Annotated in this window: 59 protein-coding genes, 1 other RNA gene and 1 pseudogene (2 of these 61 cut by a window edge); 34 read left to right on the top strand and 27 right to left on the bottom strand. The window is 67.7% G+C overall.

The genetic code is table 11. From position 1 onward, the window contains the following. Positions 1–156: pseudogene (locus tag NA3_RS38490) on the bottom strand (MFS transporter); its annotated part reaches 1251 nt to the left of the window's first position; the annotation flags it as partial. Between the two features lie 238 nt (positions 157–394). Between NA3_RS38490 and NA3_RS08870 the strand changes: the two are divergent. Continuing rightward, positions 395–610 carry a hypothetical protein gene (locus NA3_RS08870; protein ID WP_128145147.1) on the top strand — a complete coding sequence of 72 codons (216 nt, stop codon included), beginning with the start codon at positions 395–397 and terminating at the stop codon, positions 608–610. After that, positions 607–1983, top strand: coding sequence for a lipase family protein (locus NA3_RS08865; RefSeq protein WP_227995319.1), 1377 nt, complete (start codon positions 607–609; stop codon positions 1981–1983). Before NA3_RS08870 ends, NA3_RS08865 begins: the two co-directional genes overlap by 4 nt. 28 nt (positions 1984–2011) lie before the next feature. On the opposite strand, the gene NA3_RS08860 is transcribed toward NA3_RS08865, so the two are convergent. Further along, positions 2012–3340: an LLM class flavin-dependent oxidoreductase gene (locus NA3_RS08860; RefSeq protein ID WP_062963092.1), complete on the bottom strand. Its 1329-nt coding sequence runs from the start codon at positions 3338–3340 to the stop codon at positions 2012–2014. A 244-nt stretch (positions 3341–3584) separates the two neighbouring features. Here NA3_RS08860 and NA3_RS08855 point away from each other — a divergent pair, with 244 nt between their 5' ends. The 3 genes from NA3_RS08855 to NA3_RS08845 all read left to right on the top strand — a co-directional run bounded on the left by NA3_RS08855 (position 3585) and on the right by NA3_RS08845 (position 6986). Further along, complete coding sequence (locus NA3_RS08855) at positions 3585–5180, top strand: FAD-dependent oxidoreductase (protein ID WP_062963091.1); 1596 nt, start codon at positions 3585–3587, stop codon at positions 5178–5180. Next, positions 5180–5518 carry a 4Fe-4S dicluster domain-containing protein gene (locus NA3_RS08850; protein ID WP_062963090.1) on the top strand — a complete coding sequence of 113 codons (339 nt, stop codon included), beginning with the start codon at positions 5180–5182 and terminating at the stop codon, positions 5516–5518. Before NA3_RS08855 ends, NA3_RS08850 begins: the two co-directional genes overlap by 1 nt. 163 nt (positions 5519–5681) lie before the next feature. Then, positions 5682–6986, top strand: a complete 1305-nt coding sequence (locus tag NA3_RS08845) for an NtaA/DmoA family FMN-dependent monooxygenase (protein WP_062963089.1) — start codon at positions 5682–5684, stop codon at positions 6984–6986. Between the two features lie 8 nt (positions 6987–6994). Here NA3_RS08845 and NA3_RS08840 read toward each other — a convergent pair whose 3' ends face one another. Continuing rightward, positions 6995–7942, bottom strand: coding sequence for an NADP-dependent oxidoreductase (locus NA3_RS08840; protein WP_062963088.1), 948 nt, complete (start codon positions 7940–7942; stop codon positions 6995–6997). Positions 7943–8076: 134 nt separating this feature from the next. After that, the gene (locus NA3_RS08835) at positions 8077–8943 is read right to left on the bottom strand and encodes a class I SAM-dependent methyltransferase (RefSeq protein WP_063917431.1); all 867 of its coding nucleotides are present in this window, start codon (positions 8941–8943) and stop codon (positions 8077–8079) included. 100 nt (positions 8944–9043) lie between these two features. On the opposite strand from NA3_RS08835, the gene NA3_RS08830 reads away from it, so the two are divergent. From NA3_RS08830 to NA3_RS08820, 3 genes are all read left to right on the top strand, one after another. Further along, entirely contained in the window at positions 9044–9856 is an 813-nt protein-coding gene (locus tag NA3_RS08830; RefSeq protein ID WP_062963087.1) for a nuclear transport factor 2 family protein, read from the top strand. A gap of 146 nt (positions 9857–10002) precedes the next feature. Further along, positions 10003–11115 carry a hypothetical protein gene (locus NA3_RS08825; protein ID WP_062963086.1) on the top strand — a complete coding sequence of 371 codons (1113 nt, stop codon included), beginning with the start codon at positions 10003–10005 and terminating at the stop codon, positions 11113–11115. Next, positions 11112–11525, top strand: a complete 414-nt coding sequence (locus tag NA3_RS08820; RefSeq protein WP_062963085.1) for a hypothetical protein — start codon at positions 11112–11114, stop codon at positions 11523–11525. The genes NA3_RS08825 and NA3_RS08820 overlap by 4 nt, the downstream gene beginning before the upstream one ends. A 720-nt stretch (positions 11526–12245) precedes the next feature. Here the strand turns inward: NA3_RS08820 and NA3_RS08815 are convergent. Beyond that, positions 12246–13106 carry a haloalkane dehalogenase gene (locus NA3_RS08815; RefSeq protein ID WP_062963544.1) on the bottom strand — a complete coding sequence of 287 codons (861 nt, stop codon included), beginning with the start codon at positions 13104–13106 and terminating at the stop codon, positions 12246–12248. Positions 13107–13290: 184 nt separating this feature from the next. Here NA3_RS08815 and NA3_RS08810 point away from each other — a divergent pair, with 184 nt between their 5' ends. From NA3_RS08810 to NA3_RS08795, 4 genes are all read left to right on the top strand, one after another. Beyond that, positions 13291–13485 carry a hypothetical protein gene (locus NA3_RS08810; protein ID WP_062963084.1) on the top strand — a complete coding sequence of 65 codons (195 nt, stop codon included), beginning with the start codon at positions 13291–13293 and terminating at the stop codon, positions 13483–13485. Between the two features lie 84 nt (positions 13486–13569). After that, on the top strand, positions 13570–14418 hold the full coding sequence (locus NA3_RS08805) for an SDR family oxidoreductase (protein ID WP_062963083.1): 849 nt from the start codon (positions 13570–13572) through the stop codon (positions 14416–14418). A gap of 75 nt (positions 14419–14493) precedes the next feature. Further along, positions 14494–15915, top strand: a complete 1422-nt coding sequence (locus NA3_RS08800; protein WP_218021791.1) for a serine hydrolase domain-containing protein — start codon at positions 14494–14496, stop codon at positions 15913–15915. Between the two features lie 29 nt (positions 15916–15944). After that, entirely contained in the window at positions 15945–16676 is a 732-nt protein-coding gene (locus NA3_RS08795; RefSeq protein WP_062963081.1) for a MerR family transcriptional regulator, read from the top strand. A 398-nt stretch (positions 16677–17074) separates the two neighbouring features. On the opposite strand, the gene NA3_RS08790 is transcribed toward NA3_RS08795, so the two are convergent. After that, entirely contained in the window at positions 17075–18025 is a 951-nt protein-coding gene (locus NA3_RS08790) for a GlxA family transcriptional regulator (RefSeq protein WP_062963080.1), read from the bottom strand. Positions 18026–18097: 72 nt separating this feature from the next. On the opposite strand from NA3_RS08790, the gene NA3_RS08785 reads away from it, so the two are divergent. Beyond that, a complete protein-coding gene (locus NA3_RS08785; protein WP_062963079.1) occupies positions 18098–18433 on the top strand; it encodes a cupin domain-containing protein in 336 nt (111 codons plus the stop codon). Between the two features lie 158 nt (positions 18434–18591). Here the strand turns inward: NA3_RS08785 and NA3_RS36770 are convergent, their stop codons facing one another. From NA3_RS36770 to NA3_RS08775, 4 genes are all read right to left on the bottom strand, one after another. Next, positions 18592–19290 (bottom strand): hypothetical protein, encoded by a 699-nt coding sequence (locus tag NA3_RS36770; RefSeq protein ID WP_128145148.1) that lies wholly within the window; start codon positions 19288–19290, stop codon positions 18592–18594. Then, positions 19287–19829, bottom strand: a complete 543-nt coding sequence (locus NA3_RS08780; protein WP_062963078.1) for a hypothetical protein — start codon at positions 19827–19829, stop codon at positions 19287–19289. The genes NA3_RS36770 and NA3_RS08780 overlap by 4 nt, the downstream gene beginning before the upstream one ends. A gap of 160 nt (positions 19830–19989) precedes the next feature. Next, the gene (locus tag NA3_RS35855) at positions 19990–20202 is read right to left on the bottom strand and encodes a DUF397 domain-containing protein (protein WP_084491400.1); all 213 of its coding nucleotides are present in this window, start codon (positions 20200–20202) and stop codon (positions 19990–19992) included. Further along, on the bottom strand, positions 20199–21077 hold the full coding sequence (locus tag NA3_RS08775) for a helix-turn-helix domain-containing protein (RefSeq protein ID WP_062963077.1): 879 nt from the start codon (positions 21075–21077) through the stop codon (positions 20199–20201). Before NA3_RS08775 ends, NA3_RS35855 begins: the two co-directional genes overlap by 4 nt. Before the next feature lie 634 nt (positions 21078–21711). On the opposite strand from NA3_RS08775, the gene NA3_RS08765 reads away from it, so the two are divergent. The 6 genes from NA3_RS08765 to NA3_RS08745 all read left to right on the top strand — a co-directional run bounded on the left by NA3_RS08765 (position 21712) and on the right by NA3_RS08745 (position 27213). Next, positions 21712–22269, top strand: coding sequence for a hypothetical protein (locus NA3_RS08765; RefSeq protein WP_062963075.1), 558 nt, complete (start codon positions 21712–21714; stop codon positions 22267–22269). A gap of 380 nt (positions 22270–22649) precedes the next feature. Further along, on the top strand, positions 22650–23915 hold the full coding sequence (locus NA3_RS08760) for a cytochrome P450 (RefSeq protein WP_062963543.1): 1266 nt from the start codon (positions 22650–22652) through the stop codon (positions 23913–23915). Between the two features lie 247 nt (positions 23916–24162). Beyond that, positions 24163–24684, top strand: coding sequence for a DUF3558 domain-containing protein (locus tag NA3_RS35850; RefSeq protein ID WP_167354973.1), 522 nt, complete (start codon positions 24163–24165; stop codon positions 24682–24684). A gap of 9 nt (positions 24685–24693) precedes the next feature. Continuing rightward, positions 24694–25071: a hypothetical protein gene (locus NA3_RS08755; RefSeq protein WP_062963074.1), complete on the top strand. Its 378-nt coding sequence runs from the start codon at positions 24694–24696 to the stop codon at positions 25069–25071. 12 nt (positions 25072–25083) lie between these two features. After that, positions 25084–26403 (top strand): hypothetical protein, encoded by a 1320-nt coding sequence (locus NA3_RS08750; protein WP_062963073.1) that lies wholly within the window; start codon positions 25084–25086, stop codon positions 26401–26403. A 3-nt stretch (positions 26404–26406) separates the two neighbouring features. After that, positions 26407–27213, top strand: a complete 807-nt coding sequence (locus NA3_RS08745) for an ESX secretion-associated protein EspG (protein ID WP_062963072.1) — start codon at positions 26407–26409, stop codon at positions 27211–27213. Positions 27214–27253: 40 nt separating this feature from the next. Here NA3_RS08745 and NA3_RS08740 read toward each other — a convergent pair whose 3' ends face one another. After that, positions 27254–27865: a Uma2 family endonuclease gene (locus tag NA3_RS08740; RefSeq protein ID WP_062963542.1), complete on the bottom strand. Its 612-nt coding sequence runs from the start codon at positions 27863–27865 to the stop codon at positions 27254–27256. Between the two features lie 140 nt (positions 27866–28005). Next, positions 28006–28362, bottom strand: coding sequence for a YybH family protein (locus NA3_RS08735; RefSeq protein WP_062963071.1), 357 nt, complete (start codon positions 28360–28362; stop codon positions 28006–28008). On the opposite strand from NA3_RS08735, the gene NA3_RS08730 reads away from it, so the two are divergent. Next, entirely contained in the window at positions 28347–29972 is a 1626-nt protein-coding gene (locus tag NA3_RS08730) for an amidase (protein ID WP_227995318.1), read from the top strand. The two genes, NA3_RS08735 and NA3_RS08730, sit on opposite strands and share 16 nt — an antisense overlap. 184 nt (positions 29973–30156) lie before the next feature. Here NA3_RS08730 and NA3_RS08725 read toward each other — a convergent pair whose 3' ends face one another. After that, complete coding sequence (locus tag NA3_RS08725) at positions 30157–31431, bottom strand: nuclease-related domain-containing protein (protein ID WP_062963069.1); 1275 nt, start codon at positions 31429–31431, stop codon at positions 30157–30159. A gap of 254 nt (positions 31432–31685) precedes the next feature. Here NA3_RS08725 and NA3_RS38140 point away from each other — a divergent pair, with 254 nt between their 5' ends. From NA3_RS38140 to NA3_RS08715, 3 genes are all read left to right on the top strand, one after another. Beyond that, complete coding sequence (locus NA3_RS38140; RefSeq protein ID WP_218021790.1) at positions 31686–31820, top strand: cytochrome P450; 135 nt, start codon at positions 31686–31688, stop codon at positions 31818–31820. 105 nt (positions 31821–31925) lie between these two features. Next, the gene (locus NA3_RS08720; protein ID WP_227995317.1) at positions 31926–33605 is read left to right on the top strand and encodes a bifunctional metallophosphatase/5'-nucleotidase; all 1680 of its coding nucleotides are present in this window, start codon (positions 31926–31928) and stop codon (positions 33603–33605) included. Positions 33606–33758: 153 nt separating this feature from the next. Next, on the top strand, positions 33759–35711 hold the full coding sequence (locus NA3_RS08715) for an Eco57I restriction-modification methylase domain-containing protein (RefSeq protein WP_062963068.1): 1953 nt from the start codon (positions 33759–33761) through the stop codon (positions 35709–35711). Here NA3_RS08715 and NA3_RS08710 read toward each other — a convergent pair. From NA3_RS08710 to NA3_RS08695, 4 genes are all read right to left on the bottom strand, one after another. Then, positions 35699–36319 carry a TetR/AcrR family transcriptional regulator gene (locus NA3_RS08710; protein WP_062963067.1) on the bottom strand — a complete coding sequence of 207 codons (621 nt, stop codon included), beginning with the start codon at positions 36317–36319 and terminating at the stop codon, positions 35699–35701. The two genes, NA3_RS08715 and NA3_RS08710, sit on opposite strands and share 13 nt — an antisense overlap. Positions 36320–36432: 113 nt before the next feature. Further along, entirely contained in the window at positions 36433–36612 is a 180-nt protein-coding gene (locus tag NA3_RS08705; RefSeq protein ID WP_062963066.1) for a hypothetical protein, read from the bottom strand. 129 nt (positions 36613–36741) lie between these two features. Next, the gene (locus tag NA3_RS08700) at positions 36742–37260 is read right to left on the bottom strand and encodes a gamma carbonic anhydrase family protein (RefSeq protein WP_174561061.1); all 519 of its coding nucleotides are present in this window, start codon (positions 37258–37260) and stop codon (positions 36742–36744) included. Beyond that, positions 37241–38221, bottom strand: a complete 981-nt coding sequence (locus tag NA3_RS08695; RefSeq protein ID WP_062963065.1) for a GlxA family transcriptional regulator — start codon at positions 38219–38221, stop codon at positions 37241–37243. The genes NA3_RS08700 and NA3_RS08695 overlap by 20 nt, the downstream gene beginning before the upstream one ends. 71 nt (positions 38222–38292) lie before the next feature. Between NA3_RS08695 and NA3_RS08690 the strand changes: the two genes are divergently transcribed. Together NA3_RS08690 and ald are read left to right on the top strand one after the other, a co-directional pair. Then, entirely contained in the window at positions 38293–39060 is a 768-nt protein-coding gene (locus tag NA3_RS08690) for an MBL fold metallo-hydrolase (protein WP_062963064.1), read from the top strand. 109 nt (positions 39061–39169) lie between these two features. Continuing rightward, positions 39170–40294: an alanine dehydrogenase gene (ald, locus tag NA3_RS08685; protein WP_062963539.1), complete on the top strand. Its 1125-nt coding sequence runs from the start codon at positions 39170–39172 to the stop codon at positions 40292–40294. Between the two features lie 21 nt (positions 40295–40315). Here ald and sigJ read toward each other — a convergent pair whose 3' ends face one another. Continuing rightward, a complete protein-coding gene (sigJ, locus tag NA3_RS08680; protein ID WP_227995316.1) occupies positions 40316–41236 on the bottom strand; it encodes an RNA polymerase sigma factor SigJ in 921 nt (306 codons plus the stop codon). 116 nt (positions 41237–41352) lie between these two features. Between sigJ and NA3_RS08675 the strand changes: the two genes are divergently transcribed. Further along, positions 41353–42321, top strand: coding sequence for a cobalamin biosynthesis protein (locus NA3_RS08675; RefSeq protein WP_062963062.1), 969 nt, complete (start codon positions 41353–41355; stop codon positions 42319–42321). On the opposite strand, the gene NA3_RS08670 is transcribed toward NA3_RS08675, so the two are convergent. The 3 genes from NA3_RS08670 to NA3_RS08660 all read right to left on the bottom strand — a co-directional run bounded on the left by NA3_RS08670 (position 42295) and on the right by NA3_RS08660 (position 44329). Then, positions 42295–42711: an ester cyclase gene (locus tag NA3_RS08670; RefSeq protein ID WP_062963061.1), complete on the bottom strand. Its 417-nt coding sequence runs from the start codon at positions 42709–42711 to the stop codon at positions 42295–42297. The genes NA3_RS08675 and NA3_RS08670 overlap by 27 nt on opposite strands. Before the next feature lie 104 nt (positions 42712–42815). Then, the gene (locus NA3_RS08665; protein WP_063917428.1) at positions 42816–43829 is read right to left on the bottom strand and encodes an SURF1 family cytochrome oxidase biogenesis protein; all 1014 of its coding nucleotides are present in this window, start codon (positions 43827–43829) and stop codon (positions 42816–42818) included. Between the two features lie 5 nt (positions 43830–43834). Beyond that, positions 43835–44329 carry a low molecular weight protein-tyrosine-phosphatase gene (locus NA3_RS08660; RefSeq protein ID WP_062963059.1) on the bottom strand — a complete coding sequence of 165 codons (495 nt, stop codon included), beginning with the start codon at positions 44327–44329 and terminating at the stop codon, positions 43835–43837. A gap of 385 nt (positions 44330–44714) precedes the next feature. Between NA3_RS08660 and cobC the strand changes: the two genes are divergently transcribed. Continuing rightward, positions 44715–45722, top strand: coding sequence for an Rv2231c family histidinol phosphate aminotransferase CobC (gene cobC / locus NA3_RS08655; RefSeq protein ID WP_062963538.1), 1008 nt, complete (start codon positions 44715–44717; stop codon positions 45720–45722). A gap of 244 nt (positions 45723–45966) precedes the next feature. Beyond that, positions 45967–47109, top strand: a complete 1143-nt coding sequence (locus NA3_RS08645) for a Nif3-like dinuclear metal center hexameric protein (protein WP_062963537.1) — start codon at positions 45967–45969, stop codon at positions 47107–47109. Positions 47110–47249: 140 nt separating this feature from the next. Here the strand turns inward: NA3_RS08645 and NA3_RS08640 are convergent, their stop codons facing one another. Further along, positions 47250–47693 carry an OsmC family protein gene (locus NA3_RS08640; RefSeq protein WP_062963057.1) on the bottom strand — a complete coding sequence of 148 codons (444 nt, stop codon included), beginning with the start codon at positions 47691–47693 and terminating at the stop codon, positions 47250–47252. 237 nt (positions 47694–47930) lie between these two features. Here NA3_RS08640 and NA3_RS08635 point away from each other — a divergent pair, with 237 nt between their 5' ends. Continuing rightward, the gene (locus tag NA3_RS08635) at positions 47931–48668 is read left to right on the top strand and encodes a zinc ribbon domain-containing protein (RefSeq protein ID WP_062963056.1); all 738 of its coding nucleotides are present in this window, start codon (positions 47931–47933) and stop codon (positions 48666–48668) included. Positions 48669–48678: 10 nt separating this feature from the next. After that, positions 48679–49920, top strand: a complete 1242-nt coding sequence (locus NA3_RS08630; RefSeq protein WP_062963055.1) for a bifunctional RNase H/acid phosphatase — start codon at positions 48679–48681, stop codon at positions 49918–49920. A 21-nt stretch (positions 49921–49941) separates the two neighbouring features. Here the strand turns inward: NA3_RS08630 and NA3_RS08625 are convergent, their stop codons facing one another. Further along, the gene (locus NA3_RS08625) at positions 49942–50829 is read right to left on the bottom strand and encodes an alpha/beta hydrolase (RefSeq protein ID WP_062963054.1); all 888 of its coding nucleotides are present in this window, start codon (positions 50827–50829) and stop codon (positions 49942–49944) included. Positions 50830–50891: 62 nt separating this feature from the next. After that, positions 50892–52055 (bottom strand): lactate 2-monooxygenase, encoded by a 1164-nt coding sequence (locus NA3_RS08620; protein WP_062963053.1) that lies wholly within the window; start codon positions 52053–52055, stop codon positions 50892–50894. 161 nt (positions 52056–52216) lie between these two features. Between NA3_RS08620 and rnpB the strand changes: the two genes are divergently transcribed. After that, positions 52217–52634: RNase P RNA component class A (gene rnpB / locus NA3_RS08615), an RNA gene on the top strand. A 32-nt stretch (positions 52635–52666) separates the two neighbouring features. Continuing rightward, positions 52667–52972 (top strand): putative quinol monooxygenase, encoded by a 306-nt coding sequence (locus tag NA3_RS08610; protein ID WP_062963052.1) that lies wholly within the window; start codon positions 52667–52669, stop codon positions 52970–52972. Between the two features lie 13 nt (positions 52973–52985). Here the strand turns inward: NA3_RS08610 and NA3_RS08605 are convergent, their stop codons facing one another. The 3 genes from NA3_RS08605 to NA3_RS08595 all read right to left on the bottom strand — a co-directional run bounded on the left by NA3_RS08605 (position 52986) and on the right by NA3_RS08595 (position 54635). Beyond that, positions 52986–53258 carry a Clp protease N-terminal domain-containing protein gene (locus NA3_RS08605; RefSeq protein WP_128145151.1) on the bottom strand — a complete coding sequence of 91 codons (273 nt, stop codon included), beginning with the start codon at positions 53256–53258 and terminating at the stop codon, positions 52986–52988. Positions 53259–53367: 109 nt separating this feature from the next. After that, positions 53368–53766, bottom strand: coding sequence for a nuclear transport factor 2 family protein (locus NA3_RS08600; RefSeq protein ID WP_062963050.1), 399 nt, complete (start codon positions 53764–53766; stop codon positions 53368–53370). A 35-nt stretch (positions 53767–53801) separates the two neighbouring features. Then, a complete protein-coding gene (locus tag NA3_RS08595; RefSeq protein WP_062963049.1) occupies positions 53802–54635 on the bottom strand; it encodes an oxidoreductase in 834 nt (277 codons plus the stop codon). 809 nt (positions 54636–55444) lie between these two features. Between NA3_RS08595 and NA3_RS08590 the strand changes: the two genes are divergently transcribed. Both NA3_RS08590 and NA3_RS08585 read left to right on the top strand, forming a co-directional pair. Further along, entirely contained in the window at positions 55445–55777 is a 333-nt protein-coding gene (locus NA3_RS08590) for a hypothetical protein (protein WP_062963048.1), read from the top strand. A 15-nt stretch (positions 55778–55792) separates the two neighbouring features. Then, positions 55793–56564, top strand: the 5' portion of a protein-coding gene (locus NA3_RS08585) for an RNB domain-containing ribonuclease (protein WP_062963047.1). 671 nt of this gene lie beyond the right edge of the window; only the first 772 of its 1443 coding nucleotides appear in the window; it begins with the start codon at positions 55793–55795; its stop codon lies off the right edge, out of view.

The following is a 56564-nucleotide window of genomic DNA, read 5'->3' as shown; positions in this document are numbered from 1 at the left end:
AACCCATGTGGCGTTGGCCGGGCTGGTGTGCAGTATCTGCGGCAGCTGACCGAGTAACGGCACGACCACCGTCTGCGTCAGCGAGACGACGATGCCGGCGAATGCCAGCACCGCCAGAATCGCGCCGGAACGCCCGGCGGTTTGTGCTTTCTCCACGCCCTACTCTCGAAGGTCACGAGCCGACGGTTGCATCATACATACGAAGTGCATCATGCACATTTGATGAACGCGCCCGTTTCGGTCGTCGGCTCGTTGTGCCGGGGACCGATATCGGCGGCCCGGTTTCGTGAGTTCGCAACGACCGCGTCCGGATCGCCGCTCCGCCCCTCCGGCCGACCGTATGGTGTGCGTGCGTCGGGGCGGTCGTTCACAAAGGGGCACAGTGGTTTTCGGTGTGACACAGAGACCTTTCCGGCGATTCGCCCAGGCGGTCGTACTCGCCGCCGGCATCGTCGTGGCCGACTCGGCCGGCGGCACGGCGGTCAGTTGCGCGCAGGTGCCGTCAGCTGGGGATATCGTGGTGCCCGGCGGGTATTTCGAACCCGATCTCGGCTCCAGTCACTACCGCCCCGGAACCGGGCTGGTCGATCTGTTGTGGAGGTTGCTGTGAAACGAGCCCGGACGCTGCTGCTCGTCGTGCTCGCGGCATGTGCCCTGCTGGTGTCGATGACGGTTCGCCCACCGCTCGCTCGCGCGGACGACGGCCCGGCGCCCACGGACTCGACCGAATGGCAGCAGTGGATCGATCGCACGATCCCGGCGCCGAACCTGCCGCCCGCGCCGTCGCCACCCACTGCGCAACTGCGACCGGAACTCGCCGCGCTGTGGCGGGCGGTGTTGTCGCCACCGGCCGGCGATCCGCTGTTCGATCAGTGGCCGGCCGGCCTCGACGCCATGCGTCCCGGCGACCCGATCGAGGTGCGGGATGTGACCGCCACGGCCGCGCCGCTGGCCGTGGTGCCGATCGCCCGCGCGCTGCAGTTGAAATTCCGTTCCACGGGCGCGACCGGTGCGCCGTCCTTCGGCACGGCGACCTTGCTGATTCCGGCCGCGAACTGGACCGGTCCCGGACAGCGGCCGGTGCTGGTGAACGCCATCCCGATCAATTCGCTCGGCCTGCGCTGCACCCCCGGTTATGCCCTCGCACACGGATTGCATCCCAAATTCAGTGCGGGCGATCTCTTCCCGCCCACCACGTGGTGGGGCCTCTCGCACGGATACGGAGTTCTCGTCCCCGACCACGAGGGGCCGTGGATGGCCTATGCCGAACCACATGTCGCGGGGCACGTGATCCTCGACGCGATGCGCGCGGTGCGGACGGTCGAGCCGAAGACGCTGGGGGACAGCAAGTTCGCGATCGGCGGCTATTCCGGCGGTGCGATCGCGGCCTATGCGGCGGATATGCTGCTCGACGAGTACGCGCCCGAACTGGCGGGGTCGATCGTCGGGGTGTCGGTCGGCGGCCTGGCCACCGATTACAGCGAGGTGGCCCGTCATTTCAACGGCAATATCGCGTCGGGAATTCTGATGGTCGTCGCGCTGGCCTTCGCCCGTGAGCATCCGGAACTGCTGGATCAGCTGAACCATCTGGGGGAGTGGCTGGCCACCTCTCCGGTGAAGGACACCTGCGGCGACAGCAACGGGCCACTCGGCGTGACCGGCGTGCCGATCGAGCTGGCGACCGATACCGCCCACCCGCTCGACACCGACGCGGCCCGTGCCCTCTTCGCCGCCACCGATCTGCGCGACCGGAAATCCGCTGCGCCGCTGTACATCTACCACGGCATACTCGACATCTGGATTCCCGAGGTCGACTCGACCGACCTGTTCCGCACGCAGTGTGCTCACGGCGTGCCCGCCGTCTACCGCACCGTGCTGGGAGAGCATTCCATCACCCTGATGGCCGGATTCCCGGGCGCGATCGACTGGCTCGACCAGCGACTGCGCGGTCTGCCCGCGCCGAACGAGTGCCCGGCGCGCTGAGAAGCGAAGCAGCGGAGCGGTTTCGGCGTCAGTTCGCCGCGGCCGACCCGGGGCGCGGCAGCCCGAAGTGGTCGCGCAGCGTGGTGCCGGTGTATTCGGTGCGAAACAGCCCGCGGCTGCGCAGAATCGGCACCACCGTGCTGGTGAACACCTCGAGTCCGCCCGGATAGTAGGGCGGCATGACGTTGAATCCGTCCGCGGCGCCGTGGCGGAACCAGTCCTCGATGGTGTCGGCGACCTGTTCGGGCGTGCCCGCGAAGACCCGGTGCCCGCGCGCGCCCGCCAGCCGGTGCAGCAGTCCCCGCAGCGTGGGCCGCTCGCGGGTGACGATGCCCGCGATCACCTGCCGGCGGCTGGCCGCGTTGTCGGTGACATCGCCCGCGTCGGCGAACAATTCGATGGGCACCGGTTCGTCGAGAGCCAGATTCCGCAGCGACTGCCCGGCGAGGCTCTCCAACTGTCCGAGACCGTATTCGGGCACCGTCAGTTCGTTGAATTCGCGTTGCAGCTGTTCGGCCCGCGCCTCGGTATCGGCGATGAAGGGGCTGATCCCCGGCAGGATCTTCACATGCTCGGGGTCACGGCCGAAGCCGCGGGCCCGGCGCTTGATATCGGCGTAGAACGTCTGGGCGTCCTCGAGTCGCTGGTGGGCGGTGAAAATGGCCTCGGCGTAGCGGGCGGCGAAGGCTCGTCCGTCGTTGGAGGCGCCGGCCTGCACCAGCACCGGATGGCCCTGCGGGGTGCGCGCGGCATTGAACGGCCCACGCACGCGCAGATATTCGCCGCGGAAATCGATGCGATGGATCTTGTCCGGATCGGCGTAGATGCCGGCGGCACGGTCGAGGAGCACCGCATCGTCGTCCCAGCTGTTCCACAATCCGACGACCGCGTCGACGAATTCGCGGGCGCGTGCATACCGTTCGGTGTGATCGGGGTGTCGGTCCAGGCCGAAATTGGCGGCGGCGAGATCGGTTCCCGTGGTGACGATATTCCACCCGGCGCGCCCGCCCGAGATGTGATCGAGCGAGGAGAACAGCCGCGCCAGGTTGTAGGGCTCGTAATAGGTCGTGGACGCGGTCGCGATCAGGCCCAGATGGGTGGTGGCCGAGGCGATCGCGGTGAGCAGCGTGATCGGTTCCAGGCCGGGCGCGGCGTTGTAGCGCACATCCGTGCGCAGCGCGGGGCCGTCGGCGAAGAAGACCGCGTCGAGGGTGGCGGCCTCGGCGGTGCGGCCGATCTCCTGGTAGTAGGTCACGTCGTAGATGCGGTCGGGCCGGCTGTCGGGGTGCCGCCACGCGGCCTCGTGATGGCCCGCCGGATAGATGAAGGCGTTCAGATGCAGTTGCCGTTCACTCATGCGAGACACCCGTCCGATAGTCGCGATAACCCCGGTCTCCGGACCGGGGCGACGGCAGTCAACCAAACGGGTGCGTGCGCGTAAACGGTTTGTGCGGGGCGTGATTCGAACTCCGCCGGCGCCCGCGACCGCTCCACAGAATCCTGCTGATCGTAAGGATTCTCCGCTGCCGGGGCGCGGGCGAGGATTTCTGTCGGGCATGTGTCCGGCAGCGGTTTCGGCCCCGTTTCGAAGGAGTACTGCGATGAGCGAGGCATGGCAGATCGATGCCGGTGTGCTGGTGATCGGTGGTGGGCCGGCGGCGTGTTGGGCGGCGATCCACGCCCGTGAGGCGGGGGCCGAGGTGGTGCTGGTCGACAAGGGGTACTGCGGCACCAGCGGCGCGACCGCCCCCGCGGGGACGGGTGTCTGGTACGTGGCGCCGGATCCGGCGGCCCGGGCAGCGGCCAAGGCCAGCCGCGAGGAATTGGGTGGCTTCCTCGCCGACCACCACTGGATGGATCGGGTGCTCGACCAGACCTACGCGAATATGCGGCGACTGGCCGAGGAGGGCCGCTACCCGTTCCCGGTCGACCCGCGCACCGGCAACCCGATTCGCACCGGCGTGCAGGGCCCGGAATACATGCGCCGCATGCGGGCGTGGGTGCGGCGGCTGGGCGTGCGGATCGTCGACCACGCCCCGGCCCTGGAGCTGCTGGTCGATCGGGACGGCACGGTCCGCGGCGCGGCCGGCTACCTGCTGCGCGAGCATCGCGACTACCGCGTGCACGCCGGTGCGGTGGTCCTGGCCACCGGCGGCTGCGCGTTCCTGTCGCGCGCGCTCGGCACCAACGTCGACACCGGTGACGGCACGCTCATGGCCGCCGAGGTGGGTGCCCGCTTCTCCGGGATGGAGTTCTCCAACGCCTACGGCATCGCCGCGAAGGGCTCGACCGTCACCAAGACCGCCTACTACCGCTATGCCACCTTCTTCCACGAGGACGGCAGCATCCTGGAGGGCGCCGGATCCGTGCAGGGGCGGTCGGTCATCGCGCGAACCCTGTTGCAGGAGAGGGTATTCGCGCAACTGGATCGGGCGGACCGAACCACCCAGGAGCAGATGCGGCGCGGGCAGCCGAACTTCTTCCTGCAATTCGACCGCCGCGGCATCGACCCGTTCACCCAGCGTTTCGAGGTGGAACTGCTGGCCGAGGGCACGGTGCGCGGCACCGGCGGGATCGAGGTGGTCAGCGACGAGTGCGCGACCTCGGTGAGCGGACTGTATGCCGCGGGCGACGCGGCCACCCGCGAACGCATCTGCGGCGGATTCACCGGCGGCGGCAGCCACAATGCGGCGTGGGCGATGTCGTCGGGCAGCTGGGCCGGCCGGGCCGCGGCGCGATTCGCGCGACGCGGCGGCCGTCCGGACGGTTTGACCCGGGCCGGGCGAACGGGATTGCGGCCCACCGGGTCCGGGCGCATCGGTGCCGACGAGGTACTCGCCGCGGCGCGCGCCGAACTCCTGCCGGTCGAGAAGAACTATCTGCGCCACGGCGACCGGATCCGTCCGGCCCTGGCCGCCCTGGACGCGGTGTGGGCGGAGGCGGCGGCGGGGCTGCGGGCCACCGGCGAAGACCGGGTGCGGGCGCGCCAGGCCGCCGCGATCACCGCGGTCGGGCGACTGATGTACCGATCTGCCTTGGCGCGCACGGAATCTCGTGGCATGAGCAAGCGGGCCGACCATCCGGAGCTGGATCCCGCACAGCATCACCACATCCTCAGCGGCGGGCTCGACGAGGTGTGGACGGTAGCGGCTGCGCTGCGCTCGGCCGACGCTCCCACGGTCGCGGCGGTGGCCTGATGATCGAACTGGTTCACGCCCCGGCGTGCATCGCCTGCGACAAATGCGTCGACGTCTGCCCGACGAACGTCTTCGACCGTGGTGGCGACGGAATCCCGGTCATCGCACGGCAATCCGACTGCCAGACCTGTTTCATGTGTGAGGCGTACTGCCCGACCGACGCGCTGTACGTGGACCCGCAATCGACGCCGCTGCCGCCGCAGCAAGCGGTCCCGCGGGAGCACATCGGCGCGTATCGGCGCGAGATCGGCTGGGGGAAGGGGCGCCGGCCGGGCAGTCTGACGGCGGTGGGTCCGGAACTTCCGCCCGGCCCGGCGCCGAAGCCCTCGGGAGCGTGAGCCGGTCGCCTCGATAGCAGCCGATGTCACCTCGCCGCGGATCAACAACTCGTGCGCGGCGAGGTGAAACAATCAGGCTCGCAACACAATTCCCGATCCGCGTGAAATGATCCGGCTGAATGCAACCGGTGGCGACGAGGGCGGCTATCGATACCGTCGGGGGATGGGTAGCAGTGCGCGACGCCGGCCGCTGAAGATCGTGACCGGGGTCAGTGGTTCACCGAAAATCTACGATGCCGCGATCGATCCGCGGCGCTCGACGCTCGACGACGCGCTCGGTGTCGCGAAACTCGCCGAACAACACCGCTTCGACGCCCTGTTCGCCGCGGATCTGCTGAGTTTCGGCGCGCAGGGCGCCATCGGGGCGCAGGAACCGCTGATCTTCCTGTCCGCCCTCAGCGCGGTGACCCGGCATGTGGGCCTGATCGCCACGGTCACAACGACTTTCCACCACCCCTACAACCTGGCGCGACTGTTCGGGACGCTCGACCACATCAGCAACGGGCGCGCGGCGTGGAATGCGGTGACCTCGTCGGTGGGGGAGGAGAACTACGGCGCCGGGGACCTGCCGAGCCCGGAGGAACGCTACGCCCGCGCGGGCGAGGTCCTCGAGGTCGCGAACGCGCTGTTCGACAGCTGGCAGCCGGGTGCGCTCACGCCGGACGGTAACGGCCGCGCGGTCCTCGATGCCGAGCGGGTACGCCCGATCGACCATGCCGGACGCTATTTCACCGTGCGCGGTCCTCTGAACATTCCACCGCTGCCGCAGCGGCGGCCGGTGCAATTCCAGGCCGGGCAGTCCGAAGGCGGCGTGGAATTGGGCGCCCGGTTCGCCGAAGTGGTGTTCACCTCACTGGCGACGCTCGACGACGCGCTCATCTACACGAAGAAGATTCGCACGCGCGCAGCCGAATTGGGCCGCGCCGACGGACTGCCGTACATCTTCAGCTCGCTGCACACCACCTACGGCGCCACCGAGGAGGAGGCGCGGCGCCTGGTTCGCGAACGTGCCGAGGCGACCGATTTCGAGGCGGGCCGCCACGCGCTGGCCGATATGTTCGGCGGTGAGATCGACCTGTCCGAACTCCCGCTGGACCGGCCGATCCCGGACTCGCTGCTGCCCGATGTGCAGGCGGTGAACCGTCGCCGGGGGCGCGTGGAGATCTTCACGGCGCTGGCTCGATCCGGAAAAACGTTGCGCGAGTTGATCATCGCGGCCAAGGACACCGGTCACTGGGCAGCCGCCGGTACGCCCGAGCAACTCGCCGACGCGATTCGGGAACGCTACGACGCCGGCGTTCTGGACGTGGTCGGCCTCGGTGGCCTCGACGATCCGCGCAACCGCGACTTCCTGCTCGAAGGTCTGCTGCCCGAACTACGCCGGCGCGGCATCGTCGGCTCGGACTACGTAGGCGAGACCTTCCGCGACAACCTCGAGCTGCCGCCCCTGCCGCCACGGAAGGTCTGACGCGCCCTTCAGAATTCGAGGACGATGCGGCCCCGGACGCCGCCCGCCTCGAGGAGTTTGTGAGCCTGAGCGGCTTGTTCCGCGGGGAACGTGCGCGCCACACGCAGGGTGAGTGCGCCCTCGGAGGCGAGCCGGCTCAACTCGCCCAGCGCATGCGGTTCGTCCAGGTGATCGGCGACCATGACGAGGTGGACCGAAATACCGCGCTCCGGTGTGGCTCCGCCACCCAGGGCCGCGGGGCGCAGGATGACGAACGCACCGCCGTCGCGCACCGCCGGGAGCACCGCATCGCCTTGGAGCGCGGTGTCGATCAGTGCGTCGACACCGTTGGGTGCGTGGGCGCGGATGCGGGAGGCGAGGTCGTCGCCACGCGGCAGGACGATGTCGGCGCCGAAGTCGCGGACCAGCTGCTCATCGGCCGGTTTCGCATCGGCGATGACGGTGTAGCCGCGCGTTTTCGCCAGCTGGATCACGTACCCGCCGACCGCGCCCGCTGCCCCCGTCACCGCGATCGTGCGTCCCGCTCGCGGGTCGAGTGCGTCCAAGGCGAACCAGGCGGTGAGACCGTTCATCGGAAGCGTTGCGGCGGAAACGAAGTCGCTTCCCTCGGGCAGGGGAGCCACCTGGCTCGCCGGTACCACGATCTTCTCGGCATAGGCGCCGCCACCGGCGAGCACCGGTAACGTGATCGCGACGACCCGGTCGCCACTGTGCCAGCCGGTCTCCGGGCCGGCCTCGTCGACGATTCCCGCGGCGTCCCAGCCCGGAACGTAGGGCGGCGTCACCTCCCGGTAGCGATCGTGCGCCATGCCGGACCGGGTCACGGTGTCGGAGGGGTTCACGGCCGCGGCGGCCACCCGGATCCGCACCTCACCGGCGCCCGCATGGGGTTCGGGCACCTCGACCGGCCGCAGTACCTCCGGACCACCCGGCTCCTCGAATCCGATCGCCAGCATCGCACCTCCCGAGTTCGCAGTTCGATATCTCTCGGGGCAACCGCGGTCTGCCGGAGATTTGTTCCGGGGAGTGCAAAGTTGGCGGTCGTCGATGCGCGTGCGGTACCGCAGCCGGTTTCGGAGCCCCGGGCGAGTCAGTCGTCCGACGCGGTTCTCGCGCGAACGAGATGCGGGCCCGGGAGCGCCGGTCCGGTGGCGGGGATGTCGGCATAGGACCGGACCAGTGCGATCCCCGAGTGGTCCTCGATGTCGGTGAATCCGGCCGACTCCAGTTCGCTTCGCATCTGCTCCTCGGTGAAGAAGCTCACCCACGGTTCACCCACGGCCGCAACGCGTTTCCCGCGTTCCTGCTGACCCGCGTCGGGTGGGTAGGAGTAGTCGAACACCACAATCGCGCCGCCGCCCTGGCCGGCGATATAGCGCAACGTCTCGGCGATGGCGTCGTGTTCGAGATAGACCACTACGCCGAGCCAGACGTACACCGCGCTGCGGGTGCGATCCAGTCCGGCCTGTGCCAGCGCGTCGGCGAGGTTGTCGCGGTGGAAGTCCACCGGGGCGAAGGTCATCGAGTCCGGCACCTCGATTCCCGCCTCCGACAGGCGATTTCGCTTCCACGCCTGGGTGTCGGGATGGTCGACTTCGAAGAACCGCACATCCTGATGGGGATTGCGGTAGGCGGCGGTATCCATGCCCGCGCCGAGTACGACCACCTGGCGGGCCCCGTCGGCGACCGCCTCCGCGACGGTGTCGTCGGCGAAGCGACTGCGCGTGGCCAGGAACAGCCGGCGCCGCCGGGCAAGTTCCGGATCCACGCCCTTGTCGAACGGGTTGTCGCGGGCCGCGTCCTCGCCCACGAGCCGCACCGCCAGCGGATCGGTGAAGATCCGTGGTTCGTCGGCGAGTTGGTGATAGGCCCGTGCCTGCGCGGTGGCCATCGCGGTTCTGCTGGGTTGCCCGACCTGCATACCGGTCACCGTACGCCCGGGTCGCGGCGTGATCATCGCGAGATCCGTCACGCGGACTTGCCGGTGGTTCGCTGGTTACCGGGTATGAAACTGGAACAGGTTATAGATTGGAGGGAGTCGAGAGTCTGGAGGAACGATGTCCGCGAATGCGTCGGCGGCGGAGCTGCTCGCCACGGTGGAACGATCTCCGCAGGCGGTCGCGGTGCACGATCGTGCGGCCTGGGTGGATCTGTTCGCGCCCGACGGCCGGGTCGAGGATCCCGTCGGCTCGCGCCCGCACATCGGCCGCGCGGCGATCGAACGGTTCTACGACACCTTCATCGGTCCCAACGACATCGTCTTCCACGTCGACCACGACGTCGTGCTCGGCGCCGGTGTCTATCGCGACCTGACCCTCGACACCACCATGTCCACCGGTGTGACCCTGCGGGTGCCGATGCACCTGCGCTACGACCTGACGCAGGTCGGCGGCGAATGGAAGATCGGCCGGCTCTATGCCCACTGGGAGCTGCCGGTCATGGTCGCCCAACTCCTCGGCGCCGGCGGGCGCGGGCTCGGCGCGGCCGTGAAACTCGCCCCGCAGCTGCTCGGAAACCAAGGTGTCGGTGGGGCTTTGGGCTTCGCCCGCGGTTTCCGTCGCGTCGGCGCGGCGGGCAAGCGCGCCGCCACCGGATTGCTGGAAGCGGCCGGTCGCGGCGACGTGGCCGGTGTGCGCGCGGTACTCAGCCCGCGCGCGGTGGTGGAATGGCCGGTCGGTTCCGACGTGGGGCACGCCGAATTCGTGAAGCGGGTACGCGGGCTCGAGGTCGGCAAGACGATCGCGGCGGGCCGGTTCGTCACCGTCAGCGTGCGCACGCCCACGGAACGGGGGATCGCGGAGTTGGAGGTCGACGGCCGGCGGGTGGTCGCGCTGCGCGGCTTCGTCGCGGAGGACCGAACCGTGCACTGACGTCGTATTCGCCGACGAGCTGTCCTCGCGCGCGGTGGAGGCTGCTCGATCGACGGGTACGGTGAGGTATGGAATTACCCTCGGGCTTAGGGGAGTCCGGTCGGCCCGGTGTGGCGGGCATCAGATTTCGCCGTTCGATTGCCATTGTGGCCGGCATCGTCGTGGCGGCGTCGGTGGTGTGCCTGCTGCCGCGGTGGTGGTGTGGTCGCGAGGCCGATGCGTGGTTTCGCGGGGATTCGGCGCGGGTGCACGGACTCGCGGAGGAGTTGGTGGCGTTCGAAGCCGAGGATGATCGGCAGCGTGCCGCGGGGGCCGGTGTTCTCGACGGGATGTGGGGATTGCTCGCACATCAGATGACGGCCTTGGGTCTCGCTCAGGTGGTCCTCGCACACCCCGAATGGCGAGGCCGCTACGCTCCGGTCGCGACCCGTGCCGCGGCCAAAAGTCTGCTACCGCATATGGTTTCGGTGTTCACCGATGCGTGGCACGGCGAGGACGGTCTCGGCCATCTCGACAGCGCGCACGGCCACGCCTACCTCTCCTATCCCGCTCTAGCGCTCGGGATGGCGCGGCTGGTCGATCCGGCGTTCCCGCCCGACCTCGCCGAGAAACTCGACACGATCGTCGCCTCCCTCGAACGGCGACTGCTCGCCGCGCCGACCGCGCTGATCGACACCTATCCCGGCGAGGCGTACCCGACCGACGTGGCCGCCGTCGCCGCCACGATCGCGGTGCACGGCCGGGCGACCGGCGCCGACCACACCGCGGCGCTCGCGCACTGGGCGCAGCAGGTTCGCGCCGTCCAGATCGACCGCGACACAGGGCTGATCATCCAGCGGATGGGTGCCGACGGCCGCGCCCACGATGCCCCGCGCGCGTCGGGAACCGGCCTGGCCGCCTACTTCGCGGGCTTCGCCGATCGCGCCCTCGCCGCACAATTGGCGAACGTTCTGTTCCGCCAGGAACGAAATATTCTCGGCTTCAGCGCTATTCACGAATACGGCCACGGTCACAGCGGCCCCGGAGATATGGACAGTGGCCCGGTGGTCCTCGGAATCTCGGTCTCCGCCACCGGTTTCGCTCTGGCTCCCGCCCACGCGTTCGGACACCGCGACATCTTCACCCGCCTGTTCCGCACCACCGACCTTCTCGGAATTCCCGTGCGCAGCGGAGATCGTCTGCGTTTCGCGACCGGCGGTGTGAGCGGCAATGCCCTCCTGCTGGCCTTCCTCACCTCCGGTCCGGAGCTCGCACGATGAAACGTTCCGACATCGACCGGCTGCTCGTGACACTCCGGCCGCTGCGCATTCCCCTGATCCTGGTGGTGCTGTACCTCGCCCTGCGTGCGGTGATGGCGGCGCTCTCGGCGCGGCACGGCTACGGCTCACCCGACGGGCTGGGCTTCGGCTATCTGGCTGTAACCGCGGCGGTAGTGGTTTTGCGATTGGCCCTGCTGACCATCGTGCCGGCTGTTCTCGTCTACCGCCTGGTGGTTTTTGTGCTGACTCGCCTTCCGGGCCGGGGCGGAGCGGGAGGCCAGGAAAGTCAGTTCATCGAGAAGCCTTCGGTAGAGACGGTGAACCCTTTCGCGGAGGCATCGTCTCTACACGACACACCGGAGTCTCGGGCCGTGCAGGTGAAGCCGTCCGCCGACAGGGACGTGTTGTAAGGCAACACTTTTGCCGCATCCGGTGCCAGGTGGAACACCGCTTGGCCCAGTACCGCGAAACGCGGTTCGCCGCCCCTTTCGATCAGAATCGTGTCGGGCGGAACCTGCTTGTGCGAGTAGTGATTCTCCACCGTCGGAGCACCTTTCACCCCGATCCCCCCTTCGGTGTGCGTCGCAGCCTGACACCCGGCCATGTGCGGGTCACCGCCGACGATGATCGCGCAATGCCACCGCCCGGTCGCAGTGGTGAAGTAGTACCCGTCGATCCCGCCGGAGTTGGCGAAGTACGCGCGAGTATCGGCATGTGATGGACCGGGCACCGCCATGCCGGGCAACGCAACGGATGTCGCTGCCGAGGCCGTCCCGACACTCCGGATATCGGAGACCGCGTTGCCGTCGCCGACCGTCTCCCCGGCCGAACCACCGCATCCGACAACGCCCATCGTGAGCAAGCAGATCGAGATCGTGACGAACGGTGAAAGAAGTGCACGCCTGTTCATCGCACGCTTTCCGAAACCTTCACGGTCTCATCAGGTTCGAGTGGTCGGCCGACTTGCCGCAGAACGGCTACCGATTATCGCCGGGCTGGTCGGCGTCCACAATAAGCTGTTCCACCGACAACCGCGCCGGTCTTCCCGCGGTTCGATGCGCCGTGCGGGGTGTCGGGCGGCGCGTCGCCGATGCGCCGCAGAACGACGCCTTCTGCTGTGCCGCACACGCTCATCGAAAGCGATGCGCGATGGCCGTCGCGATCGCTTCCGGGGCCTGTTCCTGGATGAAGTGCCGAGCATCCGACAATTCGACGATTTCCAGGTCATCGAAAGCGGCTCGTATGCGCGGCAGACATGCTTTCGGCCGGAACACCATGTCACGCATCCCCCACACCGCCAGCGTCGGCTTGTCTCCGAGAAGCGCGGGAACATCGAGGGAAAGCTGCGCCAGCAGCGGGGTCGCGGCACGAATTTCGCGGGGCATCACCGCGAGCCCACATCGTGCCGCCGCGGTGGGCTGAACCGCGCGATAGTGCTCGGCTTCGGCCGCGGTGAGCGTGCGGCCCAATTCCGAGAGCAGCACGCGCTCGATGAGAAAATTCCGCTCGAGTATCCGGCGCTGCATCGGGCGGCTGCTCATGACCGTACTGAACGCCTTGTTCGCCATCGCCTCGATCGGCCAGAACACCGTGTTACCCAACACGATTCCCCGCATCCGATCCGCCCGCGCGACCGCCGCGCCCAACCCGATGGGCCCGCCCCAGTCCTGTCCCATGACGATGAAGTCGTCGAGCCGCAGATGATCGATCAACTCGCCGAGCACGGCGGTGTGCTCCGCGACCGTATAACCGAAACCGGAAGGCCGTTCGGACAATCCGAACCCCACAGAGTCCACCGCGACACACCGATACCGATCCCGCAGCCTTGTCACGATGTGGCGGTAGAGGAAACTCCATGTCGGAGACCCGTGACAGAACAGGATCGCCGGCCCGGCCCCCTCGTCGATGTAGTGCACGCGCCCGGCCGACGAGTCGAACCAGCGCGATTCGAACGGATACAGATCCTGGTCCGGAACGAATTCGATCATCATGATGCCCTCCCTACGGCCCAGGCTATCCCGGTCGCCCGCCCGGCCGGTGCGCCCTGCGACCCGAATCACCATGGTCACCAGACCTGGAAACTCGGGGCTGTTTCCATATTCGAGGGCTTCCTACGCTTCGAGGTGTTACCAGGGCCGCAGTCAGCCCTAACACTTATCGAGATGGAGAAGTCCCATGAGCAAGTGCTTCGCCGCCACGGTACTGACCGCTGCCGCCCTGGCACTGCCGCTCGCGGCTACCGCCCCGTCGGCATCCGCCGACACGACCGGAACCGGCTCGTCCTCCGGCTCGGCCACTGCGCTGAGCAATCTGCTCTGTGAGTTCCGGGACTACCTCGGAATGGGCGGATGCGTCTACCACATGCCGTGAAACTACTTCTCCGCAACCTCCGCCGGAAACCCGCCCTGGCCGGGTATCGGTTTCGAGTGCGCCGGACCGGGCAGCACGACACACATGACCACTGCATTGATAACCGGAGCCGGCACCGGATTCGGCAGGGATACCGCCTTCCGCCTGGCCGAACGGACCGACTTCGACGTGATCGCGGGTGTCGAGATCTATGCGCAGGTGTGGGAGCTCGAGCAGGAGGCGGCCCGGCGCGGGGTTCGGCTACGGGTGGAAAAACTCGATGTCACTCATCCGGGGGACCGGGACAAGGCCGCGGGGTGGGAGGTGGATGTCCTGCTCAACAATGCCGGGGTGAGCGAGGGCGGGGCGATGGTGGACATTCCGGGTGCGAATCTGCGACGGCAATTCGAAGTCAACGTGATCGGTCCGCTGTTGCTGACTCAAGGTATCGCCAAACGGATGGTTGCCAATCGGCGCGGCCGGATCGTTTTCATGTCCTCGATAGCGGGATTGATCACCGATCCGTTCGGTGGTGCGTACGCCGCATCGAAACACGCGGTGGAGGCGGTCGCCGACGCGATGCGCCAAGAGCTGGCCGAATTCGGTATCGAGGTGGCGACCATCAACCCCGGGCCGTATCTGACCGGATTCAACGATCGGCTGCTCGACACCTGGCAGAGCTGGGACGACGACCCGGAACGCCGGCTGTTCGACTACAGGCGTGTGGCCTTCCCACACGAGCAGTTCGATCCCGCCCCGGTCGCCGATGTGGCGGTCGGAGTGCTGACCGGCGAGATCGACACCTACCGCAATGTCGTGCCGGGCGAGATGGTCGGTGGACTACGCGAGCAGCTCGACTCGGTGTGGAAGCGCCGCGCCGCCGACGGGGTCGGGGAGCGGTCGCCGATGGTCGACAAGGCCTATGAACTGAGCCCGGAGACCCCCGCGACATAAACGCCGACCGTCGAACAAGTACTTTCCGCCCGCGGCTTGACCTTGCCCCTGGGGCAGGGTTCGACGATGGTCCGCATGAACAACAACGCACTGCACACCATCGCCGACCGGATCCGCTCGCAGGTGGCCGCCTTCTGTGAGTCGGACCAGGTTCCCGGCTACGTCACCGGTGTCTATCACGCGGGCGAGCAGATCGTCGTCTCGCACGGCACCGCGAACCTCGCCACCGGCGCCCCGATGCGCGACGACACCGGTTTTCTCTTCGGTTCCGTCACCAAGGTGCTCACCACCACGCTCGTGCTGCAGCAGGTCGAACGCGGGCTGCTCGAACTCGATGCGCCGGTGGTGGACTACCTGCCCGAATTCGCGCTCCGCGATTCCGCTGCCGCGAGCAAAATCCTTGTCCGGCATCTGGTCTCACACACCAACGGCATCGATGCGGACCTGTTCTTCCCCGACGCGGAGGGCCGCGATGCCCTGAAACACTACGTGGAGGGCCTCGCGAGTTGCGGCACCCTGTTCGAACCCGGCGAGCAGCTCAGCTACTCCAACGGCGGCATGATCGTCGCGGGCCGGCTGCTCGAAGTCGTGACCGGCACGCCCTACCCGGACCTGCTCGAGCGGGAGTTGTTCGCCCCGGTCGGCATGGCGACGTCGAGTACCTCTGCGCGACAAGCGATTCTGCGCAGCACGGCGGTCGGGCACTTCATCGATCCCGAAACCGGAAGCGTCGAGCCGACCGGCATGTTCATGCTTCCCGACACCTGGGGACCCGCCGGCGGCACGCCGATCGGCACGGTCGCCGACCTGCTGGCGTTCGGGCGCACCCATCTCGCGAGTGGCGTCGCGCCGACCGGCGTCCGAATCCTGTCCGCGGAGTCTACGGCGGCGATGCACCAGGTGGCCCACGATATGCACACACCGAACGTCCCGCCGATGGGGCTCGGATGGGTGCGGTATCCGTTCGGCGACACCACGGTGCTGGCGATGTCGGGCGCGTCGCCGGGCGGGGTGTCCATCCTGTGCGTCGTCCCCGAACACGACCTGGTCTTCACCGCCTTCGGCAACATCTCCGGAGCGATCGTGCTGCACGACCGGCTGCTGCGGTGGCTGCTGACCGAGCACCTCGGCATCGAAATCCCCGCGCTCGTCGAGGAATTCGATACCGATGTCGACCTCACCCCGTACGTCGGCACCTACCGGTCCGGACAGCTCCGCGTCGATGTCGGCATCGTCGACGGGCAGCTCGAGGAGCGCGTGACCTACGAACCCGACGACGCGACGCAGGAACGCATCTTCACCGCGTTCGCCGGTGGCGCGACCTCGGCGCCCCCGCAACGCTACGTACCGGTCCGGCCCGGCCTGTTCGCCCCCGCCGGCTATCCGCCGGAGATCTTCGACGGCTACCTGCGATTGCTGCTCGTCTCCTACCACGACATTCGTGACGGTCGCGCCCGTTTCCGCAATGCCGGCGGCCGCCTGACCCGGCGCTGGTGAGCGGCCCGGCGCGCGGAAGGATGTCTCCTATGCTCACGATCGGACAGCTCGCCGACTATGCGGGGGTGACCGTCAAGGCCGTCCGCCACTATCACCAGCGCGGCCTGCTCGCCGAACCCGACCGCGACGCCTCGGGCTACCGCCGCTACACCGCGCAGCACGCGATCGACCTGGTCAAGATCAGAACACTGGCCCACGCCGGGGTGCCGCTGGCCCGTGTCAAGGATCTGCTCGACGCCGACCCCGGCGCCCTCGCGGCGGCCCTCACCGAGATCGACCACGATCTCGAACAACGCATCGAGCAGTTGCGCCGAACCCGGGATCAGCTCACGCAACTGCGCGGCGGGGACCGCCTCTACGTCTCCGCGGATGTCGCCGACCACCTCGACGAACTGCGTGAACTCGGCGTCAGCGAGCGCCAGATCCACCTGGAACGCGACGGGTGGATCCTCATACAGACCGCCTCACCCACCGCGGCGGAGGCATGGATCGCCGAAAAACGTGAACTACTCAGCGATCCCGAGTTTCGCGCCATCTATCTCGACTACGACGCCGTCTACGATTGCTCCCCGGAGGACCCGCGGCTACCCGAGTTGGCGGCGCGGACACGAGAGTGGTTCGCGCGCAGGGAGAATGGGTCGAGCGTCGTCCCGGATCACGACGCGACCATTGCCCGGCTGGCGGTTCAGTCGCAGCCCGGCGCGTCGTCCCCGGCGTGGGATCGGCTCGCCGAGCTGATGCGGGAGCCGAGCGAGGAGTAACGCTCGGCCGGACTGCCCGGTGAGCCCGATGCTCGGCTATCGGCAGAATGCCCTGCGCACTGCGGGCGTGGAACATGCTCGCTATCCGCGGAGGATCAGCGATGCGCTGGACACCGTCAGTCTGCACAAGGTGCACAGCGCGGCGCTGGCCCGGCTCGGGGCGGCGATAGCGCTTCCGGCGGGTGCGCCGATGTCCACACTGGCGGTCTACCCGGCCGCACCTGGCGAAACCCTCCGCGGGAGGGCGTGGCGCTTCTCAGCCGCCTGGCGGCGTGCGGTCGCAGGCAGTTCAACAGCCGCTACATACAGCGCTCTGGTCTCTCCGGCTTCGCGGTGGACTGTTGCGGAACTCCTCGATCAGGAGAACCGCCGGAGGCTGCTCCTGCGGGCGGCGATTTCTACGTCTGACCTGCGGTCGGTGTTCGGAAGGCGCGCCGATACGCGCCCGGCGTGGTGCCGACCTGATCGCGGAAGCGCCGCCGCAGATTGACCGCCGAGCCGAGACCCGCCCGGACCGCGATGGCATCGACCGGTAAATCCGTGTCCTCCAACAGAACTCGTGCCCGCGCCACCCGGCGCTCCAGTAACCACCCACCCGGACTGGTACCGAGCTGATCGGCGAACCGGCGCGCCAGCGTACGCGGCGAGACGTTGAGATGGGCGGCCATATCGCCAACCGACAACGATGTCTCGAGCCGCGCCTCCGCCCATGTCAACAGACCGTCGAATCCGTCCTCGATCGGCGACGGCGGCGCGTACTGAACCTGGCCGCCATCGCGATGCGGCGGCATCACCATGTGCCGCGCGATGAGTGCGGCGTGCGCGGCCCCGTGATCCGTGCGAACCAGGTGCAGGCACAAGTCGATCCCCGCGCCCGCCCCCGCACTCGTGGCCACATCGCCATGGTCGACATACAGCTGATCCGGTTCCACGCGCACCCGCGGAAACTCGCGCGCCAATTGCCCGGCGCGAGCCCAATGCGTCGTCGCCGAACGCCCGTCCAACAGCCCGGTCCGCGCCAACGCGAACACGCCGGAACAGATGGTGACCAGCCGCGCCCCACGGCCGTGCGCCCGAATCAGCGCCCGCCGCACCGGACCGGACAACGGCGTCTCCACCGGCAGCCACCCCGGAATGATCACGGTGTCCGCCGAGTCCAGCGCCGCCAAATCCAGCGTCACCGATATCGCATATCCCGCAGTCGTCGGCACGGCCCCCGGGACCTCCGTACACACCTCGAACTCGTAGTGCTGCGGCACGCCGTCGCGGTGGGTCCCGAAAACTTCTACAGCACAACCGAGTTCGAACGTCGACTGCACCGGCCGCACCAACGCCACCACACGATGCATGGCAGGAATGTACCCCTCGACGTCATCTCAGACACTGTCGGGACCCCCGCCGAATCCGGCACCGTGACAGGCATGAACCCCGAAATCCTCGCTCAGCCCGGCTACACCTGGACCGACGTCGCCGACGCCCCCACCCGCGAACTCTTCCCCGGCATCCGCCAACGTCAACTGTGGAAAGGCGACAACGGGGCCCACGCCCACGTCCTGGAAATGGACCCTGGCACCTCCTGGCCGCGCCGCGACGTGCACGAACCAGGCCCCGAGGAGGTCTACGTGCTGACCGGCACCTTCAACGACGGCGCACGGGATTATCCGGCAGGCACCTTCATCCATGCCCCGGCGGGCAGTTGGCACGTTCCGGCGAGCCAGACGGGGTGCACACTGTTCCTCTTCTATCCCGAAGGGTAATCCAGGCCCGCGCCGGCCGCACTCGGCTCAGAACTCCTGAGGTGGACCAGTATTGAAATCGAGGCCGCGCGGACCATCGATCGCTGACGACCCGATGCTGTCATCCAGAGCTGCTATTCGGCCGGGGCATATCGTTGACAGCGGTGTGTCTCGAAGGCTCAGATCACGGTGGACGGCGCGTTCTTACTTAGGAAACTCTTGTAAGTTTTGCGGATCTCAGCCTGGAGATAACCTGCCTGTGATGAGTTGGGCACGACATTTCCCTCAAATTCTCGGTGGCGTGCATCGAAATACTTTGCAGCGCTGGGAGAACGGGTGTTGGAAACGAATATTTCGCTTTGCGTACGAACATCAGCACGCAAGCCCTCGAAATTCCTCGCCAATCCGATTCCTAAGTTGGAAACGTAGTACTTGCATTCGATAATGAGTAACGCTTGGCTGCCACGGGGCGCGATGCGTTGGGCACGGCAGATTCGTGCTTCCTCGGCAGGAAGCACGAGAACATCACATTCGTGTAGCACACCTGAGCTTCCTTGGACATATACCCCGAGGTGGACTTCGAGGCTCGGAGCGCCGCTGAAATCGATCACTGCATGGGTGAACGGCTGGGTGTCCCCGTATAACTGGCCTGGGCCGGTGCGGAAGACCAGTTGGTCAGTCTCTATCCCGTGGACATCCTCGTACCGGACCGTCGCGCCATGCCGACTTGCGGTGCTGACGACCAGTGAGAAGACGAATCCTTCGTACACATCAGGTGGGGCCGAGGATGATTTGTAGGAAATGTCCTCCGTCCCAAGGCATGTGCGTATCTCAGAAATTAGCTGCGCGAGCGCACTCGGAGTTGAGGCGTTGGTCACTCCGCGACCTCCTGTGCCGCCTGCGCGAACAACTCACTAAGCTGGTGACGCTGCGCGGCGTGGTCCCTACGTAATGCGATAGCGGTTCGATTACGAGGCCGTACTTCGTCTTCGGGGCGAAACGTAACGGTCTCGGCCACTCTTCGAGCCCCCTCCTCGTTTCTTGGAACCTCCTGCAAGATGCGAAGAGTTTCAAGTTCGATATCCGGAAGCTCAACCAGCACCCGCCGCAGAGCTTCCAGCAGCACCTCCACGCGTTCTGCATCAGTCATAGGTCGCGTGGTGATCACCAAGGTTCCTTGTTTCCGGGATGTCTCGTACTCCTTGCTTGAAATAGCCTCTGGATCAAAGACCTGGTAGAGAGCCACATCGGCATCCTCCGATTGCTGAACTGCCCCCCGTCGACGTCGCAGCACCTTCTCCTGGGGAATACCTGCAGCGATGGCGTCATCGACGTCGTCCAGCAGCCATGCCAGACTGCTATCGGAAATCACCGACCGTATCTCGGTCTCAACTGCCAACAGTTGGTGCGAATCCATCCCACCCCTCCACGTAACCGTTCAACCTACTCCACGCCCATTGTGCGCGTCCGAGCCGTTTTGGCACAGTCATTTCACCGATGCCTCTCGAAAGGTGCAGTGGCTCAATGCGATTCGATCTGCCCGACGCGGAGAGCAGCGAGTGTGTGGAAGCGTGCGTTTAGGCAGTGGGTTCTGCTAACCCGCCGCGCTTTACGGCCGCGGTGAAAGCATCCCAATCAGCCGGAGTGAAGGCGAGTGCGGGGCCGGTCGGGTTCTTCGAGTCGCGCACGCCGACCGTGCCGTCGGCGAGGAAGGCCACCTCGACACAGTCTTGGCTGCCGCCGCTGTGGCTGCTCTTGAACCAGCGAGCCATGGATAGATCAGCGTTCACTTCGCGAACTCCCTTGCCTTGTCCCGCAGCATTTTTCTGCTGTCCTGCTCGTTCAACGCTACCTGTCCGAGTGCAGCGTGCGCACTGCGATACCGCTGCACGAGATCCGCGTCATCGAAGTACATCGCTCCCGTGTAGCCCTCGGCATACACCACAGGAGGTTCGGCCGGGCGGCCGTCCCCGGACTCTCCGAAACTCAGGATGGTGAAAGGACCGGTCAAGTCGCCCAGTGGAAGGCCGGCGGCGAAGGGCAGGACTCGGATTCGGATGTTCGGTCGAGTTCCGATATCGGCGAGGTAGCGCAGTTGTGCGTCCATGATTCGCCGGTTCCCGATGATTCGATGCAGCGCCGACTCGTCGAGGATGATGTCGGCCGGTACGGGATCCGACTTCTTGGTCAGCAGAATTTGGCGTCGCACCCGCATTTCGACCCTACGGGCGATTTCGCCGTCCGGTTCCGATGGATGTGCCTGCCGGGTGACGGTTCGAGCGTAGTCGGGTATCTGGAGCAGGCCAGGGATGAGTTCTTGGAACGAAATCAGCTTGGCGGCGGCTGCTTCCAAGCCCATGTACACATCGAAGTTCACCGGGATCAGGTCCCCGTACTGATGCCACCAGCTCTTGCTGTTTCCCTGCTGGGCAAGTCCTTTGAGCGCCTCGGTGGTCGTGTCGTCGGCGCCGCAGACCTGGCAGATCGCGTCGACGTCCCACAACCGGATCCGGTCGGCGGTGCCGGTCTCCAGCCGCTGGACCGTCGTGGCGCCGCGTTCGATGCGGCGCGCGAGCTCCGCGATCGTCAGTCCGGATCCCTGACGGAGCTCCCGCAGATACCGTCCGAGCTGACGGCGGGGGAGCGTCGAACTGATATCCACCATGACGAGCTGCCTCCTTTGGATGCGGCGATCCGGGGTTGTGGATGGACACCGCGGGGTTCTGGGACGACGAGCTTGGACTTCTGATGAATCCCGACGGATTATCCACTGTTGCTTGTGCGGGCGTCGCGAATTCACTGTGCTGGGAACGTATTTGGGACGGAGCGTGCCGAACGGCCGTCGGTCCCCTCCCATCGAACCGAGGCATCGCGGTAATGACAGCAGATCGAATGGAACGGCCCGAGCTGGAGAATTCGTTGGCACCCACACACGGACGAGATCACGCGGCAGTTGGCGAGCGTATCACCGAGACCGACGGTTTGCGCGCGGTATGGCGATCGACGCGAAATCCTCACGGCCGCATCGAAATTACACACCTCATCGACGCGAACGCGCAACCGCGACAGGTTGTGAGATTCGCGCCCGGCACGGACCTTGCCCAGGCGCGGGAACTGTGTCCGAAGTGGAATCGTCTGTGGGACACCGTGAAGCACGATTACTGGGCAGACATAGCCGCTTCGGCCGGCTGCGCACCGGTGACTGGAGGGGAGAACCTCCGGTGAAAGACACGAGGCCCATGCTTCCTGGCCGTGCTCGGCGGACTGCTATTCGAGCACCCATCGGAAAGGCGCGGGACGTGAGGGGCCGGAACGCGACGAGAGAAGAGGCGGAATCGGTCGCGGCGCTGCGGGATGTCGCCGGTGCGCTGGCGGTGGTGTCGGTCGCGCGCCGCAAGGCTGTCGGGCTGGTCCGTACCGAGATCTCGGGCCCCGACACAGCCAGGCACGACATCGAAATCCAATGTCTTGCTCATCATCTCGGATTTCGCTGGATGTGCACGTTGCGCCCGCCCGAGTCCATGAGCGATCCGATCGGCAACATTCTCGCGATCGCGGCGGGGATGGACGCGTCTGCCATCCTCGTCTTCGACCTGGCCCACGTCGACGATCTGCCCGAACGTGTGACCGCCGACTTCGATCTGGCCACCGTCGCACCGCCCCGGTTGTGGCTCACCGGAACGACGCAACCGTATGCCGTAGAGCCGCCACCGTTGAACGACTGCACCTGGGAGCCCACTCACCTCGAACGAGACTGTGCGCGCCGATTGTGGGAGATCCACCGTGATTGCTTCCCCGGCTGCCTGGCGGGGCTCGCGGCGAGTGCGGCGCTGTCGGCGCTGGACGAGGTGGACTGAGGTGGCCGAAGCGGATGGGCACGCGCACGGCTCTCCAATCGGTAACAGCGTCGGCCCGGACCCGGTCAGGTTCGCGATGGGCTCGACCGAGGCGTCGATGTGGCTGAACTATTCGTGCGAACTAGGGCTCATTGCACGGCGTGTGTTGGGTGTAGCCAGGCGGGTGCCCCGTCGTGCGAGGCGATCGATAGACGAACGGAATAGAGCGATCGCAGGCTGTGCGCCTTTTGCTCACAGGACGGCTGTCCCTTTTACGAAAACGCTAGCTGGGGGGCTGCCGCAGCCCCTATCCTCACCAAGCACGAGGTGACGGTGTCGGCTGATGGTCGATGGCGAAACCCCTGCCGCGCTTGTTGGTTCATTCTCTGGAGTCACTCCCTTTGTCAACCCCATCTTCGGACCTGTCTGCTGCTCCCGGCCACGCCGTCCAGCAGGCCGGCACCCCGTTCGACACCGACGGCCCCCGGATCGTCCTGGACACACCGGAATTCGTTGCCGATCCGCATCGCGCCTATGAAGCGATGCGCCGTCGCTATGGCTCCATGGTGCCGATCGAGCTGGCGCCCGGCGTGCCGGCGACGCTGGTTATCGGCTATCACACCGCGTTGCAGATCCTCAACGATCCCGACCATTTCCCGGCGGACCCGCGGGCATGGGAGAGAACCATTCCCGAGGACTGCCCGGTGCTGCCGATCATGCGCTGGTATCCGAACGTGATTCGCAGTGCGGGCAGTGCTCATGCGCGGTACCGGCAGGCGTTCACGTCCGCCTTCGACAGGGTCGACCTTCACGAGTTGCACAGCACCGTCGAGAAGATCGCGATCCCCCTGATCAACGAATTCTGCGAAGCCGGTTCGGCGGATCTGGTCTCGCAGTACGCGTTCCCGCTGGCGTTCGAGGTCCTGAATCGGATGGTGGGTTGTTCGGCCGAGCTGGGCCGGCGCGTGGCCACCGGGATGGCGGCGATCTTCGACACGATCAACGCGGCGTGGGGGATGGACCATATGAGTCAGGCGCTGATGGAGCAGGTCCAGCTGCGCCGCAACGCACCCGGCGACGACGTCACCTCACATCTGGCGCATCATCCGTCCAAGCTCACCGACGAGGAGATGCTCCGCAATCTCATCGTCTTCTACGGCGGGGGTATCGAGCCGCAGCAGAACCTGATTTCCAACACGCTGCTGCTGATGATCACCGACGAGCGGTTCGGCGGCGACATTCTCGGCGGCAGCATGTCGACTCGCGATGCACTGGACGAGGTGCTGTTCACCGATCCGCCGCTGGCCAACTTCTGCATGAGCTATCCGCGCCAGCCGATCCTGATCGACAACACCTGGCTGCCGGCCCATCAGCCGGTGGTGATCAGTCTGGCCGCCTGCAACAACGATCCGGAGATCGCGGGCGGCGACCGCACCGGGAATCGCTCGCATCTGTCCTGGGGTGCGGGACCGCATGCGTGTCCGGCCCGATCGGTGGCGTATCTGGTGGTGCAGGATGCGATCGATCAGCTGCTCGACGCGCTGCCGGAGATTCGCCTCGCCGTCGATCCGAGCGAGATCCGTTGGCGGCCCGGTCCGTTCCATCGCTCGATGACGGCGCTGCCGGTCGTCTTCCCTCCGGCGCCTCGGCTGAACCTGGGTACCTGATCAGGTGAGGCGGCGTAGCGGACCTCGTTCGCTTCCCGGATTCGCCGATGCCACGAAGTGGACTGCTCCAGCTCCTGCGGCCCGATTCGTACATCTGGGTGACCTTCTCCTGCGCACCTGACTTCCGCTCCTCTTGTGATGATCAATAAGCGGAACCGAGTGGCCGTCGCGCGCGTCCTAGACTCCAGGAGGATGTGTGCGCGGGGACCAACGGGAGGCATCGGTGATACGTAAGGCGGCTACGGCTGTGCTGGCGGCTGCGGCGGTGTTGGTGGTGGGGGCCGGGTGTTCCTCGTCGACTTCCGGGACGGCCTCGCCGGAGACGAGTGATCCGAAGGCGGCGACCGCGGCGTTGTGGGATCCGTGCACGCAGGTTACGGATGGCGTGTTGCGACAGGTCGGCGTTGATCCGAACACGCGGGAATCCGGTATCGGGGGAGTGGCCGTCGACGGGTGGAAGTCATGTACCTGGCATGACACCCCCAACTGGGAGTACTCGCTGACGGTTTGGTCATCTGTCAACTCCATCGACGACCTCAAGCAGAAGGATGGCAACACCGACTTCGTGGACACAACTGTCGGTGGACGGGCAGGTGTTCAGTACAAAGGCGGCTCAGGGGCGAATGGTGAACAGTGCTTCGTCTCGTTCCCTGCGAAACAGGGCATCGTAGAAGTTTCGGCGTTGAACGTAACGACTCGTACGTCGGTATCCGCATGTGACCGTGTTTCGTCCGCCGCTGCCGTAATCGTTCCGATTCTGCCGCGCTGAAGGGGTCCTATGAGCTCGAACGATGACGTCACTTTGTGGAAGCACCTGGCAGAGGAGTCGAAGGCCGGGCGTCTCGATCTCGATCCGTCTGTATCCCGCGATTGCCTGAAAGCCTGCGAGGACCAGATTCAGGTTTACAAGGAATGTCAGACGATGCTTGGCAACATGACGCACGTTACCGGGCTCGGCGACTTTCCAGCCGCAGATCAACTCGCAAAAATGTTGGGCGCCAAGGCAAAAGGCGGAGAAGGGGACTTCAACACTGCATTCACCGAGCACATCCAGGTGCTCGAGTTGATCCGCGACACCATCAAGCATTCCGTCGACCGCCTCGTCGACCACGACCAGCAGAACGCCGGCACCATCGCCGGCTCCGAGAACCACTGACCGGGGGAGCACATGGTACTTCCACTCGTCCCGCTGGTTGCCGCCCTCTGGGAGCAGCACAAGGGCGGCCCGCCCGACTCTTTCGGGAATGCGCAGGGCGATCAGAGTCCGGACGCGACGGCCGCGCGCAACCGGATCAGTCAGATCGTGAACGGTGGATTCGGAGGGCAGTACCAGAATCCGCAGGTCGCGCAGGACGCGTACAAGAATCCGCAGAACATCGACAATCTGTACGACCGCATTCAGAAGATGCAGCCGAGCACGGTGGTGACGTTGCACAACTTCTGGGAGGGGCTGCGGAACAAAATCGAGAACGGGCACAACACTTTCGGGCCGCAGATTCAGAAGGCCATTCAGGAGAAGTGGCAGGGTGCCGCAGCGCAGAAGACTGCCGAGGGCATCAAGAGTTTCACCGAGAAAGAGAAAGATCTGGTGAGCTCCGCCCAGTTGGTCAGCGAGAAGGTGAAGTTGGTGCGCTCGGCGGTGGAGATCACCAAACCTGCCGCGCAGCCGACTCCGCAGACGAGTTGGACCAGCGATCTTGCCGGCTGGGTGCCGGGGCCGACGTGGAAGCTCAACGACCACCGCAAAACCCAGGCCAACGCGGCGAACGAACACTTGATCAACAATGTGTTCTATCCGGCGGTGCGCGAGAGTGATACGCAGGTGCCGTTGGCGCCGCGACCATACAATCCGGTGAATACGCCGGACGACAACACGCAGTGGAAGCCGCCTGGAGTCCCACCGGTCGGTCCACCGCCGAAAGGCCCCGACGATGGCCACGGCCCCGGCGATACCAACCAGCCGAAACCGCCGAACCCCGACCAAGGTCCGGGCGACGGCACCACACCGAGCGCTGTCGATCCGTCGACGCTGACCAACTCGACGCAGAATCCCGCGAATACCACGTCGGCGAGCACCACGCCCACGGGATGGGATCCATCAGCGGCGGGTACGCCGACCACCCCTTCTTCGACGACGCCTGCCGGTATCGACCCGCGCACCGGGCTCCCGTACGGCTCGGGCGGGCCCGGCGTCGCGGGAACCTATGGCGGGTCGGGTAATTCGGCCGGTCGCGGAACATCGGTGCCCGGTTCCGGTAACCCGGGACAGGGGACGGGTCGCGGAGTGCCCGCCGCCGCGGCCAGGGGCACCGCCGGGATGAACGGTATGCCCGGCATGATGCCGCCCGGCGCCAAGAAGAAAGAGGACGAGAAGACCCACAAGTCCAAGATCAGCGAGGAGTTGGTGTCGCGGGACAACGGCGACGAACTGACCGGCCTCTCCGAGGAACAACGGCAGAAGACCGTCCCGCCGGTCTTGGGTGAATAGCCTATGGCAGGGTGGACTTTCAGCGCGCTCGGCTTCACCGTCCTGTGGCGTGCCGCCGGACACGACGTCCTGCCGTACCCCTTGCAGTTCCGCTCCACCGCCGAGACCTCGGACGAGCTGGAAGCCCAGTGGAAAGCCGAGGCCGCCGACCTCGCCGGCCGCATCGACGACAACGCCGAAGCCGCGGTGCGCATTCTCCACGGCCCGGAGTCACGGATCGAGATCGCCGGATTCGCCGCCGCGGCAAACGGTTCGGGGGACCTCGAGCAAATGGGCGATCCGCGTCATCGCGTCCGCATCCACGCGGCCGTGCACTACCAGCAGGCAGTCCTGGTCACCCAGCAACCCTCACCCGACCCGGAATCCGGTGGGACCGTGCGAATGTCGCTGCTGCGCGCCGAAACCCTCACCCGCCACCTGCTCGCCGCCATCCCGGGCCACGCCCGAGGCACCCGCCCCGCGTTGCGGGTCAACCGCGCCGACCTCACCGATGACGACCGCCCCTACACCGCCTTCCACGACGACGCCCCCCGCTCCCCACGCGACGAAGCCGCCCGCTTCTTCGAACGCCCTCGCAGCACCGTCCTCCACGTCGCCGTCTGCCCCGGCCCCGCCTGGGACCGCCGCCCCACGCCGGCCCGCGATTTCCACATCATGGACTATTCGGACGGCCGCTACCTCGTCCGCCACACCAAACACGACCTCCGCGCCGACCCCGCCGACACATCCATCATCCAGACCCACCTGCAACGCCTCATCGACGCGACGGTCCAGGGCTTCCGCGAGGACAACGACCCGAGTTATGCGTGAGGTGTTTCCCGGTATGCGGACCCGGTCCCGGCCTCCCGCATCAGTATTCGAGTTCGTGCCACCCGATGACGATGGGGAACGGGAAATCTATCCGTACTTCTTCCGAGTCGGCGGGGGACCATTCGCCGGCGAGTAGGTAATTGGCGGAATGCAGCGGCCGGACGCCCGGGGGTAAATCGCCATGCCCCGTTTCGAGGGCGTAGGCGCGAATCGTGGCGATCGCGCTTTCCGTTCGAGCCAAGGTCACTTCCCAGTACCAGGGTATTCCGGCACCCGCATAGCGCGCCTTCTTGGCTTCCATATCGGACTGGGTGTTGGTCGGCGACAGTACCTCGCCGACCAGCAAGGCGTCGACCGAGCGGATATCCTGGTACGGAGATCCCAGGCAACGATGGACGAAAAAGTCCGGCCTCGAGAAGTCGGACTTACCGGTATTGCCGAGGAAAACGTTCGTCTCGGTCGTCACTCGCCAACACTCGTCGGGAACCGTTCGAGTGACTTCCCGAGTGTGCCGCTCGAGCGCAGCCCACAGACGGTTGGTGAAGATCTGATGCTCGGCCGGACCGCGGCGAACCCACACCACCCGACCATTCCACAGCTCGATCTGCGCGGCGATTTCCTCGGGCAACTGTTCAAGTTCCTCCCAGGTCATGAACTCCGGGAGGTCGGGACGCTCGATCCGCGGCTGGGGCACGCCGTCATCGTAGGCCCACCCGATGGACCGATGCGGTGGCTGCGGAAGGGACCGGGGTATGTCCACCGAGCGCTCCTCGTGTGCAGCGAATTGAACGGCTACTGCTGCTGATCTTGGTAGAACGCGCGGACGTGGGCGGCGTGGCCGTCCTGGTCGAGTTCGACGACATCGAGGACTCGGTTGCCGTTTTCGCGGCGGTAGAGCAGGGCGTATCCGCCGGGGCTTGTCAGCAGTGCTTCTTCGGTGAACGTGAGGCCGGGAGCGAGCTGCAATCCGAGCTCGAAGTGCTTGCGTAGCTCGGATTTGCCGCGCAGCCGGCCGTCGGGTTTGCCCCACCGGCGCGTCACGGTAGCGGCGACGAAGTCGACGTTGTCGGCGTAACAGGCCATGATCGCGTCGAGGTCGCGTGCGTTCCATGCTGCCAGCCAGGTGTCGGCGTGTGCTCGAGCTTCCATATCCGCATTATGCGGGCGGGCAATTGCTCTCTGCGGGAATAAATTTCGTCCCTCCGAGGTTGAATGGGGTCGCGTCTGTCGCGGCGGGACCGGACGGACGCGTCGGCGACGAACACCGGGTGCGTACGAACCCGGAGATACAAGGAGAACCGATGCCCGGACCGGAGTTTGCGACGCTGCGCGATCAGATAGCCGCGTTGCAGGCCAGGACAATCTCGGCGACCGAGCTGCTCGAACTGAGCATCGCGCGGATCGAGAAGTTCGACGAGAAAGTCAACGCCGTCGTGGTGCGGGATTTCGAACGCGCTCGCGTCGCGGCGAAGCAGGCCGATGCGGCGCTGGCGCGGGGTGAGGACGCGCCGTTGCTCGGCGTTCCGGTCGCGGTGAAGGAATCGTTCAATATCGCCGGTCTGCCGACCACGTGGGGCAACCCTGACGCGAAGGGCTGGGAGCCGGCCGAGGATGCGGTGCTGGTGTCGCGCGTGAAGGCAGCGGGCGGAGTTGTCGTCGGCAAAACGAATGTGCCGTTCTTCCTGCGTGATTGGCAGTCCTACAACGAGATCTACGGCACGACCAACAATCCGTGGGATCCGACCCGGTCGCCCGGTGGCTCGTCCGGAGGGTCGGCTGCCGCGCTCGCGGCGGGGTATGTCTCGCTCGCACTCGGCTCCGATATCGGCGGCTCCTTGCGGGTGCCGGCGCACTTCTGCGGCATCTACTCGCACAAACCGTCCCGCACGCTGCTGCCGGGGCGCGGACACATACCGCCGCGCACGCCGGCGCTGGCGGCTCCGGCGGACCTTCCCGTCGTCGGGCCGATGACCCGCAGTGCCGCCGACCTGACCTTGGCGACGCGGCTGCCGGCCGGTCCCGACGATGCGGAGGCGGTCGCCTACAAGCTGGAGTTGCCACCGCCGCGCGGCGAGGAACTCGCCCAGTTCCGTGTGCTGATCATCGACAACCATCCGTTGGTGCCGACCTCCACAGTGATCCGCGACGGTTTCGAACGGATCGCGCAGGGACTCGAGAAGGCCGGTGCGGTAGTCGCACGGCAGAGCGTGTTGCTGCCCGACCTCACACTCACCGCGAAAACCTATTTCACACTGCTGATGTCGCAATTCGGCGCCGATGCCCCGCCCGAAGCCATCCGGGCGATCCAAGCCGCCGTGGCCGCAATTCCGCCGGAGACCGACACCATGGAGGCGGTGATCCAACGAGCGTTCGTCGCCGGTCACGGCGACTGGGTGAAGGCCGACCGCGTCCGCATCGGCCTGGCCGACGGGTGGCGACGCCTGTTCACGGAATTCGACGTCGTGCTCTGCCCCATCACGCCGACACCCGCGTTCCCCCACGACCATTCGGAGATGGACACCCGCACCATCGAGATCGACGGCACTGCCCACCCGTACAACTACAACCTGATCTGGGCGAGTATCGCCACCCTGCTCGGGCTACCGGCGACCGCCGCACCCATCGGACGTTCCCCGGAAGGGCTGCCCTTCGGCATGCAGATCATCGGCCCCTACCTCGAAGACCCGACGACCCTGCGGTTCGCCGAACTACTCGAGCAGGAGTTCGGGGGATTCACCCCGCCTCCCGGCTTCGAGTAGGTCTCCTGGCCGCGCTGCCGGGAACACACGCGACGCAAACCGCTTGCGCTCGAATGTGGTTCAGGTGGGCCGGCATGCGTCGTTATGACGACTGCCGACCCCCATGGGGCGCCGAATGCGCCCCGGTCGCCCGTGATGTGGGAGACTTCTCCGCGCTCGAACTCACTTGTTCATCACGATTCATTCAGCACCCTGTTTGGAACGGATAGCAGGTTGCTCCTTCCGTGGGCGTTGCGGAACGCCGAGAGGTGCCGGGCGATGGGGTGGTCAGCGAGGTCGATGGCGTTGTCGCCTCGGGTGGCCGGACCTGGGACGGTGCGGGTTGGGAGCCGGATTGTGCGCGGGGGTGGTCCTTGCCGGCCATGTAGCCGATGCCGCAGATGAGGATCAAGGCTGCGGCGACGCCCAGGAGTGCGGTGCGGAGGCGGTGGCGTGCTGGGGGGTGGGTTCGAGGGCCGAAGTCTGTGCCTGGCTCCTGCCAGTGGGGGTTCGGTGCTTCGGCCTGGTGGGAGGTGGTCGGCGGGGTGTCGGAGGGGGACGGGCTGCGGGTGGGCTCGTCCTTTCTCCTGGTAGCTGCCGGGGGGACCGGGGCGAAGTTCGAAGGCTGTGTCGTTGAACCTGCTGGAGCCGCTGCGGTTGGACCGTTGGGGACCGGTTCGGCTCTGGACGCGGTAGCCGGTGTCGGGTCCACTCTCGGTGCGGGTGCGGGTGCGGGTGCGGGTGCGGGTGCGGGTGCGGGTGCGGGTGCGGGTGCGGGTGCGGGCGTCGAAGCAGCTGAGTCCGTGTCTTCTTCCCTCCGAACCGCCGATACCTCGGTGGGGAATCCTTCGGCCACGAGGTCGGCATACAGTCGCCGGCGGCTTTCGGCGTCGCGGGTGCGGTCGACTCGCAGGGCGGTCAGCACGGTGACGACCAGCTCGGCGGTCCACGGGGTTCGGTCGCGGTGCTGGGCGGTTCGGCCGAACCACGAGTAGAGCTGGGAGGCGCTGTCGCCGAGGAGGACGGTGAATCCGCCGGGCATCGGGCCTTTGTCCAGGGTGACCGTGGTGCCGGACTTGGGCATGAGCAGGACGAGGCCGTCCACGAACGGTTCCGGGCCGCGTGTCAGTTCGGCGACGAAGGTCCGCAGGGCGGACACGGGTCTGCGCACTTGGTGCAGGGGGTTGAGGTCGTCGCCGCGGAGTTGGACCGGGTCGGCGTGTGTGCCGGGGACGGACCACCGCTCGTTCATCGAACACGAGAGCGGTCCGCGGGCCTTCTTGCGTAGCGCGTCGACCTCGATGACGGCCGCCGCATACGGGGTGAAAACCAGAAGATCGGCTTGGGTGCTCCCGCCGTCCAGCCTCGGGATGTAGACGCCGGAGAGGGCGATTCCGGGATGGGTGACGTAGTTCGCGAGCCATTCGACGACCTGCTGTTCGGTCTTCGGTGTGGTGATGTCGCCGTTGATTATCAGCATGGCCGGTTCGACCTCCAGAAGCGTTGTAACACATCAACGTTAACCGAGGCCTTCCACCGAAAGTCGCGTGATAACACTGCGCTACAACGGCTTTCGATCGGTAATCGCTGGTGGGCTGCTCGAGCGCCGATGGCGGGCCGAAAAGTGAGAAAAGACAACAGATTCCGACCGGACGGAATGTCGACTCGGGGTGGAGGCCGATCAGGAGACCGTGCCCGACAAGGCCGACAGCGCGCTGCGCACTGCCTCCGGGGATGTGGATCTCCGGCAAGGCGATTCCGGATGCGGAGCACCGCTTCCCGACGTGGGATGCCGACTGGGACACCATCACCTTGTCGCCGACCTCGACGGTCCGCGGTTGGGAAACACTGGCGATCATCGTGGGCTGATGGGCCGGACCGAGCGGGCGTTCCGGTCGCGTGAAGCGCAGGGCGACGACAGAGTTCACCGAACCGTCGTTTCGGGGACGTTCCGGTATGTCAGAGTCTGACGGTATGGGTGTTCTGCGGCGCATGGCGGCCGGTAGTGCCGTCGCGATGAGTCTGGTCGCACTGTCCGGATGTGGCGGGAGCGGCGAAACCGCGCATCCGGGCGCGATACCCCTGGTCTCCACCAGCGACCTTCCGGCGGCGCAACCCGGCGAGGTGCATCTGTTCGGGATCAACGATCTGCACGGCAATCTGGAACCGCCGCAGGCGAGCAACGGGCAGGTCGGGGAGTACACCGCGGGCGGGGCGGCGTATCTGGCCACCCATCTGCAGCGGTTGCGGGCGGCATATCCGAACAGCGCGGTGGTGTCGGCGGGGGACAATATCGGGGCGAGTCCACTGGTCTCCTCGTTGTTCCACGACGAGCCGACGATCGGCTACCTCAACCGAATCGGGGTGGCGGCGTCGGCAGTCGGCAATCACGAACTGGACCATGGCGTCGTGGAGCTGGGACGGTTGCGCGCGGGTGGATGTGCGCTGGACGGGTGCTCTCCGGGGGAGCCGTTCACGGGAGCACGTTTCGATTTCCTCGCCGCCAATCTCACCGACTCCCGCGGTGAGCCGCCGGCCGGGGTGCGGCCGTGGACGATGCTGACGATCGGCGGGCACAAGATCGGTGTCGTCGGGGTGGTGACGCCCGATACGGTGAATCTCGTTTTCCCGGAGGGGATTCGCGGCTACACCTTCGGTGAGGAAGCCGAGGCGATCAACAAGTACGTGCCCGCCATGAAACAGGCAGGCGCGGAAACCGTTGTCGCCCTGGTGCACGACGGCGGCTCCCAGGGAACACCGGCCAAGACCACCGATTACAACGGTTGTGCCGACATCAGTCCCGATGTGCCGGCGCTGGCGGCGCATACGGATCCTGACGTTCGAGTGCTGCTCACCGCGCACAGCCATCAGGCCTACAACTGCGAATTCGACGGCAAGGTGGTCACGCAGGCAGCGTCCTACGGGCGCTTGATCACCGATGTCACACTGCGGTTCGATCGCGGGAAGGTGTCCGCGCACGCTGTGAACCGGGTGGTGACCCGCGATGTCGCGGCCGATCCGGCGGTGAACGAGTCGATCGGATTCTTCTCCGGGCAGGCGGCGCCGCGCGCGCAACGGGTCGTGGGCACCGCCACGGCGCCGCTGACGCGCAGTGATCGCGGTGGCGGGGAATCCCCGCTGGGTGCGGTGATCGCCGATGCGATGCTCGATGTCACCCACGATTCGGCGCAGGCCGTGGCGGCGTTCATGAATCCGGGCGGTGTGCGCGCCGATATCGGCCCCGGGCCGATCAGTTACGGCAGCATCTACGAGACGCAGCCGTTCGGCAATCAGGTCGTCACCGTGACCCTGACCGGTCGCCAGATCCTGGACCTGCTGGAACAGCAGTGGGACAACAAGAGCAAACCCGCCGTGCTCTCGGTCGCGGGCATCTCCTACTCCTACGACGACAAGGCAGCGCCCGGGCACAAGGTGATCGCCGACTCCGTCCGCATCGGCGACCGGCCCCTGAATCCGGTCGCGACCTACCGGGTGACCACCAACAATTTCCTCGCCTCCGGCGGCGACGGCTTCGCGGTGTTCACGCGGGGCACGGATACGACGGTCGGCCCGACCGATCTGGACGCCTTGGAGACCTACCTGCGTGATCGCGGAGCGGTCGGTCCGCCGGAAGAGCGCGTTCAGCGACGCTGAGTGGGGTCGTGGCACGCGGTCACCCCGTCGATGTGGAAGCTGCTCGCGGGTCTGTGCCACCGCGATCGCGCGGATCCGGGTAGAGGATGACCCTTCGGGGCGCGATACGCCGAGTTGGCCCACATTTGTGCTCGCGGCAGGCACAATGCGGACATGCGCGGCGGGCGCGAGCAGCCAGCAGCAGACCGCCGGGCGGGACGGGAGCCGGGCGGGGATGGGGCGCGGAAGCGGCACGGGCGGCATTACACGCCGCCGCGGTTGGCGGAGTTTCTCGCGGAGCGGATGCTCGCGCACGTACGGCCGGGAAGCGAGCTGTCGGTGCTCGACCCCGCGTGTGGGGACGGTGAGTTGCTGTCGGCGGTGGCACGTGTTGCGGCGCAACAGTTTCCGGACATTTCCCTGCGCCTCGTGGGCTATGACCTGAATGCCGAGGCGGTGCGTGGGGCTCAGGCACGCGGCGCGCAGTGGGCCAGCCGATTCGTGAGTCGCTCGGAGGGGGACACCAGCCCCGGACATCAGGCGAGACCGCGGACTGCGGGTGCGGACGGCGGGTGCTTCGACACTGCCCCTGGCGCATGTCCCGGGCCGATCCTGGATCGCATCACCATCGAATGGCGCGTGGGTGATTTCCTCTGTGCGGCAACCGAGTTGGCAGACGAACACTTCGACGCCGTGATCACGAATCCTCCCTATGTGCGGACTCAGCAGCTCGGCGGCGCGACCGCGCAGATGTTGAGCAAGCAGTTCGGGCTGTCGGGACGTATCGACCTGACCCATCCGTTCGTCGCGACGATTCCGCGGCTGTTGCGGCCCGGCGGGGTACTCGGCCTGCTGTGCGCCAATCGGTTTCTCAGCACCAAGGCCGGGGCGAACCTGCGGGCACTGCTGTATGCGGAGCTGACGCCGGTGGAGCTCTACGACCTCGGAGATACTCGGCTGTTCGAGGCGTCGGTGCTGCCCGCGGTGACGATCGCGGTGCGCGGTCACGAGCAGCGCGGTTGCCGGTTTGTCACGGCCTACGAGTCCGAGCGGGAACCGACGGCCGGTGCGGACCTGTTCGAGGCTTTGATCAGCCCGGCCGATTCCGTGGTCGAACACGCCGGTCGGCCCATCGCGGTGGAGACCGGAACGCTGTGGACCGGTGCGCACCACAACGCAGGCCGATCGGGGACGCCGGAGCGTGCAGTGGTGAGTGCGCCTTCGCAATGTGCCGATGGTGCCGACGTCGAGTCCGACGGCGAACCACGCACCGGCGCTTTCGATCCCGCCATCCCGTGGCGCATGTCGCGACCGGATACGGACGAGTGGCTGGGCCGCATCGCCGCCGCCACCTGGCGCACGTTCGGCGACGTCGCGCGAATCAGGGTGGGCATCAAGACGAATGCGGATCGGGTCTTCATCTCGGATCGGTGGGAGGATCGGCCCTGCTGTCCGGAGCCCGAACTGCTCCGGGAGCTGCTGACTCATCACGATCTTGCTCCGTGGCGGATCGCCCGCGCCCGCGACACCCGGGTGCTGTATCCCTACGAGATTTCCTGTTCGTGCCGCACACCGGTCGATCTGAGCGAATATCCGGATGCCGCAGCCTATCTCGCTCAATACAAGGACACCCTGGCGGCTCGTGACTATCTCACCGGCACCGGGCGGGAGTGGTTCGAGATCTGGGTGCCGCAGCGGCCGCATCTGTGGTGCCGTCCGAAGGTGGTGTTCCCGGATATCAGTGTGGCGCCGCGGTTCGCGCTCGACCGCAGCGGGGCGGTGGTGAACGGGGACTGCTACTGGATGTCGCTGGCCGATATCGGGGACGAGCGGATCGCGTATCTGCTGATGGGCGTGGCCAATTCGACGCTCGGGCTGCGGTTCTACGATGCCGTGTGCGGGAATCGGCTCTATGCCGGGCGGCGCCGGTGGATCACGCAGTATGTCACCCGGCTGCCGCTGCCCGATCCGAATACCGATGCGGGACAGCGGCTCACCGATCTGGCTCGCGAATTGGCGAACGGCGCGGCCGAACCCGATGCCGCGCTACTCGATCGGCGAGTGGCGGCGGCATTCGGGCTGGGCGATACCGGGGTAGGCCCGCCCGAGGGCCGTCAGGCGGTGTGACCGCCGACCATCGGCAGCAAGGTCCGGCGGGCAAAGGCGCGGGCGGCCTCCGCATCCGAGAGCGGGATCAGCCCGTCGGGAGTCAATGCCAGCGATTGCGCCAGCCGGGCCATGATCTCGGCGACGAGGTCGGCATCGAAATCCAGCTGGGCGTTGGCCTTCTGCAAACCGCGCAGCTTGTCGCCCAGGTAGGCGCGCCCGACCGCGAGGATCGGCCCGGCGTCGGTGGTCAGGCGCGGCAGGATCAGCTCCGGCTCGGTGCGCAGCAGCCGCTGCAGCAGCTCGTTGTGCGCCAGCGCGGTGATGAAGACGACGAAGATCTCCACCAGCTGATCCTCGTTGTCGGTGATACTGCCGACCCGCTGTTCGATATCGGCGACGAAGCGCTGCGCCTCGCGCACGCTCACCGCCTCGACCAGATCGTTCTTCGATTCGAAGCGGCGATACAGCGTCGCGGGGCTGATGCCCGCGCGGCGTGCGATCTCACCCATGCTGGTCCGCTTGATCCCGAAGTCCAGGAAGGCCGACAGCGCACTCTCGAGCAGCTGCTCACCGTCGGAGCGGGGCTTCTCGAGGATGCGGGCCAGGATGGACGGAACAGGGGGCATGGGGTCTCCAGTCGAGTCGGCGAATGACCGCGTCGATGCGGAAGGCTGACGCTCATTATCTCATCGCGCCGGACCGCGACCGACGTCCCCGACCGGGCTCACACGGCCCGCGCTCATCGCAGATTGAATGCGGCCATTTCCTGCTCGATCGCATTCGCGGCGAAATCGATTCCGCTGGAACGTAATTCGTGGACTCGACGCTGTAGCGCCTCGATGCCACCGGGTTGGGCCGCGATATCGGCCACACTGATCCGCCCCTTGGGTCGGTGCATACCGGACTGCTCGTACGACACCGTCTAACCTCCTGCATACCCACGTCGCAGTACGCCGCCCGAGGCGATGATTCACTGCCGCGGACCGCGAACATGCTGCGACGATGCTACCAAGAGATCAACATGGACGCTTGACCAGTGTGGCCCGACTCACAACTGAATGCCGGTGTCGCGGTGAGTGCTCATATTGTGCAGATAGACCGCGGCGTTGAGCTTGATGCGATCGCGTTCGGCATCGCCGAGTTCGCGCCGCACCTTGCCCGGCACACCCGCGACCAGGGAGCCGGGCGGGATCTTCGCTCCCTCGGGAATCAGGGCGTTGGCGGCGATGAGGCTGCCCTCGCCGATCACCGCGCCGTTGAGCACGGTCGCGCCCATGCCGACCAGCACGTCGTCGCCGATCGTGCAGCCGTGCAGGATCGCGTTGTGGCCCACCGATACTCCGCTGCCGACCCGCAGTTCGAATCCCGGGTCGGCGTGCAGCACGCAGCCGTCCTGGATGTTGGTGCCGGCGCCGATGCTGATGTCCTCCATATCGCCGCGGATCACCGCGCCGTACCAGATGCTGACCTGTTCATCCAGCCGCACCCGGCCGATCACCGTGGCCGTCGGCGCCACCCACGCGGTGTCGTCGATCTGCGGCTCGTGCTCACCCAGCTTGATCATCATGCAGGTCAACATAGCTGGCCCGGAACTGCGCGCGATGTGCGGCCGGTGGCAGCCCGAGCGTGCGATGGAAATGGTGGCGCAGATTCATCGCCGTGCCCAGGCCGGTTTCCGCGGCGATGCGGTCCATCGTGTCGTCGGTGGATTCCAGGAGTAGCCGAGCGCGATCGATGCGCTGATCGAGCAGCCAGCGTTGCGGGCTGGATCCGGTGCGTTCGCGGAAGCGGCGGGTGAAGGTGCGTCGCGACATCAGGGCGGTGCGGGCCCAGCCGTCCAGATCGATCGGGTGGTCCAGATGCGTTCGCGCCCAGACCATCGCGCGTTCGATCGGGTCGTCGTCGGAGGCGTCGGGCACCGCGAGCGGTATGTACTGCGCCTGCGACCCGGCGCGGTAGGGGGCCAGTACCAGCGTGCGGGCGAGTTCGGTCGCGGCGCGGGCGCCGTGGTCGGCGCGCACCAGATGCAGGCAACAATCCAGTGCCGCAGCCACTCCCGCGGAGGTCACCACATCGCCGAGGTCGGTCCACAGCCGATCCGCGCGCACGGTCACCGCGGGAAACGCGCGGGCCAGGTCCGGGGCCAGACCCCAGTGCGTGGTGACTTCGCGCCCGTCCGCCAGGCCGGTGGCGGCGACGACCCAGGAGCCGCGGCACAATCCGACGATGCGGGCGCCGCGCTGGTGTGCGCACCACAGGGCCGACGAAATGGTTTCGGGCACGGGAAGTTCCGGGTTCCAACTGGGTATCACCACGGTCTCCGCCCGGTCGACCGCCTCCGGGCCGTGGCGCACGACGAGGTCGACATCGCCTGGCGTGCTGAGGATTCCGGGAACTTCCGCGCAGGTGAGCACCTGGTAGGGCGAGCTGTGCTGCACGCTGGTGCCGATGCGCCCGAACACCATCCCGGGAACGGACAGATGAAACGGGCTGATTCCGTCGAAGGCGATCACCGCGACCACATGCATGGCCCGATATTATCGAGGAGTGGCCTTCGGGCCACTGTTCGGGCGTGCCGAATGGGGACAGGCTGGTGCTCATGACGAACACGCTCTCCACCACGGTCGAACTCCTGCACATCGGCGGCCCCACCGTCCGGCTGAACTACGGCGGGCTGGTCTGGCTGACCGATCCGACCTTCGACGAACCCGGCGACTACTCCGCCGGTGCGCTCACCCTGCACAAACTGACCGGCCCGGCCGTCGCCGCGGATCGGGTGGGCCCGGTGGACGTGGTGCTGCTCTCGCACGATCAGCATCCCGACAATCTCGATCCGGCCGGCCGTGAGTTCATGGCCGGCGTCGAGACCGTGTTGTCCACGCCCGAAGCGGCCGGGCGTGTGGAAGGCGTTCGGGGACTGAGGGTGTGGGAGTCGGTGAGCGTCGGCGCCGTCACCGTCACCGCGGTACCGGCGCTGCACGGGCCGGAGGGCGCCGAGGCGCTGAGCGGCACGGTCACCGGCTTCGTCTTGCAGGCCGAGGACCTGCCGACGATCTACATCTCCGGCGACAACGCCTCCGTCGACTACGTCGAGCGCATCGTGGCGACAGTCGGCCGCATCGACATCGCCCTGCTCAATGTCGGCGCCGCGAACGTGGGCCGCTTCGGCGATCGCGACGTGACACTCAATGCGCGCACGGCGCTGGCCGCGGCCCGGGTGCTCGGCGAGGCGGTCGTGGTGCCGGTGCACGCCGAGGGCTGGGCGCACTTCACCGAGACGCTCGATCACCTGCGGCGCACCTTCGGCTACGGCGGGCGCGAGAAGCAACTGCGGATCCCGCCGCTGGGCGAGTCGATCACCGTGTGACGCCGATGCCGGGCTGCCGGGCGCGGATCGATTGCCGATTGGTTGCGGTTGTGTGAATCGCCGCGACATGATCATGGCACCGCGCCCGGATCAGGGCCACGATGGCGGTATGAGAATCGGGGTTCCGCGCGAGATCAAACCGCAGGAGAGCCGGGTCGCCCTCGCCCCGGCCGGCGCCGTCGAACTCACCCGGCACGGTCATCGGGTGCTGATCGAATCCGGCGCCGGGCTGGGGTCCGGATTCACCGACGCCGAGTACGCGGCCGCCGGGGCGGATATCGCTCCGAGCGCCGACGTGGTGTGGGGCGAGGCGGAACTGGTGTTGAAGGTGAAAGAGCCGATCGCCCCCGAATATTCGCGCATGCGCGCCGGGCAGGTGCTGTTCACCTTCCTGCACCTGGCCGCCTCCCGGGAATGCACCGATGCCGTACTGGCCTCCGGCATCACGGCCATCGCCTACGAAACCGTGCGCGGACCCGATGGATCGCTGCCGCTGCTGACGCCGATGAGCGAGATCGCCGGCAAACTCGCACCCCAGGTCGGCGCCTACCATCTGATGGCGCCCGAAGGTGGCGCCGGAGTGTTGCTGGGCGGCGTGCCGGGGGTGCGTCCGGCGGAAGTGGTGGTGATCGGCGGCGGGGTAGCGGGCACGAGCGCGGCGACGGTGGCGGTCGGGATGGGCGCGCGGGTGATCGTGCTCGACACCAATCCGGTGCGGTTGCGCGAGCTCGATGTCCGGTTCGCCGGCCGGGTCACCCCCCTCGCCTCGAATACCGCCGACATCGAGCGGGCAGTCCTCGCCGCGGATCTGGTGATCGGCTCGGTGCTGCTGCCCGGAGCGCGTGCGCCGCAACTGGTTCCGGACACCTTGGTGCGGCGCATGCGGCCGGGGACGGTGCTGGTCGACATCGCCATCGACCAGGGCGGTTGTTTCCAGAGCTCGCACCCCACCACGCACGCCGAACCGACCTTCCCCGTGGCGAATTCGCTGTTCTATTGCGTCGCGAACATGCCCGGCGCGGTCCCGCACACCGCCACCGTAGCGTTGACCAACGCCACGCTGCCCTATGTGCGGACCATCGCCGATCTCGGCTGGCGGGCGGCCTGCCGTGCCGACCCGGGCCTCGAGGCCGGGCTCACCGCCGATGCGGGACAACTTTATTCGCCGGAGGTGGCCCGGGCGCACGGCCTGGTCGGGGTCGGTCCCGGGGCGGGGTGGCAGACATGCCGGTGACGAGCCACGCCGAGCGGGCGCTCACATCGTCCAGTCCGGTTCGCCGTCGGGCAGATCGTGCAGCTTCTCCGGGTTGCGGACGACCGCGATCGAGGTGATGCGGTCCTTTTCGACGGTGAAGGCCATGATTCCCAGGTGGTTGCCGTCGAAGACCATGAGCCCGGGCAGCCCGTTGACCCGGACCATGCGCGCCCACGCACCGGTTCCGGCTCGGTACCAGCCGAAGTACAGCTTGGCCACCAGCTCGGCGCCCTGGACCGGCTGCCGGATCGCGGGCACGCGGCCGCCGCCGTCGGCGGTCAGGGTGACGTTCTCGTCGAGCACACCGAGCAGGCCGCTCAGATCGCCCGACCGCCAGGCCGCGGAGAACGCCGAGACCACCTTCTCGTGTTCGTCGCGGGAGGCCGGGAAGCGCGGAGTGCCGTCCTCGACGTGCTTGCGGGCGCGGGAGGCGAGCTGGCGGACGGCGGCGGGGGTGCGGCCCACCACGTCGGCGACCTCGGGACCGGTCATGCCGAAGATGTCCTGCAGTACGAAGGCGGTGCGTTCGGCGGGTGAGAGCGATTCGAGGACCACCAGCAGGGCGGTGGTGACGCGTTCGTCCTGGGAGATGCGGTCGGCCGGGTCGTCCCAGCCGGTGACCTCCGGTTCCGGCAGCCATTCGCCGACGTACTGTTCGCGGCGCGCCCGAGCCGAACCCAGCTGATCCAGGGCGAGGCGGCCGGTGACGGTGGTCAGCCAGGCGCGCAGATTATCGATTCGCTCACCGGGAGAACGGGTTTCGTACCAGCGTTGCAGCCGCAGCCACGCCTCCTGGACGACGTCGTCGGCGTCGCTGAGGCTGCCCAGCGTGCTGTAGGCGACGCGGCGCAGATACTGGCGGTGCTCCTCGAACTGCCGTGCCAGTTCGGTCTGGTCGATCTCGTCGTGTCCGGTCGTCACTGGTGCCATCCTCGTCTCGCCGCGCGGGCCCGCCGCGCGAGTGCCTCCCCATGGTGACGATGCCGCCGGACCGAGTGTGACATCGGGGTGCCGGGCGGTGCCGATAGTCTCGCCCGGTGCGATATGGAACGGCGCGGGCCGCGGGACTGCTGATCGGATTCGCGGCGGATCGGATTCTCGGTGATCCGCGGCGAGGGCATCCGGTGGCGCTGTTCGGGACGGCCGCGGCCGCGCTGGAATCGGCCTGGTACCGCGATGCGCGTACCGCCGGGGTCGTGCATGAAATCGTGTTGGTGGGCGGGGTCGTCGCGCTGAGTGCCGGTGCGCAGATCGCCGGACGCGCGGGGCTCGGCACCGTCGTGACGACCGCTGTCGGCACATGGATCGCGCTCGGCGGCACCACGCTGGCGCGGACCGGACGCGACATGGCGGATCGGCTGGAGGCGGGCGAGCTGAACAGCGCGCGCGAGGTGCTGCCCGCGCTGTGCGGACGCGATCCGGAGGTGCTCGATGCCGACGGATTGGCCCGTGCCGCAGCCGAATCCATCGCCGAGAACACCTCCGACGCCACCGTCGCACCGCTGGTGTGGGGTGCCATCGCGGGAGTGCCCGGCGTACTGGGCTACCGCGCGATCAACACCCTCGACGCGATGGTCGGCTATCGCAACGAGCGCTATCGCAATTTCGGCTGGGCCGCCGCGCGCGTCGACGACCTCGCGAATCTGCTGCCCGCGCGGGTGAGCGGTGCGCTGACCGTCGTGCTCGCGCCGCTGGTGGGTGGGCGGCCCGGCGATGCGTGGCGCGCGTGGCGCCGCGACGCCGGAGCACATCCGAGCCCCAATGCGGGCGTCGCCGAGGCCACGATGGCCGGAGCGCTGGGTGTCGCGCTGGGCGGGCGGACCGAGTATCGCCACGGGACCGAGATGCGGCCGGTGCTGGGCGACGGTCGGACCCCGCAGGTACCCGATCTGCGCCGGGCGGTGCGATTGTCGAACGGAGTGCAGTTGGCGGCCGCGGTGGCGGCGGCCGTGACCGCGTACGCGCTCGGGTGTCGCCGGTCAGCTCGAGCCGAGTTGCCGGCGTAGGGCCGTGGTGTCCAGGTATTGCCGGTCTCGGACGACCTTCAAGTCGGTGTCGAAGACCAGAACCTTGGCGTAGGCGATCTCGAACCGCCGGCCGGTCGCGGGGAGCGCTGTCACACCGGCGACGACGAAGTCGTTCACCGAGGTTGCGCGGCCGACCAATTCGGCGACCGCCGAGTTCGGTGCCGGATGCAGCGCGCGAATGTCCTCGACGTAATCCGGGAATGCCGCGAACCAGGCGCGGCTCCACTCCAACGTCCCCGCGAGATCCAGCCGCAGGCCGGTGCCGGTGTCGAATGCGTATCCGGGGGCGCAGGTCGCCGCCCAGGCATCCCACTGCTGCCCGGTCCACGATCGCTGCACGACGTGGTAGGCCTGCTGAATGGCGTTCATCCCGTTCTCCGCTCGCATCGAGACGATCTAGCTATAGCAATTTATAGCCAAATAGGTCGATCGAGCCAGTGCGGGCGCGACGCGGTTGAGTTCTGCGGGGCCGGTCAGCGGCGGCTGTTGCCGTAGCGGTCGGCGAGGCGGTCCGCGGTGGTGCGTGGCTTCGCCGGTGGCTCGTCCGGCGCGGGTGCGGTCTCGGGTTGAGCCTTCGGAGCCGTATCCGAGGAGACGGACGCCGGAGCGGTGTTCGTGTCGTCGGCTGCTTCGGCGGCAGGCGATCCGGCTGTGCTCATGGCCGGGACCTGTTCGTCCGGCGTGGCCGTAGCCGCCTCCGCGGCGGCACGGTCGCGCCGGCGTTCCCGGATTTCGGCATAGACGAAGTAGCCGAGGCCCAGCGGGGCCATCACTCCGAACGCGATCCACTGCAAGCCGTACGACAGATACGGGCCCGCGTCGAGCTGGGGGAGTGACTCGGGGGTGAAGGCGCCGGGCTGGCCGGCGTCCAGTTGCAGATAGCCGCCCAGCTCGCCGGTGGCGAAGCCGGTCAGCGGTGTGTCGAGAACCGTGGAGAGCTGAGCGGTGTCGACCGAATAGACCTGGCGGAGGCCGTCGCGGACCATCGGATCCTTGCCGGGAATCGCGCCCTGGGATTTGCGGACCCGTCCCTCGATGCGCTGCGGACCCGACGGCGGTTCCGCGATCACCGGCAGATCCGAGCCGTTCACCGCCGCGATCAGGCCCCGATCGACCAGCACGACCCGGCCGTCGTCGAGCCGGAAGGCGGCCAGCACCCCGTAGGCGGGCTGATCGTTGAGATGCTGCAAGCGCTCGACCACCATCGAGTTCGGCACATAGCTGCCGCTCGCGATCACCCGCCGCCATTCGGTGTCGGCCGGATTCGTCCCGGCCGGTGGTGTGCCCTCGCCCGTGTTCAGCAGGTTCGTCGCCGGGACCGGGTCGGCGTTCACCGAGGCCGCGATCAGGTTGTTGCGATGGGACGTCGAGGTGTTCTTGCCCAGCTGCCAGGGTGCGAGCACGGTGAAACAGAGATAGGCGAACGCGACCACGACGACGGCCAGAATCGCCCAGCTGGGCCGCAGCAGGAAGGTGAGCCGGCGCAGGATGGTCATTGCCGCGGTCCGGTCGTCGCGGGTTCGCCGAGTTGTTCGCGCACCCAGGCCAGCAGCGCGGGAACGGCCGCCTCGATCTGCTCGCGCACCAGCTCGAAATCGGTGTCGTCGCCGTAGTAGGGATCGGGCACGTCGTGATCGTCGGCGGCGGGGTCGAAGCTGCGCAGCAGTCGCCGCCGCGCTTCCGGAATCCGCAGCCGGGTCAGTTCCCGATCGTGGGTGGAATCCAGGGCGATCAGCAGATCGGCGTCGAGATGATCGGGGCCTATCATGGCCGCGACGTGGCCGATCGGATATCCGTAGCGGGTGAGCAGGGCGGTGGTGCGTGGGTCGGCATCCGAGCCGACGTGCCAGGCGGTGGTGCCGGCGCTGCTGACGCGCACCCGATCGGCCAGCCCGGCTCGTTCCAGATGCGCGGCGAAAATCTTCTCGGCCATCGGCGACCGGCAGATATTGCCGGTGCAGATGAAGGTCACGTGCAGCTCGCCCACGCACCCATTGTGGCCGGTCGATGCGGGCGGCGGCCACGTAGGGTAGGTGGCTGTGCCCCAGGACACCCCCACGACCGCCGGCACGCGGTCGCACGCAGGCCCGAGCCGCCCGAGCGATACACGGATGGGCGGACCCGCGGTCGACGCCGATGCGACGCGTGCGGGTTTCGCCGTGGGCGTTCACGGAAGCATCGGCGGCCCGAGGACGCCGCGGGAGGCAACGGTATTCGTGGACGAAGTTCGCTGTGCCGCCGAACGCCCCGAGGGCGACGGTGCGGCTACCCGAGCGCAGGGCGTGCCCGGCGGCGGCGCGAGCAGGGGCCCGGAGTCCGCTGTCGCGGGATTCGATGGCGGGTTCGGCGCTTCGCCGGTCGATCGTTCGGCCTTGCGGCATCACGGGGACCGCGATGTGCGGCCGGGAATGCTCGACTTCGCGGTGAATGTGCGCGGCGACGCGCCACCGGAGTGGTTGCTGCGGCGGCTGGCCGCGCGACTGCCGGAACTGGGGCGATACCCGTCCGAGGCGGAGGCCGAGGCGGTGCGCGCAGTCGTGGCGGCACGGCACGGCCGCGCACCGGAGGAGGTGCTGCTGCTGGCCGGAGCCGCGGAGGGGTTCGCGCTGTTGCCGCGGCTGGCATCACGACTGGCGGCCGTCATCCATCCCTCGTTCACCGAACCGGAACTCGCGCTGCGTGAGGCGGATGTTCCGGTGGAGCGGGTGGTGCTGGCACCGCCCTACGCGCTGGCCGGGGCACGGGTCCCCGAGGATGCCGACCTGGTGGTACTCGGCAATCCGACCAATCCGACCTCGGTGCTGCATCCGCGTGCGGTGATCGAATCGCTGCGCCGGCCCGGCCGGATCGTGGTGGTCGACGAGGCCTTCGCCGATGCGGTGCCCGGCGAGCCGGAAACGCTCGCGGGACAGTCTTATCCGGACGTTCTGGTGTTGCGCAGTCTGACCAAGACGTGGGCGCTGGCCGGGTTGCGGTGCGGATATCTGCTGGGGCCGCCGGAGCTGCTGGCCCGGTTGAACCACGGTCGTGCGCATTGGCCGCTCGGCACGCTGCAGCTCGAGGCGATCGCGGCGACCTGCGAACCGCATGCGATCGCGGAGGCCGAGGCGAGCGCGGTTCGGATCGTGGCCGAGCGGGAGGCGATGATCTCCCGCCTGCGCGCCCTCGGCATCGACGTGTACGAACCGGCCACCGGCCCCTTCCTGCTGATCCGCGTGCCCGACGGTGAACTGCTGCGGAAACATCTGGCGGACAAGAACATCGGTGTCCGGCGCGGTGACACCTTCCCGGGGCTCGGCAACGAATTCCTGCGCCTGGCGGTCCGCGACCACGCCGCCGTCGACCGTTTGATCGCCGCGATCGAGGCCGTCGGGCTGTGAGGAATGGCGCCGTCCGAGCGTCCGGCACCGACGGACTGCGGGCGCGGACTTCGGATCGAAAACTGCGGCCGGCGACCGAAGTCGCCGCCCACATCGTCGACCGCATTCGGCAACCGATCTCGTGCCCCGTCGGCGCCGCGTCCATGGCGCAGGTAGAGGTGACCTTTACCCCGGCGCGGTCCGGCCCGGCGGGCGGCATCGGCGTGGATAATGACCGGGACGGCGAAACGGTGGAGGTGCGGTGGTGACAGCGACGAATTCTGTTGTGACGCTGAAGGACTTGATCGGTGTCCTCGACGACGCGTATCCGCCCCGGCTGGCGGAGTCCTGGGATTCGGTGGGGCTGGTGTGCGGTGATCCCGCGGCGTCGGTATCTCGGGTGCTGTTCGCGGTCGATGCCACCGCCGCCGTCGTCGACGAGGCGATCGAGTGGGGCGCACAGGCTTTGGTCGTGCACCATCCGCTGCTGCTGCGGGGCGTGGACACCGTGGCGGCGAGTACGCCGAAGGGCGCGCTGCTGCACCGGCTGATCCGCAATGATTGTGCGCTGTTCACCGCGCACACCAACGCCGATTCGGCCGATCCGGGCGTGTCCGATGCCCTCGCCCACGCGCTCGGGCTGACCGTGACCGGGCCCCTGGAGCAGAAATCCGCCGCGCCGGTGGACACCTGGGTGGTGTTCGTTCCGCGCGACCACACCGACGCGGTGCTGGCGGCGATGTTCGAGGCGGGTGCGGGTGGCGCCGGACTCTATAGCGAATGCGGTTGGCGGGTGCCGGGAACCGGGCAGTTCCGGCCGATGGCGGGAGCGAATCCGGCGATCGGGCAGGTCGGCGACCTGGAGTTCGTGGAGGAGGACCGCGTCGAAGTGGTGGCGCCCCCGTCGGCCCGCTCCGCGGTGCTGGCGGCGCTGCGTGCCGCCCATCCCTACGAGGAACCGGCCTTCGACGTCACCGAACGCGCTGCGCTACCCACGGGACAGGGGCTGGGGCGCATCGGCACCCTGCCGGAACCGGAAACGTTGCGCGCCTTCACCGCTCGCGTGCGCGCCGCCCTGCCCGGCACCGCCTGGGGGGTGCGCGCGGCCGGCGATCCCGACCGCGAAATCCGCACCGTCGCGGTGTGCGGCGGCGCGGGCGATTCCTTCCTCGGCACGGTCGCGCAGGCCGGCGTCGACGCCTACGTCACCGCCGACCTGCGCCACCATCCCGCCGACGAACACCTGCGTGCGGGCGGTCCCGCCCTCGTCGACGTCGCCCATTGGGCCAGCGAATTCCCCTGGTGCGCCCAGGCGGAAGGCGTTGTGCGCGAAGCCCTTCCGGGCGTGCGAACCCGGGTCAGCGCCCTCCGCACCGACCCGTGGACTCTGGGCGCCGCCGACGAGTGACGTCAGCAGCCATCACACAGGTCGATGAGTTCGGTGACGAGTCGGCCGGCTGTGTCACTCCCCGTGCGGTACGGGGGCGAGCGGTGCGAAGGCGGCAGGACGGCCCAGGCGTTCTCCCGCGACCGTTGGCCGGCGCGGATTCACTCGACCCGGATGTCCGGCTCGTGGTCGACGGGGAAGTTGACCGAGTTGGCGATGAAGCAGCGTTTGTGCGCCTCCGCGTGCAGTGCGCGAGCCTGCTCGACCCGAGCGGCGTCGGTGATCGTGACGCGCGGGCGCAGGGTGGCGTGTTCGAAGCGCTGGTCGTTCATCACGCCTTCGGCCTGGTCGAGATAGTCGATCACGACGATTCCGGCCTCGACGCACAGATGCAGGTACCACAGCATGTGGCATTCCGAGAGCGAGGCGACCAGGAGTTGCTCGGGATTCCAGCGCGTCGCGTCTCCTCGTCCCACGACCGGGTCCGCCGATCCCTGCAGGGGCGGACGCCCCTCGGCGAGCACCTCGTGATTGCGCGAATACGAGCGGTAGTCGGTGGTGGCGCCGGTCCACACCACATCCACCCGATAGCGATGTTCGGCCATCCGGTCAGGGTGTCACAGTCGCGGCGGCGCCGCACTCGAGTTGTTCCCGTCCCCGGGGCGACGCGGCACCCGGGTCGCCGGACGCCAGCTTTCGAACCGCGTATCCGGTGGTCGCGGGCGGGCCGTGCGGGGTTGGGGCGAAACCGGCCGCGGGCAGAGTACGGTTGAGCACCGGCGTCGCGCACCCGCTGCCCGTCGCCCCGCAACCGTCCATAGTGTCGAGGAGTACGTCCCGCGTTGAATGTCGAACCACCGATCCAGGCCAAACTGCTCGACCTCGCGGCCGTCGACGCCGAGTTGACGCGGATCGCGCATCGCCGCAAGGTGCTGCCCGAACAGCAGGAAGTGCAGCGGCTGGAAGCCGAACGCACCGACCGCAAGGATGCGGCGGTCAAGGTCGAGATCCAGCTCGACGATCTCGACCGCGACATTCGCAAACTCGAGGGCGAGATCGACGCCGTGCGCAAACGCGAGGCGCGCGACCGCGGGATGCTCGAAGGTGGCAACGTCGGCGCCAAGCAGCTCTCGGAGTTGCAGCACGAATTGGGCAGCCTGGAACGCCGGCGCGGGGTCCTCGAGGACGAACTGCTCGAGGTGATGGAGCGGCGCGAGGCCGCCGAGGCCGATCATCAGCACGCGGGCGCCAACCTCTCGCGCGCCGAGGAGGATCTGACCCTCGCGCAGAGCCGTCGCGACGACGCGGTCGCCGACCTGGATGTGGCCGCCCAGCGCTGTGACGCCGACCGCGCACAGCTCGTCGCAGGGTTCCCGGACGAACTGCTCGCGATCTACGACAAACAGCGCGCCCAGCACGGCGTCGGCGCGGCGCTGCTGCAGGCTCGCCGGTGCGGCGCCTGCCGGATCGAACTCGACCGCGGTGAGATCGCCCGGATCGCCAAAACCGATCCGCAGGTCGTGGTCCGCTGTCCCGAATGCGGTGCGATCCTGGTGCGCACCAAGCAGTCCGGATTGTGACGGGCCGGCGATGACCGCACGCACTGTGATCGTCGAGGCCGACGGCGGCTCGCGCGGCAATCCCGGTCCCGCCGGCTACGGCGCGGTGATCTGGGATTCCGACCACGCCACGATCCTCGCCGAACGGCGCGAATATCTCGGGGTCACCACGAACAATGTCGCCGAATACCGTGGTCTCATCGCGGGTTTGGCGGCCGCCGCCGAATTGGGTGCGCGCACCGTCGAGGTGCGGATGGATTCCAAACTCGTCGTCGAGCAGATGTCGGGACGCTGGAAGGTCAAGCACGCGGCCATGATTCCGCTCGCCGAGCGCGCCCGGCAGCTGGTCGCCGGCTTCGATCGGGTGGGGTTCCAATGGATTCCGCGCGAGCAGAATTCGCACGCCGATCGGCTCGCCAACGAGGCCATGGACGATGCGGTCGTGGTCGCGGAGGTGCGCGAGGCGGACACCGAGCGGCCGGTGATCGACAGCGTGGCCGAACCGGAATCGGCTGCTCAGGAATCGGTGCCGGCGCGCGGCGTCGAGGCCGAGCTGCCGAGCTGGATCGACGAAGCGGCCGACGCCCGTGCCGCGCGCGAGGATCCGGTCGTGCAGGAGACGGCATCGACGACGACCGGTCCGGGCTGGACCGGCGCCCGCGGGCGGCCGACCCGGCTGTTGCTGCTGCGTCACGGCCAAACCGAATTGTCGGTGGAGCGGCGGTATTCCGGCCGCGGCAATCCGGACCTCACCGCACTCGGCCGGGAACAGGCCGCCCGCGCCGCGAAATACCTTGCCGCGAAAGGCGATATCGCCGCGGTCGTCACCTCGCCGCTGGGTCGGGCCCGCGAAACCGCGCAGGCCGCGGCCCAAGCCCTCGACGTTCCGGTGCGGGTTCTGGACGCGCTGACCGAAACCGATTTCGGCGAATGGGAAGGTCTCACGTTCACCGAAGCGGCGCAACGGGATCCGGAACTGCATCAGCGCTGGCTCGGTGATCCGTCGCTGCCCGCCCCGGGCGGGGAGAGCTTCGCGCAGGTGCGAGAACGCGTCGAGGCGGCGCGTCGCGATCTGCTCGCACTGTATCCGGGGCAGAACGTCGTCGTGGTCAGCCACGTGACGCCGATCAAGACGCTGCTGCAGTTGGCCTTGGAAGTCGGCCCGTCGCTGCTGTATCGGCTGCATCTGGATCTGGCGTCGCTGTCGATCGCCGAGTTCTATCCCGACGGCGGATCGTCGGTGCGGCTGATCAACGACACCTCGTATCTCTGAACGCCGGCCGGGAGACCGCGTTCAGGGACGCAGGACCGACACCAGGAATTCGGTCTGGTCGTAGACGGCCTTCTCGAACCAGTCGTCGAAGTAGATGTCGAAGTGCCCGATGGGGTATCGCTTCACGATGCCGTGTTTGGTGCGTTCGGCGGCCTTGAGCGTCGGGCCCACCGGCGCGACCGAATCGTTGTCGCACACCGCGTACAGCACCGGCACCTTGATGCCCTTGGTACGCCGCCACGGTGAATCGAACACCAGCGACAAGCCCACGCGGGCAGCCACTTTCGGCTGGTACTGCTCGCTCTCCTCGGCGAGGCGGCCGAAACCCTCGGGCACGTCGGAGGCGCTCATCAACGCCGCCGAGCGCTTGCGCCCTGCCAGTCGCGCGCCCACCGGCTTGCGCCGAATCGGGCCCACGAGGGTGTCGATGAGCGCGAGGGTGCCGGTCTTGGTGAGGCTGATCGGCCCCTTCGCCATGGCCGAGGACCAGCCGCTGGTGAACGGGCACTGCGCCACGACTGCGGCCAGATAGTCGTCCTCGTGTGCGATGGACAGGACGTGCCCGCCGCCGAAGGAACTGCCCCACAACGCGATTCGGGTCGCGTCGAAGCCCTTGAGGGTGCGGGCGAACGCGATCGCCGCGCGCCAGTCGTCGCGCTGGCGGGCGATGTTGATCAGCTGGCGCGGTTCACCGCCACTGGCCCCGAAATGCCGGTAATCGAAGACCAGCACGCCCATTCCGGCCGCGGCGAACCGGCGCGCATAGCGATCCAAACCCATTTCCCGGTTCGCGCCCAGCCCGTGCCCCATGATGACCAGCGGACGCGGTTTGGGCGGGCCGTCCGGAAGATAGAGCCACGCTGCACACTGTTCGCTTCCCGAACCGAACCCCACCTCGACACGCTCCATGGGCGAATACCGTACCGGGGCGCGCGCCCGTCCGCAGACGTGGATCCCCGCTCAGGGCACGATTACGGGTGCACGGAACGCAAACACTCGCGTGTCAGATCCTTCAGTTCCGGGTAGCCGTCGACCGCCATGATCAGGTCCGCTTCCGCCAGCAGAGTGCGCAGGACGTGCACGATTCCGTCCACCCCGCCGAGCGCGAGACCGTAGGCGTAGGGCCGGCCCACCCCGACCGCGGTGGCGCCGAGCGCGAGCGCCTTGACGACGTCCGCGCCGCTGCGGATTCCGGAATCGAACAGCACGGGCAGCCCCTCGGCCGCGGCGACGACCTCGGGCAACATGTCCAGGGCGGGCAGTCCGCCATTGGCTTGGCGCCCACCGTGATTCGAGCAGTAGATGCCGTCCACGCCACCGTCGCGGGCCCGGCGCACATCGTCGGGATGGCAGATTCCCTTGACGATCAAGGGCAGATCGGTGAGCGAGCGCAGCCAGGCCAGATCCTCCCAGCGCAGCGGGTTGCCGAACAGTTGCACCCACCGCAGCACCGCACTCATCGGATCCTCCTCCGGGGAGCGCTGCAGACCGGAGAGGAAGACCGGATCGGTGAAATAGTTGGCGAGGCAATGCCCGCGCAGCTGCGGGAAGTTCCCGGTGGACAGATCGCGCGGCCGCCAGCCGGTGATCCAGGTGTCGAGGGTGACGACGATGCCCTTGTACCCGGCCTGCTCCGCGCGGTGCACCAGACTGGCCGCGAGGTCGCGGTCGGTGGGGGTGTAGAGCTGGAAAAAGCCCGGGGTATCACCGAATTGGGCGGCGACATCCTCGAGCGGATCGACGGTCAGAGTCGAGGCCACCATCGGCACGCCGGTACGGGCGGCGGCGCGGGCGGTAGCCAGATCACCGTGGCCGTCCTGTGCGCAGAGGCCGATCACGCCGACCGGTGCCATGAAAAGCGGTGTGGGAAGCGTCATTCCGAACAGATCGACCGACAGGTCGCGCTCCTTCGCGCCGACGAACATGTGGGGGATGAGGCCCCAGCAGTCGAAGGCGGCGACATTGGCGCGCTGGGTGCGCTCGTCGCCCGCGCCGCCGGCCACATACGACCAGATCGAGGGCGGCATGGCCGCCTGCGCGCGCTGTTCGAGTTCGGCGAACGCGACGGGGTACTCCGGTACGACACCGCGCAACCCCTGGAAGTAGATCTCGTTCTGGAAGTCGCCGAAGCCCATATGCGCTGCCCTTCTCTGCCGTCGGTTCGCCGGCGAGTATGCGCGTTCGCCGGCGAATGCGGACTTCACTGTATGCGTAACCCGAGGTACCGTGCCACGATCGCGCCGTTGCCCGGGGCGGCGTGCGCTCGGCCGGGTTCGCACGGCACAATGGTGCGCGACGAGTCGGTCGGGCGACCGCGTCGACGGGAACGGGCACAGCTGTGCCGCCGCCCGTCGCCGAGGAAAGTCCGGACTCCACAGAGCAGGGCGGTTGTTAACGGCAACCCGGGGTGACCCGCGGGACAGTGCCACAGAAAACAGACCGCCGGCGGTCTCCCCGGAGGCCCGCCGGTAAGGGTGAAACGGTGCGGTAAGAGCGCACCAGCGCCCCGGGTGACCGGGGCGGCTCGGTAAACCCCGCCCGGAGCAAGGTCGAAGGTCGCACTCTCGCGAGTGCGGCTGCGCAGGTGCCCGAGGGCTGCTCGCCCGAGCCTGCGGGTTGGCTGCTCGAGGTGCCCGGTGACGGTGCACCCAGATGGATGGTCGCCTCCCGGTGCGAACCGGGAACAGGATCCGGCTTACAGACCGACTCGTCCCCTCCGGGGTTCGCGGCATGAGACCCTGGCCGCATGGACGCCACGCCTCGGCAGCTCATCGTCACCGGCTACTTGCGGGTGGACCCGGCCGATCGGGACCGTTATCTGGCGACCTGCGTCGAGGTGGTGAACACGGCCCGGCAAACTCCCGGTTGCCTCGATTTCGCCCTGTCCGCCGACCTGGTCGACACCGGTCGCATCAACATCCTGGAGCGGTGGAGCGACCGCGCGGCGCTGAACGCTTTCCGTGGCGCGGGTGTGCCGGACGAGCAGGCCGCGATGATTCGCGAAGCGCAGGTCAGCGAGTTCACGGCCGGCGACGAAACCCTCCTGCGCTGACCGGCCTTTCCGGCTAGCGCGCGCAGCCCTCGCCGTTGTCCGGGTGCTCGGTCGGGTTCGGGTACGGCCCGTTGCGCAGGGTGTCGTGCAAGGCGTCCGAGATCGCCGCCAGATTGGCCCCTGCGCGGTGAAAGGCTTGGGCGACAGCGGAATTCGGGTCCTGGAGGCCCGCCAGGACGAGGTGTTCGGTGTCGAGGGCGGTATGGCCGGCCCGGCGCGCGATCGCCGAGGCCTCGTCCAGCATTCGGCGCAGGGCGGGGGTGTGCGGTAGCGATTCCGCGTTCATGCCTCCATGATCACCCGCGCCGAGCACTTCAGCGCATATTTCGCGACTATTCGGCAACACCTGCCGCTGCGTCGATGAGCGCCGTCGCCGGTCGGCGCCGGGCCCGCGCCTACGGTTGCAGCGGTGTCCGCCGTGGGCGCACGATGCGGTGGGTGATCTTCCAGCCGGCGCCGATGCGCTGGATGGTGTCCTCGTAGGTGACGCTGCCCACCGTGCCGTCGGTCATGACGCCGAAACCCTTGGACAGGGCGCGGACGGTACCGTCGGCGACCTCGTTGACGACGATGTTCGTGACGTGGTGGGCGACGGGGTTGTTGTCACCCAGGGCCAGCGCGGCGTCCCGGCAGGCGGGGATTCCGACCAGGACGCCGCCGCCCAGGGCGCTGACGTCGTAGACGACGTCCTCGGCGAACAGTGCCGGCCAGCCGTCGAAATCGCCGTTGTCGGTCAGGTGGCCGTGCAGGTTGATCAGGTCGGTGATCGCGAAGCGGTCGTCCGCGGACAGCATGTCGGGTCCTCCGGCGGTCGAGGCGAGGGGAGTGGTCAGCGGAAGCCGGTGTCGGCGGCCCAGGGTTCGAGCTCGTCGAGATCGGCGAGGCGCTGGGTCAGGGTGGCGCGGATGCCGGCGAATGCCTCGGGGCCGAGCGGCAGCCGCAAGGGCGGTTCGTCCATGGCGACCGCGCGCAGGATGGCCGCGGCGGCGCGGGCCGGATCGCCGGGCTGGGCGCCGTCCTGAGCCTGGAAGCGCTCGCGTTCCTCGGCGAAGATCGGCGCGTATTCGGGCATCGGTTCGGCCCATCGGATGGATCGTCCGGCGAAGTCGGTGCGGAACGGTCCCGGTTCCACGATGGTGACCTTGATACCGAAGGGCGCGACCTCGTAAGACAAACCTTCCGACAGTCCCTCGACGGCGAATTTGCTGAGGGCGTAAGGGGTTCCGCCGAGGCGGGCACGGACCCCGCCCACCGAGGACAGCTGCACGATATGCCCGCTGCGCTGGGCCCGCATGAGTGGAAGCACCGTTTTGGTGACCGAGATCAGGCCCCAGACATTGGTTTCCATCAGCGCGCGGAGCTGCTGGTCGTCGCATTCCTCGAGCGCTCCGCGCAGCCCGTAACCGGCGTTGTTGACCAGAACGTCGATGCGGCCGAACCGAACTCGCGCCTCCTCGACCGCCGCGGTGATCGACGCCGGATCGGTGACGTCCAGCTGCGCGACGAGCACCCGCTCCGGATCGCGGTCGCGAAGGTCGCCAAGGGATTCGGTCTTGCGCGCCGTGGCGACCACACTGCCGCCCTCGGCCAGCACCGCCTCCGCGATAGCGCGCCCGAAGCCGCTGCTGGCGCCGGTGATGAACCAGACGTGATCGGTGGTCAAGGTGGAGGCCTCCTGTATCGGATCGTCGTCGAAGCCGGGCCTTGCGGCCGCATGCGGTGCCCGCGGCGGGCCGCCGGCACCGGGTGCGGTCGCGCGGTGATCAGCCGGCGGGGTTGATCACCAGAATCTGGGCCCAGTAGGCCGCCTGCTCGGGACCGACGAGGGGCAGCAGGTAGTCGAAGACGATGGACGACATGGGGTGTGGAACTCCTTGTACTCGAGGAACTATTACTCGACGACTCTCGCCGCGCGGCGCACTCTCGTTACTGCACGGACCCCCGAATCCGCGGGTACGCCGTGGCCTGTCACCATCGGCAACAGTAACAGCGCGCTGGGACAGTCGCAGACCCAGCGGAAAACGGCCTCGACGGGGCGATTCGGCGTACGGTAGCGTGATCTGGACGCAGGTCCGACTCGTCGGAGTGATGCTCGTTCGCTCTGAAATATGTGGTATTTCTTTTCGGAACGATCCGGTGCGAGAGCCGCCCGAGTTCGTGCTCGAACCGAGTCGTCGACCCCTGTTGCCTCCGGCGGTACCGGATCGCCGCCGTCGGGGTCGCCGGTCGCGAAATCGCAGGCACCGAGGGTTCGCGCGGTCCGCGTCTCGAACGCGGCCCGGTCCGGGCGGCGAGCGCATTTCCGGCAAATGCGGGCGAATCGGCTGGTCCCGGCGTGTCCCGCGCGACGAACCGCCCCGGAGTGGCCGGAACCGTGACCGACGTCATACAGTGTTGGCCGTTGGAAGTGTCGCTGCCGGGGGTGGCAGCGGCTATGGGTGCTACGAGTGTCGGAAAGCAGGTTCTGTATATATGCGAGTAGTTCGCAAGTTGGCGGCCGGTGCATTGATCGCCGCAGCTGCGTCGGGTGTGGCGGTGCTGGGCGCGGGATCGGCGTCCGCGGTCGCGGTCACTCCGCTGCCGGGCGGCGTCCAGGTGGATCTCAGCCCCGGTGACACCCAGTGGGTCCACCAGACCCACGTCGGCCAGTCGATCGCGGTGCTGCCGCACCCGTCGGCCGCCTCGTTCGGCCAGGCTCTCGATGCCGCGGCGACCCTGTCGTCGCAGTACCCCGACGGCCGCGTCGTCTTCACCGTGTACGGCCCGTTCGATCAGCTGAACGGCACCATGCTGGCGCTCAAGTAAGGTTCAGCGCCCCGCGTGGAACTGCATCCCAGGATCGTCTCGGCACCGGTGGATTTCGGTGTCGTGCGATCCGAATTCGGACTCGCCTCGGAATATCCGTCCGAGGCGGTCTCGGAGGCCCGCGACGCAGCCGATGCGTTCGCGGGTGTCCGGGCCGATCGCACCGATATCCCGTTCGTGACGATCGACCCACCCGGCGCCCTGGATCTCGACCAGGCGCTGCATCTCGAACGCACCCCGACCGGATTCCTGCTGCACTACGCCATCGCCGATGTGGGCGCGGTGGTCGCCCCCGACGGCGCGCTCGCGCGGGAATCCCTCGCCCGGGGGCAAACCTTCTATCTGCCCGACGGCACCGTGCCGCTGCATCCGCCGGTGCTCTCGGAAGGGTCGGCGAGTCTGCTGCCCGGCGCGGTTCGTCCCGCCGCGCTCTGGACCATCGACTGCGACCACAAGGCCGAGCCGCAACGCTTCTCGGTGCGGCGCGCCCTGGTTCGGTCCCGTGCCCGCCTCGACTATCCCGGCGTCCAGGCCGACGCCGAGGCCGGCCGCCTGCATCCCTCGATCGCCGCACTGCCGGAATTCGGCCGCCTGCGCATCGAGGCCGGGCTGGCCCGCGGCGCGATCGAACTGCGGCTGCCCGCCCAATCGGTGATCCCCGACGGCCGCGACCACGACACCGAACACTGGCAGTTGGCGGTCGAGCCGCGCACCGCCGCCGACGACTGGAACGAACAGGTCTCCCTGCTCACCGGTATCTGCGCGGCCCGAATCATGTTGGCCGACA

Source organism: Nocardia africana NBRC 100379 (genome assembly GCF_001612635.1).
GTDB lineage: Bacteria > Actinomycetota > Actinomycetes > Mycobacteriales > Mycobacteriaceae > Nocardia > Nocardia africana.
Note: the sequence above shows the minus strand (reverse complement) of the source record. Positions and strands in the feature narration are given on the sequence as shown.

Coding starts and splice junctions, on each gene's coding strand:
- NA3_RS08860 (WP_062963092.1), bottom strand. CDS start 3,340: ATGAGTGAACGGCAACTGCATCTGAACGCCTTCATCTATCCGGCGGGC.
- NA3_RS08855 (WP_062963091.1), top strand. CDS start 3,585: ATGAGCGAGGCATGGCAGATCGATGCCGGTGTGCTGGTGATCGGTGGT.
- NA3_RS08850 (WP_062963090.1), top strand. CDS start 5,180: ATGATCGAACTGGTTCACGCCCCGGCGTGCATCGCCTGCGACAAATGC.
- NA3_RS08845 (WP_062963089.1), top strand. CDS start 5,682: ATGGGTAGCAGTGCGCGACGCCGGCCGCTGAAGATCGTGACCGGGGTC.
- NA3_RS08840 (WP_062963088.1), bottom strand. CDS start 7,942: ATGCTGGCGATCGGATTCGAGGAGCCGGGTGGTCCGGAGGTACTGCGG.
- NA3_RS08835 (WP_063917431.1), bottom strand. CDS start 8,943: ATGATCACGCCGCGACCCGGGCGTACGGTGACCGGTATGCAGGTCGGG.
- NA3_RS08830 (WP_062963087.1), top strand. CDS start 9,044: ATGTCCGCGAATGCGTCGGCGGCGGAGCTGCTCGCCACGGTGGAACGA.
- NA3_RS08820 (WP_062963085.1), top strand. CDS start 11,112: ATGAAACGTTCCGACATCGACCGGCTGCTCGTGACACTCCGGCCGCTG.
- NA3_RS08815 (WP_062963544.1), bottom strand. CDS start 13,106: ATGATGATCGAATTCGTTCCGGACCAGGATCTGTATCCGTTCGAATCG.
- NA3_RS08810 (WP_062963084.1), top strand. CDS start 13,291: ATGAGCAAGTGCTTCGCCGCCACGGTACTGACCGCTGCCGCCCTGGCA.
- NA3_RS08805 (WP_062963083.1), top strand. CDS start 13,570: ATGACCACTGCATTGATAACCGGAGCCGGCACCGGATTCGGCAGGGAT.
- NA3_RS08800 (WP_218021791.1), top strand. CDS start 14,494: ATGAACAACAACGCACTGCACACCATCGCCGACCGGATCCGCTCGCAG.
- NA3_RS08795 (WP_062963081.1), top strand. CDS start 15,945: ATGCTCACGATCGGACAGCTCGCCGACTATGCGGGGGTGACCGTCAAG.
- NA3_RS08790 (WP_062963080.1), bottom strand. CDS start 18,025: ATGCATCGTGTGGTGGCGTTGGTGCGGCCGGTGCAGTCGACGTTCGAA.
- NA3_RS08785 (WP_062963079.1), top strand. CDS start 18,098: ATGAACCCCGAAATCCTCGCTCAGCCCGGCTACACCTGGACCGACGTC.
- NA3_RS08780 (WP_062963078.1), bottom strand. CDS start 19,829: ATGGATTCGCACCAACTGTTGGCAGTTGAGACCGAGATACGGTCGGTG.
- NA3_RS08775 (WP_062963077.1), bottom strand. CDS start 21,077: ATGGTGGATATCAGTTCGACGCTCCCCCGCCGTCAGCTCGGACGGTAT.
- NA3_RS08755 (WP_062963074.1), top strand. CDS start 24,694: ATGAGCTCGAACGATGACGTCACTTTGTGGAAGCACCTGGCAGAGGAG.
- NA3_RS08750 (WP_062963073.1), top strand. CDS start 25,084: ATGGTACTTCCACTCGTCCCGCTGGTTGCCGCCCTCTGGGAGCAGCAC.
- NA3_RS08745 (WP_062963072.1), top strand. CDS start 26,407: ATGGCAGGGTGGACTTTCAGCGCGCTCGGCTTCACCGTCCTGTGGCGT.
- NA3_RS08740 (WP_062963542.1), bottom strand. CDS start 27,865: ATGACCTGGGAGGAACTTGAACAGTTGCCCGAGGAAATCGCCGCGCAG.
- NA3_RS08735 (WP_062963071.1), bottom strand. CDS start 28,362: ATGGAAGCTCGAGCACACGCCGACACCTGGCTGGCAGCATGGAACGCA.
- NA3_RS08725 (WP_062963069.1), bottom strand. CDS start 31,431: ATGCTGATAATCAACGGCGACATCACCACACCGAAGACCGAACAGCAG.
- NA3_RS38140 (WP_218021790.1), top strand. CDS start 31,686: ATGTGGATCTCCGGCAAGGCGATTCCGGATGCGGAGCACCGCTTCCCG.
- NA3_RS08720 (WP_227995317.1), top strand. CDS start 31,926: ATGGGTGTTCTGCGGCGCATGGCGGCCGGTAGTGCCGTCGCGATGAGT.
- NA3_RS08715 (WP_062963068.1), top strand. CDS start 33,759: ATGCGCGGCGGGCGCGAGCAGCCAGCAGCAGACCGCCGGGCGGGACGG.
- NA3_RS08710 (WP_062963067.1), bottom strand. CDS start 36,319: ATGCCCCCTGTTCCGTCCATCCTGGCCCGCATCCTCGAGAAGCCCCGC.
- NA3_RS08700 (WP_174561061.1), bottom strand. CDS start 37,260: ATGATGATCAAGCTGGGTGAGCACGAGCCGCAGATCGACGACACCGCG.
- NA3_RS08695 (WP_062963065.1), bottom strand. CDS start 38,221: ATGCATGTGGTCGCGGTGATCGCCTTCGACGGAATCAGCCCGTTTCAT.
- NA3_RS08690 (WP_062963064.1), top strand. CDS start 38,293: ATGACGAACACGCTCTCCACCACGGTCGAACTCCTGCACATCGGCGGC.
- ald (WP_062963539.1), top strand. CDS start 39,170: ATGAGAATCGGGGTTCCGCGCGAGATCAAACCGCAGGAGAGCCGGGTC.
- NA3_RS08670 (WP_062963061.1), bottom strand. CDS start 42,711: ATGAACGCCATTCAGCAGGCCTACCACGTCGTGCAGCGATCGTGGACC.
- NA3_RS08640 (WP_062963057.1), bottom strand. CDS start 47,693: ATGGCCGAACATCGCTATCGGGTGGATGTGGTGTGGACCGGCGCCACC.
- NA3_RS08630 (WP_062963055.1), top strand. CDS start 48,679: ATGACCGCACGCACTGTGATCGTCGAGGCCGACGGCGGCTCGCGCGGC.
- NA3_RS08625 (WP_062963054.1), bottom strand. CDS start 50,829: ATGGAGCGTGTCGAGGTGGGGTTCGGTTCGGGAAGCGAACAGTGTGCA.
- NA3_RS08620 (WP_062963053.1), bottom strand. CDS start 52,055: ATGGGCTTCGGCGACTTCCAGAACGAGATCTACTTCCAGGGGTTGCGC.
- NA3_RS08610 (WP_062963052.1), top strand. CDS start 52,667: ATGGACGCCACGCCTCGGCAGCTCATCGTCACCGGCTACTTGCGGGTG.
- NA3_RS08605 (WP_128145151.1), bottom strand. CDS start 53,258: ATGAACGCGGAATCGCTACCGCACACCCCCGCCCTGCGCCGAATGCTG.
- NA3_RS08600 (WP_062963050.1), bottom strand. CDS start 53,766: ATGCTGTCCGCGGACGACCGCTTCGCGATCACCGACCTGATCAACCTG.
- NA3_RS08590 (WP_062963048.1), top strand. CDS start 55,445: ATGCGAGTAGTTCGCAAGTTGGCGGCCGGTGCATTGATCGCCGCAGCT.